This is a genomic window from Pseudomonas sichuanensis (assembly GCF_003231305.1).
GTDB classification, from domain to species: Bacteria; Pseudomonadota; Gammaproteobacteria; order Pseudomonadales; family Pseudomonadaceae; genus Aquipseudomonas; species Aquipseudomonas sichuanensis.
The window spans coordinates 1-53074 of the sequence record NZ_QKVM01000047.1 but is presented as its reverse complement, the minus strand read 5'-3'; the positions used below and the strand labels follow the sequence as shown (position 1 = coordinate 53074).

Below are 53074 nucleotides of genomic sequence, written 5' to 3'. Positions count from 1 at the left end.
GTTACTTTGGCCAAGACCAAAGTAACCCGCCGTAAGGGCGGAAAGGTGACTAAGCGTCGACATCACAAATGAATGCGCTTACAACCTGCAAAACCAACACTTACCAAACACCAACCTCAACTCAAACCTTCAAAGCCTTCTTCGGGTAAATATCGTACCGACTCGACTTCCCCTCAAGGCTATGGCTCGGCTTCGGCCCATCGATAATCGGCGCCTTGCGCGGCCGCTTGACCACCACCCGATGCGAAGCCAACGCCAACGCCGCCTCAAGCAACGCCGGCGCATCCAGGTCATCGCCGACCAACGGCCGGAACACCCGCATTTCCTTCTTCACCAGCGCGCTCTTGTCCCGATGCGGGAACATCGGATCAAGGTAGATCACCTGAGGCGCCTCCCCTTCCCACCCGCGCATGCGCTCGATGGCATTGCCGGTCAGCAGGCGTATGCGCTCGACGATCGCCCCCACCTCAAGATCCCCCCGCGCCCGCGCCAGGCCATCTTCCAGCAACGCCGCGATCAACGGCTGACGCTCGATCAAGGTCATCTGGCAGCCCAGGCTGGCCAGCACGAACGCGTCCTTGCCCAACCCCGCAGTGGCATCGAGCACCTGCGGCCGCACGCCCTGGGCAATACCCACCGCCTTGGCGATCATCTGCCCGCTGCCGCCACCGAACAGCCGCCGATGCGCCGCCTGGCCCTCGACGAAATCCACCCGCACAGGGCCAGGCGCCTGCGGGCCCAATTGCTGGATCTGCAGGCCATCGGCACCGACCTGCACGGCAAACCCGGCCGCCTCGTCGGCCAGCGGCAAGCCCAGGCGTTCTGCCCATGCCAACGCCTGCGCCTGGAATTCGGGGGCCAGTGCCTCGATCCTGATACCTGTGCCCAGCTCTTGCTCTACCATCGGATCCCGCACTCGAAATTAATTAATGAAACCCCGGCCTCAGCCGATACACGCAGTATCCGCTATTCTGCCAGAGCACAACGCGCGCGACTGCCATGTCAGACACTCTCCCCATCGGCTTGACCTACCTGTCGCCTGTCGGCAACTACGGTCGCCAGAACTCCCAGGCACTGGGCGGCGTCAGCCACCTGTGGCAGGACTTCTTCGCCCGGGCCATGGCCGAGCAGCCGCAAGGGGAAATCGACAGCGTCAGCCAGGCGCTGGTGCAGTACGACAAAGAGAGTGGTGAACCTGTCGGCGGCGCCAGGGCCTTGGCCTTGATCGACGCCCAGCGCGCCCTGCCGGTGCATGACACCGAAATCATCCCTCCCGAGCCGCTGTTCCTGCCCAAGGCGGAGCTCGAGGCCAACCTGCTGGAACCGGCACCCGAACCCTTCAGCACCGCCGAGCTGATTACCCAGCAGCGTGACCTCGACATCAGCAACAGCTGGCTGCGCCCGGTGGTCATGAGCCAGGGCCATCCGATTGCCGAGCCCGGCCCCGCGCCATCGCCTCGCCCCCTGTTCCTGCCGATCGCCGAATTCGAGATGAACCTGCTCGACCCGGCGCCAGAGCCGTTCGACGAACCCACCCTGGCCAAGCAACAGAACGACCTGGAATTCGATACCCATTGGGCCCGCCCAGTGGTATTGAACAACGTTCGCGCATACGCCTGAGAACGCAGGCTTTATGGCCGACACCGGGAGTGACGGCCGTACTGCACGATGCGCCGACCAATAGCCAAAAGGCTATGCGTACTGGATTTCAGCGGCGAAACAGATCATTGAGCTGGGCAAATGGCAGCGCCTGATCGCCATAGCCGAACGTGCCCTGGTCGCGGATTTCCAACGCCGCGCGCTGGAAGGCACCCAGTGCGACGCGGGCCAGCGACGAACCGACACTGATGCGCTTCACGCCCAGATCCTGTAACTGATTGACGCCAAGCGGCACCCCCGGCATACCCATCAGCACGTTTACCGGCTTGGGCGCCACGGCCTGCACCACCGCGCGAATCTCATCGACGCTGCGCAGCCCAGGCGCGTACAACACATCGGCACCGGCGTCGGCATAGGCCTGCAGGCGGCGGATGGTATCGTCCAGGTCCAGTTTGCCGTGCAGCAGGTTCTCAGCGCGGGCGCAGAGCGTGAACGGAAATTGCAGCGAACGAGCGGCTTGCACGGCAGCGCGCACTCGCGCCACGGACAGGTCGAAGTCGTAAATCGGCGCCTCGCTGCGGCCACTGGCATCTTCGATCGAACCGCCCACCAGGCCAGTCTCGGCAGCGCGCAGGATCGTCTGCGCACAGTCCTCGGGCAAATCGCCGAAGCCGTTTTCCAGGTCTGCCGCCACCGGCAGCGGCGTGGCATCCACAATGGCCTGTGCATTGGCCAGGGTTTCCTCCAGGTTCAGGGCGCCTTCGGCATCCGGGCGCCCCAGGCTGAACGCCAGCCCCGCACTGGTGGTGGCCAATGCCTCGAAGCCAAGGGCCGCCAGCAACTTGGCCGAGCCTGCATCCCAAGGGTTGGGAATGACGAATGCGCCATCGCGCTCATGCAACGCCTTGAAGGCTTCGGCTCGCAGGGTTTGCACATCCATGGTCCAACCTCCGGCTGATGAGTAAGTGTCGTCAGAGTAGCCCTAGCTGTTCGACCTCGGGCGCGCGCGGCAATTCCGGTAACGCGGCCAGCCCGGGCAGGCGTGCCATCAGCCGCTGGTGGAAATGCTGGGCAAGCGCTGCCGCCATCCGGTTGTCGGCGGTGTGCAGAAATACATAGGGGCTACGGCCCTCCTCGATCCACACCGCTACCTTTTCGACCCAGGGGGTAAGGAATGTTTCGTTGGCCGCAAGCTCAGGGTGGCCGATAAAGCGCACCTGCGGATGCTGGCTGAACGCACACGGGCGCGGCGGCACCTTGGGCTTCTTGGACTGCGCATGCAGCACCCCAGGCTCACGAGATGTGCAGCTGAACAGCGCTCGCGGGTCCAGGCAGATGCGCTCGACACCCCGCTCATGCAACAGCCGATTGAGCTGGCGCTCTTCGTCTCCACGGGCGAAGAACGCATCGTTGCGCACCTCGACGGCCACCGGCACGCCAACCTCATCGAGAAACCAGGCCAGCTCCCCCATGCGCGAGGGCCCGAATTGTGCCGGCAACTGCAGCCAGTAGGGGGACACACGCTGCCCCAACGGTGCCATCAATCGCGTGAAGTCGATCGCCGAATCAAGTTGCGCGCGCAGATCCCCGGCATGGCTGACATCGCCCGGAAACTTGGCCGTGAAGCGAAAACCCGCCGGCATGATCTGCGCCCAGCGCTCTACCGTCGCAGGTGCGGGCCGGGCATAGAAGGTGGTGTTGCCTTCCACGGCATTGAATACCTGGCTGTACAAGCCGAGGAACTCAGCCGTGCGTGCATCGGCGGGATAGAGATACTCACGCCAGGCGTTTTCGCTCCAGGAGGGACAACCGAGAAAGTAGGGCTGGGGGGACGGAATCATCCGTCAAATGTACAGGTCCAGCCCCAGCACTTCCATATCCCAGTCGGTGAAGCCTGCGGTGGTCAGGTAGCTGGCCAGTGCCGTGGAGGTACGCCGGTCACGAGCGCGGGGGAAGATCAGGTCCTGCTGGCGGGCCGGCAGGTTGGCGCTGCGACGGTTGGCGCGGCTGGCCTGCTGCTCGGGCTCTTCGATGATCTCGGCGTCGTCGATCGCTTCGTCACGCACCGGCGCTTTGCGCGGCGGGCGCTTGATGGGGTAACTCTGCGAGGAGAAGCCGTCGATACGCATGACGTGGGCACTCAGGATCAATGATGGCAATTTAGCAGCATCAGAGATCCATCGCTAATGCCCGAACGATAACTGGACCACAGTTCGCGCAAAAGGTTTTATCGTGAACGGCGATAGCCGACGAACGACCTCAGCGTGCCTTGGGCGTAGCGACATTATCGCGCAGATATACCGGTTGCGCCTGCTCGGCGGCGACCGCTTCACCACGGGCCCAGGCATGGCTGGCCAGGGTGAGGATATCCAGGGCATTGGGCAGTGCAGCCGCATCGCTGGCGGTGGCCTGCACCGCCAGGCGCTCGGCCAGGCTCCAGCCAGTACCGGCACCAAACCAGTCGCCGGCCAGGCCTTCAGGCAAGCTGACGCGCTCGGGTGCCACCACCACTTCCTGGCCGACCAGGCGCATCTCGCCCTGCTCCGCCCGGTAACAGCCCCAGTACACCTCGTCCATGCGCGCATCGATGGAGGCGGCGACCTGCTGCACGCCGTGCTCGCGCAACGCGCCCTGGGCCAGCGCGGCCAGGTTGGAGATCGGCAACACCGGGCGCTGCAGGGCGAAGGCCAGGCCCTGGACCACGCCGATGGCGATCCGCACGCCGGTAAAGGCGCCCGGGCCGCGACCAAAGGCGATGGCATCCACGGCGCTCAGCGCCACGCCGGCATCGGCCAGCAACTGCTTGATCATCGGCAGCAGCTTCTGCGCGTGCAGGCGCGGGATCACCTCGTAATGGCTGGTCACCTTGCCGTCATGCAGCAGGGCGACGGAACAGGCTTCGGTGGCGGTATCCAGGGCCAGCAAGGTGGTCATCGAACGCGGTTTCCAAGGGACAAGGGAAAAAGAGCGGCAGTATAAACGACAACGGCCCGCAAGCGGGCCGTCGTGACGCATGGTGATGGATCAGCTCAGGGCTGCCAGCACCTTGGCGGTGATCGACTCGACCGAGCCGACGCCTTCGATGTGGCTGTACTTCGGCTTGCCGGCGTTGGCGGCCGACAGCTTCTGGTAGAAGTCCACCAGCGGTTTGGTCTGGCTGTGGTAGACCGACAGGCGATGACGCACGGTTTCTTCCTTGTCGTCGTCGCGCTGGATCAGGTCCTCGCCGGTGACGTCGTCCTTGCCTTCCACTTTCGGCGGGTTGTACTGAATGTGGTAGGTGCGGCCCGAGGCCAGGTGTACGCGGCGGCCCGCCATGCGGCCGACGATCTCTTCGTCGTCCACGGCGATTTCGACCACGGCGTCGATGTCGACACCGGCGGCGACCATGGCTTCAGCTTGCGGGATGGTGCGCGGGAAACCGTCGAACAGGCAGCCGTTGGCGCAGTCCGGCTGGGCGATGCGCTCCTTGACCAGGCTGATGATCAGCTCGTCGGAGACCAGTTGGCCGGCATCCATGACTTTCTTCAGCTCCAGGCCCAGCGGGGTGCCGGCCTTGACGGCAGCACGCAGCATGTCGCCGGTGGAGATCTGGGGAATGCCGAACTTCTCGGTGATGAACTTTGCCTGAGTACCTTTACCGGCCCCGGGAGCTCCCAGCAGAATTACACGCATCTTGTGCTCCTCATATTTTTCTATGCAAATCAACGGATTCGGCGCACAAGGCCAACTCCGGAAAATCGGTCGAGACCGCAAAATCGGTCCAAAGGCTGCTCAAGATACACAGCCCCTGCCCCCCCGACAAGCGTCCCAACGGCGCAGCAAAGTGTCCATCGCAGCCCAGCGTGGCCCCGGTTGCGCCCGGCGCAACCGGCCCTCGTGTTCACGATCGGCAGCTGATAGCTTGCCGACCGCACGCACGGTTTGCGCGCCTCAACCGGTATTGCGCAAACCGGCCGCAATGCCCGCCACGGTGACCAGCAGGGCCTGCTCCAACGGGCTGTCCAGAGCGGCTTCGCGGTTGCGCGAGCGTGCCAGCAGCTCGGCCTGAAGGCGATGCAAGGGGTCGAGGTAGGTGTTGCGCAGGCGGATGAATTCCAGGGTCTCGGGGCTGTGCGCCAGTAGCACCGACTGCCCGGTCAGGCCCAGCACCACCTGGCACGACTGCGACAATAGGTCGCGCAGGTGCGCACCCAATGGCAGCAGCTGCGGTTGCACTAGACGTTGGTCGTAGGCCTCGGCGATCTGCGCATCGGCCTTGGCCAGCACCATTTCGAGCATGTCGATGCGGGTGCGGAAGAACGGCCACTGCTCGCGCATCTGCGCCAGTAGCTCGCCCTGGCCACGGGCCAGGGCATTGTTCAGCGCCGTTTCCCAGCCGAGCCAGGCCGGCAGCATGAGGCGGGTCTGGGTCCAGCCGAAAATCCATGGAATCGCCCGCAAGCTCTCGATACCCCCGGCACGTCGCTTGGCCGGGCGGCTGCCCAGCGGCAGGCGGCCAAGTTCCTGTTCCGGGGTGGACTGGCGGAAGTACTCGACAAAGTCGGGGTTCTCCCGCACGACGTCGCGGTAAGCCTTGACCCCGTCGGCGGCCAACTGGTCCATCAGTGCGCGCCAGGCCGGTTGCGGCGGCGGCGGCGGCAGCAGGGTCGCCTCCAGCACCGCGGCCAGGTAGAGGTTGAGGTTCTGCTCGGCAATCCCCGGCAAGCCGAACTTGAAGCGAATCATCTCGCCCTGCTCGGTGGTGCGGAAGCGCCCGCCCACCGACCCCGGCGGCTGCGACAGGATGGCCGCATGGGCCGGGCCGCCGCCGCGCCCGACCGTACCGCCACGGCCATGGAACAGCAGCAGTTCGACCTGGTGTTCGCGGCAGATGCGCACCAATTGCTCCTGGGCGCGGTACTGCGCCCAGGCCGCCGCCGTGGTGCCGGCGTCCTTGGCCGAGTCGGAATAGCCGATCATCACTTCCTGCGGCCCCTGCAAGCCGGCCCGGTAGCCCGGCAGCCCGAGCAGGCGCTCCATCACCGGCCCGGCGTTGTCCAGGTCGGCGAGGGTCTCGAACAACGGCACCACACGCATCGGCCGAGTCAGCCCGGCTTCCTTGAGCAGCAGTTGCACCGCCAGCACATCGGAGGCCGCGCCGGCCATGGAGATCACATAGGAACCCAGCGAGGCAGCAGGCGCCGCGGCGATCTCGCGGCAGGTGGCAAGCACTTCGGCGGTATCGGCCTGGGGCTTGAAGTGCCCGGGCAGCAACGGGCGGCGGTTCTTCAGCTCCGCCTGGAGGAACTCGATGCGCCGCGCTTCATCCCATTCGGCGTAGCGCCCGAGCCCCAGGTAATCGGTGATCTCGCTCAGCGCATCGCGATGGCGGGCGGCATCCTGGCGCACGTCCAGGCGCACCAGGAACAGGCCGAAAGTCACTGCCCGGCGCAGGCAGTCGAGCAACGGCCCGTCGGCGATCACTCCCATGCCGCATTCATGCAGCGACTGGAAGCACAGCTCCAGTGGCCCGATCAGCTCGCGGTTGTCGACCAGCACGGCAGCGCTGGCCGGTTGCGCAGCAGCCAACGACGCCTGGGCCCAGGTACGGGTGGCGCGCAGGCGGTCGCGCAGTTGCTTGAGCAAAGCGCGGTAAGGCTCGGCGCTGTCGCCGACCTGTTCGCGCAAGGCTGCGCTGGCCTGCTGCATCGACAGTTCGGCGGCCAGGTTCTCGATATCGCGCAGGAACAGGTCCGCGGCCATCCAGCGTGCCAGCAGCAGCACTTCGCGGGTCACGCTGGCGGTGACATTGGGGTTGCCGTCACGGTCGCCGCCCATCCACGAGGCGAAGCGGATCGGCGCGCTCTCCAGCGGCAGACGCAGGCCGGTGGCCTGGAACAGCGCCGCATCGACCTTGCGCAGATGGCTGGGGATGGCCTGCCACAGTGAATGCTCGATCACCGCGAAGCCCCATTTGGCTTCGTCCACCGGCGTGGGCCGGGTGCGGCGGATCTCCTCGGTGTGCCAGGCCTCGGCGATCAGCCGGCGCAGGCGCTCGCGTACCTGCCCGCGCTCGGCCGGGCTCAGGTCGCGATGGTCCTGGGCTGCCAATTGCGCGGCGATGGCGTCGTATTTCTGAATCAGGGTACGGCGGGCCACCTCGGTGGGGTGGGCGGTGAGCACCAGCTGGATGTCGAGCTTGGCCAACTGCCGGGCCAGTGCATCGTCGCTGTGCCCGGCCGACTTGAGCCGGGCCAGCAGTTCGGGCAGTACCTGCGCCTCGAAAGGCTGCGGCTGGTCGGCATCACGGCGGCGAATCAACTGGTACTGCTCGGCGATGTTGGCCAGGTTGAGGAATTGGTTGAAGGCCCGCGCCACGGGTAGCAGGTCCTCCTCGGCCAGGTCGCCCAGGGTCGAGCTGAGTTTTTCACCCTCCACGAGCCGGTCGGCCTTGGCGCTGTGGCGGATGTCCTCGATTTTCTGCAGGAACGCCTCGCCGTGCTGCTGGCGAATGGTCTCGCCAAGCAGCTCCCCCAAAAGATGCACATCCTCGCGCAAACGCAGATCGATATCGCTCATCGGGCCTCTCCACTCCAGGAAACAGCAAGCCCCAAGAGTGCCGACTCCAGGCCGCGCCTGGCAAGCCGGACGCGGGCAAAGCAACTAAAGTGAAGAGTGGTCATCCGAAGCAATGCCACTTTCGAGGCTTTGACAGAGGTCATCATGAAAATCCGCGAACTCGCCCAGCACTGGGAACAGAATGCCGCCGGACGCTTGAGCCCCACCGGGCATGTCCTGCACCTGGACATGGAAGCCCAAGCGCGCCTGGCCGCGCTGACCGAGATGTACCCCAAGCGCAGCCCTGAAGAGCTGCTTGGCGAACTGGTCGCCGCCGCGCTCGAGGAGCTGGAGGCCAGCTTCCCGTACATCAAGGGCCGGCAAGTGATCGCCACCGATGAGGAGGGTGATCCGCTGTACGAGGACATCGGCCCTACCCCTCGCTTTCTCGCCCTCTCGCGCCGTCATCTGGCAGCACTCGGCAGCGCTGGAAAAGGCGAACGCCACTAGCCCTCCCCTGCCTGCGGGCCTTGTTTCATAAGGCCCGTATACCTCCCCGGCAGCGCAAAGTTCCGCACTTTTCGCGCTGACCAATCAGTCAGAAAAAAACTTCGTAAGCACAGCAATTTTTCTGAACTATCCAAAAAACGCCTCGGTCACAGCCAATAGCCATCACGGCAAAACCCTGCAAACACGGGCGTTGCAGCGCACGCCTTGGCTGGGGAACAACGATGGGCCGGTCGCGGACATCGTCGTTAACAGGAGTGACCCAATGGAGTTGACCACCATGAAGACCCGCATTGCACAACCCTCCACCACTCACCTGCGCGGGCTGAAGCTGGCCGCACTGGCCCTGGGCAGCAGCCTGGTGCTGGCCGGTTGCGCCGGCAAGCCGCCCACCGAGCAGTATGCCGTCAGCCAGTCGGCAGTGAACGCTGCGGTCAGTGCCGGCGGTACCGAGTTCGCCGCAGTGGAAATGAAAGCGGCCCAGGACAAGTTCAAGCAGGCCGAGATTGCCATGCACGACAAGCAATACGACCAGGCCCGCATGCTCGCCGAACAGGCTGAATGGGATGCCCGTGTCGCTGAACGCAAGGCCCAGGCCGCCAAGGCCCAGAAGGCTGTGCAGGATGCCCGCCAGGGTGTCCAGGACGTACGTGAAGAAGGCCTGCGCAGCGCCGAATAGGCCTGCCGCGCCCCCGAGCCTTCACTAACGATCAAAGGATGAACACTATGCGCAATTACGTCATGATTCCCGCCCTGCTGGCCCTGAGTGTCGGCCTTGCCGCCTGCTCCCACGACCCGAACGCCAACCTCGAATCGGCCCGCAGCAATTTCTCGGCGCTGCAGAGCGACCCACAGTCGAGCAAGGTGGCCGCCCTCGAAACCAAGGACGCCCAGGACTGGCTGAACAAAGCCGACAAGGCCTACATGGCGCGTGAGGACAGCAAGAAGGTCGACCAGCTCGCCTACCTCACCAACCAGCGCGTCGAAGTGGCCAAACAGACCATCACCCTGCGCACGGCCGAGGCCGAGCTGAAGAACTCTGCCGCGCAACGCGCCCAGGCCAAGCTCGATGCCCGCGACGCGCAGATCAAGAAGCTGCAGGACAGCCTCAACGCCAAGCAGACCGACCGCGGCACGCTGGTGACCTTCGGCGACGTGCTGTTCGACTTCAACAAGGCCGAACTCAAGAGCAGTGCCTACCCCAACGTCACCAAACTGGCGCAGTTCCTCCAGGAGAACCCGGAGCGCAAGGTGATCGTCGAGGGCTACACCGACAGCGTCGGCTCGGCCAACTACAACCAGAGCCTGTCCGAGCGCCGCGCCGGTGCCGTGCGCATGGCGCTGGTACGTGCCGGGGTGGACCCTGCGCGCATCGTCGCCCAGGGCTACGGCAAGGAGTATCCGGTGGCCGATAACGCCAGCAACTCCGGCCGTGCGCAGAACCGTCGGGTGGAGGTGACCATCTCCAACGACAACCAGCCGGTGATGCCGCGGGCGGTGAGCCAAGTGCAATGAAGGCTGCTGGCTGCATGAAAAAACCCGCCTGATGGCGGGTTTTTTCATGCAGCCACCGACTACGCCGGCATTCGCGGGGCAAGCCCGCTCCCACGGGTAATCTCTGTGGGAGCGGGTTCACCCGCGCAACAGACGACGCGGTGGATGGCACCGGCTTTGCCGGTGTTCGCGGCTAAAGCCGCTCCCACAGGTCCCTGCTGAATCAATAAGTTATGTGGAGTTCCGTGGGAGCGGGCTTGCCCCGCGATGAGGCCACTACCGGAAAATCATCACTGCACCTGCTGCGGGGTCTCCTGCCCCATGCAGCGCACCGCGCGCTTGCGGTTGTCCACCAGCACGCCGGTCAGGCCTTTCTGCGCAGTGTCGAACATCACCAATACGCCATCGATGCACTGGGCCACCTGCGGCGCGGGGTCCAGCGAAACCTTGTAGTCCTCGCCGGGAATGGTCTTGAGCATGGTGAAGTCCTGCAGCAACAGGGCATCTTCAGGCTTGGCGAAATGCAGGTAACCGTAATACCAGAGAGCCCCCACCGTCACGATGATGCTGCCGACGCCGGTCAGGATCAGCGGGATGGCGTTGCGTTCTTCACTCATTGCTTGTTCTTCTCGTCAGGGTAGTTGGGTACTTCGGCCAGGCGGCGCAGGCCGTTGAAATGCGCGGGGTCGTCCAAAAAGCGCAGCATCACCTGGCGCCAGGTCGGGTCGGCGAAGGTCTGCACGTGGCCGCCGCGGGTCAATTGCAGCACCCGCGGAGGCGGTGCGTGCTGGTACAGGCGAATGCCGTTGTCCAGGGGCACCAGCCTGTCATCGATGCTGTGGAAGAACAGCTTCGGCGGGCTGGCCAGTTGTTCGATGGAGCGGATTGCACTGTCGCCGTCGGGCACCAGCCACGACAGCGGCACCTGCAGCGGCCAGGTCATCCACGAGGTACTGAGGGCATAACGCCCCACCGCCCGGTAACTGGCCGGCACACCGTCGAACACCAGCGCATGGAAGCGCTCGCGCTGCTGCGGGTGCGCCGCCAGGTAATGGATGGCCATGGCGCCGCCGAGGCTCTGGCCCAGCAGCACCAATGGCTTGCCCTGCACCTCGGGGGCCCGGTCCAGCCAGGCCATGGCCGCCGCGATGTCTTCATAGACCTCTGGCAAGGTGGGCTTGCCTTGAGACAGGCCATAGCCCCGGTAGTCGATCATCAGCACCTGGTATCCCTGCTTCGGCAGCCAGTAGCTGCCACCCAGGTGGCCCGCCAGGTTGCCGCCGTTGCCATGCAGGTGCAGCACCGTACCCTTGACCTCGACACCGGCCTTGGCCGGCAACCACCAGCCGTGCAGGCGAACGCCGTCAGCGGTGGTCAGGGTGACATCGCGGTAGTCGAGCCTGGCCCGCTCGGGGGTGAACGGCTGACCGGGCTCGGGGTAGAACAGCAGGCTGCTGCAGCCACTCAACAGCAACAGCCCAAGGCCGAAGGCGAGGTGACGGCAGGCGTCAGAGAATGTTCGCGTAGTCGGCTTCAATGCGATCCAGGCTCAGGTGGTTGAGGAAGTTGGAGAAGCACATCCAGGCCGACAGCGCGTTGAGGTCGCGGAACTGCTCCGGGAGGTACTTGGGTGGCTCCACCAAGCCTTCTTCGACCAGCTGGCGCAACGTGCGCATGTCTTCCAGGGTGGTCTTGCCGCAGAACAGCAACGGGATCTGCTCCAGCTTGCCCTTCTTCACGGCCAACTGAATGTAGTTGTAAACCATGATGAAGCCCTTGAGGTAGGACAAGTCCTTGGTGAATGGCAGGCCATTGGGTACCGAGCCGCGGAACACTCGGCTGGCGTTGCTGTAGCTCTGGCCCATCTCGAAGCCCTGGCCACGGAAGAACTCGTAGACCTGCATGAAGTCCGCGCCCTCCTCGACCATGTGAATGGCCCGGGTGCGGTTGGTCAGCTTGCGCAGGCGGCTGGGGTAGGAGGCAAAGGCGATCACTTCCATCAGAATGGCCAGGCCCTCCTGGGTCACCGTGGACGAGGGCGGCCCCTTGGCCAGGAAGGTACAGATCGGCTGGTTCAGGCCATTGAGGGTGGTGCCGACATGCACCAGGCCTTCGTGTACCTCAAGGGCACGTACGTCGCGGTTGTTGAACATGGCGTCGGCGCGCACCTTGATGTAGTCGGCGCCGGCCGCCGCGTCGGCGACGATGCCGTCCGACTCGAATACGCGAATGGTTTCCTCGGCCTCGCCGAACACCTTGTTCAGGCGGCGCTGGAGGATCTCCACCGCCTCCTTCGCCGTGAGGTTCTTCGGCTCGTCCTTGAGGTCGCCACGGCCGTCGATGTTGTTCAGGTAATCCGAGAGCATCAGCCCCAGGTCGGCGAGGGTCGGGTCACCGGCATGGAACGCGTCGGAGGCCGCGCCGTACAGCTCCTGGGATATCAGCCCGAAGTCCTCGGTGCCGCGCGCTTCGAGCATGCGTACCACCATGCGGTACTCCTTGCACATGCGCCGCATGATCTGCCCGACCGGGTTGAACTGGCCAAGCTGGCGGGTGATGTCACGCTCGATGCTCTGGAACTCGGCCTTCACCGCGCTGGAATCGAACGACAAGGGCCGGTTCTGGTAATAGGCACGGTCCACCGCCGGCGGCTCCTTGCCTTTGGCCTTGAGGAAGCCCTGGCGGATGCCGTCATCCCATTTCACCGCATCGAGCACGCGAATAGGGGTTTGCGCGGCCACGATGCGGTCGGACAACGTACGTATGGTCTGCTGGTACTCGTCCACCGGGGACTCCTTTCAAGAACAAGACACCTGAACCGGCCTCTTCGCGGCTAAAGCCGCTCCTACAGGGATATCACAGCCCTGAGGCCTGGCAATACGCCTGTGGGAGCGGCTTTAGCCGCGAAGAGGCCGACACGGTCATTTGCCGGAGCGCTGGAAGCGCGCCACCTCGACGAACAGGTCGGAGTTGGCCGGGTCGTCCAGGTACGCCAGCACGCGCGCCGACGGGCTGTCGATCAGCACACCCTCGCCATTCTCTTCGGGGACTTCGATGCTTCGCCCACTCAGTTCCTTCTTGTCGACGGCCTGCTGCACCTGCTCGACATCGAGGTTGTAGACCACCAGCTCCTTGCCCTCGACGATATCGAAACCGCCAATCAGGAAGTTGCCGCCCAGCCGCTTGGGCACACCGGCCGACATGTACCAGCGGTTGCCATGGCGCGACACCGTGAACACGTACTCTTCAGGGGCCTTGCCCTTGGCGGTCGCCACCGCCTTGTAGGCATCGCCGCCGCTGCGGCTGATGGTAAGTTTCAGTGGCTCGCCCCAGGCGTCCTTGCTGCTCCACTTGCCGAGCAGGGCCTTGGGCGCGGCCTGATTGCTCGGCAGCGGTTCATGGAAAGCCACCAGACAGCCGCCAAGCAAGAGGAATGACACCGTCAACAACACCACACGCCAGGCTTTCATCGGGTTCTCCTTGAGAATTCGTGCGCAGCTCAAGCCGAGGCCAGCACCATCTGCAGGTATCGGACAAGGATAGCGAGCATCTGCTCATCGGCCTGCGCATTCGCGTCCTTGAGCAGGCCCTGATATTCCATCTGCTCGATTATCGCCGTCAACATCTGCGCATCCTGCGCGGGCTGGCGCGAGCCGACCACCTGGAGCATCTGCCGCGCGCCGTGCAGCAGGATCTGCTCATGGGCGCACACCAGTTCGGCCAGGCGCGGGCACAGCAGCGCTTCCTGGCGGAAGGCCTGCTCGGCCATGAGGAAGTCGCGACGGTTGTGCAGCTGGCGGGTCACGTAGTCGGCGGTCATGCGCGCCACCTCGTCGGCCAGGCGCGCCCGCGCCTGCGGGCTGCCATCGCCCTGGGCGAGCAACTGGCGCAGCACGCCCTCGGTGTTGGCCCAGAGCTTGGCCATATACGCAGCGCTGCGTTCGACGTACTGGGCGAAGGTATCGGCCAGCAGGTCCTGGATGTCCTTGAAGTAGTAAGTGGTGGCCGACAGCGGCACGCCGGCCTCGGCGGCCACGGCACGGTGGCGCACACCACGCACGCCGTCGCGCACGACGATGCGCATGGCGGCGTCAAGGATCTGCTGGCGGCGCTGCTCGCTGCCCTGGCGGGCGGTCTTGCGACCCTGGTATTGCACGCTTTCGGCGACGGCGGTGGCGATGCCGGCGGCGCCCTGGTGAGGCATGGCAGGTGTCACGGTGATACCTCATGAAAATGGTTGTTCAGTGCCGGCCTCTTCGCGGCTAAAGCCGCTCCCACAAGTACTGCACGGTCCCTGTAGGAGCGGCTTTAGCCGCTCCCACAAGTACTGCACGGTCCCTGTAGGAGCGGCTTTAGCCGCGAAGACGCCGGTACAGCCAGTACAAGTGTACAGGCAAGAAAAAGCCGCCTCGAAAGGCGGCTTGTTCAGGACACTCAGGCCTGCGGACGCATGTGCGGGAACAGGATCACGTCGCGGATCGACGGCGAGTTGGTCAGCAGCATGACCAGGCGGTCGATACCGATGCCTTCACCGGCGGTCGGCGGCATGCCGTACTCCAGGGCGCGAACGAAGTCGGCGTCGTAGTGCATGGCTTCGTCGTCACCGGCGTCTTTCTCGGCCACCTGGGCCAGGAAGCGCTCGGCTTGGTCTTCGGCGTCGTTGAGCTCGGAGTAGGCGTTGGCGATTTCGCGGCCACCGATGAACAGCTCGAAGCGGTCGGTAACAGCCGGGTTGTCGTCGTTGCGACGGGCCAGCGGCGACACTTCGAACGGGTACTCGGTAATGAAGTGCGGCTGCTCCAGCTTGTGCTCCACCAGCTCTTCGAAAATCATCACCTGCAGCTTGCCCAGGCCTTCGTGGCCGAGCACCTTGGCACCGGCTTTCTTGGCGATGGCGCGGGCCTTGTCGACATCCTGCAGATCGGCAGCGGTCAGCTCTGGGTTGTACTTGAGGATCGAGTCGAACACCGACAGGCGCACGAACGGCTCGCCGAAGTGGAACACCTTGTCGCCGTACGGCACGTCGGTGGAACCCAGTACCAGCTGCGCCAGCTCACGGAACAGTTCCTCGGTGAGGTCCATGTTGTCGCGATAGTCAGCGTAGGCCTGGTAGAACTCGAGCATGGTGAATTCAGGGTTGTGACGAGTCGAAACGCCTTCGTTACGGAAGTTGCGGTTGATCTCGAACACCTTTTCGAAGCCACCGACCACCAGGCGCTTGAGGTACAGCTCCGGGGCGATACGCAGGAACATGGCCATGTCCAGCGCGTTGTGGTGGGTTTCGAACGGCTTGGCCGCGGCGCCGCCGGGGATGGTCTGCAGCATCGGCGTTTCGACTTCGAGGAAGTCACGCTCGATCAGGAATTTGCGGATGTGCGAGATCACCTGCGAGCGCACACGGAAGGTGTGGCGGGTTTCCTCGTTGACCATCAGGTCGACGTAGCGCTGGCGGTAGCGCTGCTCGGTGTCGGTCAGGCCGTGGTGCTTGTCCGGCAGCGGGCGCAGCGACTTGGTCAGCAGGCGCACGTTGGTCATTTCGACGTACAGGTCGCCCTTGCCGGAACGGGCCAGGGTGCCTTCGGCGCTGATGATGTCGCCCAGGTCCCAGGTCTTGACCGCGGCCAGGGTGTCTTCGGACAGGGTCTTGCGGTTGACGTAGACCTGGATGCGACCGGTCATGTCCTGGATCACCATGAACGAGCCACGGTTGAGCATGATGCGGCCAGCCACCTTGACCGGGATCGCGGCTGCTTCCAGCTCTTCCTTGGTCTTGTCCGCGTACTGTTTCTGCAGGTCGTTGCAGTAGCTGTCGCGACGGAAGTCGTTGGGGAAGGCGTTGCCCTTGGCGCGCTCGGCGGCAAGCTTTTCCTTGCGCAGCGCGATCAGGGCGTTTTCTTCCTGTTGCAGGTCTTGCGATTCGGTCTTGAGGTCGCTCATGTCGTCATTCTTTCCATCAGGTGTTCGTTGCCCTCGCGGGTGAGGGATCGCGGGGCAAGCCCGCTCCCACGGGCCTGCCACGGCGTAGATGCTTACAGCCCCTGCTTGAGGCTCGCTTCGAGGTACTGGTCGATATCGCCGTCGAGGACTTTGTTGCAGTCGCTGCGCTCGACGCCGGTACGCAGGTCCTTGATACGCGAGTCATCGAGTACATAGGAGCGGATCTGGTGCCCCCAGCCGATGTCCGACTTGCTGTCTTCCAGGGCTTGCGAGGCGGCGTTGCGCTTCTGCATTTCCAGCTCGTACAACTTGGCCCGCAGCATTTTCATGGCGGTGTCCTTGTTGGCGTGCTGGGAACGTTCGTTCTGGCAGGCCACCACGGTGTTGGTCGGCACGTGGGTGATACGCACCGCCGAGTCGGTGGTGTTGACGTGCTGGCCACCGGCGCCGGAGGAGCGGTAGGTGTCGATACGCAGGTCGGACGGGTTGATCTCGATCTCGACCTTGTCGTCGATCTCGGGCGAGACGAATACCGCCGAGAACGAGGTGTGACGGCGGGCGCCGGAGTCGAACGGGCTCTTGCGCACCAGGCGGTGCACGCCGATCTCGGTGCGCAGCCAGCCGAAGGCGTACTCGCCCTTGATGTGCACGGTGGCGCCCTTGATGCCGGCGACTTCACCTTCGGACAGTTCGATGATGGTGGCGTCGAAACCGCGCTTGTCGGCCCAGCGCAGGTACATGCGCAGCAGGATGTTGGCCCAGTCCTGCGCCTCGGTGCCGCCGGAGCCGGCCTGGATGTCCAGGTAGGCGTTGTTCGGGTCCATCTCGCCGCTGAACATGCGACGGAACTCGAGCTGGGCGAGGGATTCCTCAAGCCCTTGCAGCTCGGTCACGACATCGCTCACGGCGCCTTCGTCAGCTTCCTCGACGGCCATGTCGAGCAGGTCCTTGCAGTCGCCCAGGCCGTTGGACAGTTTGTCCAGGGTCTCGACCACCTGCGCCAGCATGGCACGCTCGCGGCCCAGGGCCTGAGCGTACTCGGGCTTGTTCCAGACGGCGGCGTCTTCCAGCTCGCGGTTTACTTCGACCAGACGATCATGCTTGTGATCGTAGTCAAAGATACCCCCGAATAGACTGGGAACGCTCGGTGAGGTCCTTGATGGTGTTCAGGATCGGTTGGATTTCCATGGGCGGGCAGCTCTCGTGCGAATTCGGTGAAAAGCCCGCGAGTATAACCGAGTCCGCGCCATGACGGCAGACCCGCCGGGCAGGCGTCGCAATCAGCCATGCACGGCCCTTGTAGGAGCGGCCTTGTGCCGCGATGGGCCGCAAGGCGGCCCCGGGATCTCAGTGTCAAAGCCGCTACCGCCGGGACCGCTACGCGCTCCTTTCGCGGCACAAGGCCGCGCCTACAGGGGATGGCGTCAGCGTGAGGGTGTCGCGATCAGGCAATACCTACCTGGTTACGGCCATTGTTCTTGGCCTGGTATAGCCCCTTGTCCGCCGCCGAGATCAACTGCCGGCAATGGCTGCCGACGGCCGGCGTCTGGGTGGCCAGGCCGATGCTTACGGTCAAGTGCGAACCGTGCTCGGGCACAGTATGGTCAATGTTCAAACCCATGATGGTCTGACGCAACTTTTCGGCAATCAGCCGCGCGCCGCCCGGCGAAGTGTTGGGCAGCACCAGGGCAAACTCCTCGCCACCGTAGCGCGCCGGCAAATCACTGGGCCTCGAGCAGCAACCACGAATGGCCTCGGCCACCTGACGCAAGGCCTCATCACCGGCCAGGTGGCCGAAACTGTCGTTGAATGCCTTGAAGTAGTCGACATCGATCATCAGCAGCGACAGTTGCTGCTGCTCGCGAATGGCCCGCCGCCACTCCAGCTCCAGGTATTCGTCGAAGTGGCGGCGGTTGGACAGCCCGGTCAGGCCGTCGGAGTTCATCAGCCGCTGCAGCATCAGGTTGGTGTCCAGCAACTGCTGCTGGCTCACGCGCAGGGCGCGGTAGGCCTCGTCGCGCTGTAGCAAGGTCAGGTACGAGCGCGAGTGGTAACGGATGCGTGCCACCAGCTCGATGGTGTCGGGCAGTTTCACCAGGTAGTCGTTGGCCCCGGCGGCGAAAGCCGCGCTCTTGACCAGCGGATCTTCCTTGGTCGACAGGACGATGATCGGGATGTCCTGGGTGGCCGGGTTGTTGCGGTACTCACGCACCAGGGTCAGGCCATCGAGGCCCGGCATGATCAGGTCCTGGAGGATCACCGTGGGCTTGATCCGCATGGCCTGGGCCACCGCCTGATGCGGGTCGGCGCAGAAATGGAAGTCGATGTTCTCTTCATAGGCCAGGCCACGGCGCACCGCTTCGCCGATCATTGCCTGATCGTCCACCAGCAGGACCATCGCCGCGCCTTCGTTGATGGTCGTGAAACCTTCGATCGGTAGATCAGTCATTGCGGGTCACCCGGTCACGGCCGGCCAGGCGGCGTGCCTCAATACTTGTCGTCATTTCGAAAAGAGTTCCGTCAGTCGCCCGGCGATGCGTTCCAGCGGGCGGATTTCCACTGCGGCGTCGATGGCCGCAGCGGCCTTGGGCATGCCGTATACCGCACTGCTCTGCTGGTCCTGGGCAATGGTCAGAAAACCCTGCTGACGCATCAGCTTCAGGCCCTGGGCACCATCGCGGCCCATGCCGGTGAGCAGTACGCCCACCGCGTCGCCCGACCAGTAGCGCGCCACGCTTTCGAAGAACACGTCGATCGAAGGCCGGTAGATTTCATTGACCGGCTCGGCAGTGTAGGCCAACTGACCGTTGTGCAGCAGGCGGATGTGGTGGTTGGTGCCGGCCAGCAGGACCTGCCCCGGCTGCGGTGGCTCGCCTTCGCGGGCCAGGCGTACCGAGTGGCCGCTCGCCGTGCTGAGCCATTCGGCCATGCCGCCGGCGAATACCTGGTCGACGTGCTGGACCAGCACGATGGCCGCCCCAAAAGCCTTGGGCAGCCCCTTGAGCAACACCTCCAGTGCCGCCGGCCCGCCAGCCGACGAGCCGATGGCCACCAGGCCGCGGCGCTGGGATGCCTCACGCAAGGGCGTACGCACCGGCTGTGGGGCGCTGGGCCGCTGCTGGCCGATCAGCCAGCCGATATTGAGGATCTTGCGCAACAGCGGCGCCGCCGCCTCGCGGGCATCGCCCGCGCCCAGTGCCGGCGTGTCGACCACGTCCAGGGCCCCATGGCCCATGGCCTCGAATACCCGGTGCACGTTCTGCTTGCGGTCGACGGTGACGATGACGATGGCGCAGGGGGTCTCGGCCATGATCCGCCGGGTCGCCTCGACACCGTCCATCACCGGCATGATCAGGTCCATCAGGATCAGGTCCGGGAGCTGTTCGGTACAGCGTTGCACCGCCTCGGCGCCATTGCCGGCGACCCACACCACCTCATGCGCCGGCTCGAAGGCCAGCGCTCGGCGCAGGGCCTCCACAGCCATGGGCATGTCATTGACGATGGCGATCTTCATCCCTGGGCACCTCCGATCAGCTCCTCTACGGCGTCCAGCAACGCATCGTCATGGAAGCTGGCCTTGGCCAGATAATAGTCGGCGCCGGCATCAAGTCCACGGCGCCGGTCTTCTTCCCGGTCCTTGTACGACACCACCATGACCGGCAGCGATTGCAGGCGCTGGTCGCGACGCACCAGGGTGACCAGTTCTATACCGTCCATGCGCGGCATGTCGATATCGGTGATCAGCAAGTCGAAGTCATCGCTGCGCAGGGCGTTCCAGCCATCCATGCCATCCACCGCCACGGCCACTTCGTAGCCGCGGTTGCCCAGCAGCTTACGTTGCAGTTCGCGCACGGTGAGCGAGTCATCGACCACCAGCACGCGCCGGCGCGCAATGCCCCGGCCGTGCTGGCCGCCACGTTCGATGCGCTCCAGGCGACCGGTGCTGAGCAGCTTGTCCACCGAGCGCAGCAGGTCCTCGACATCGATGATCAGCACCACCGAGCCATCGTCGAGCAAGGCGCCGGACGAAATGTCCTGGACCTTGCCCAGGCGCGGGTCGAGCGGCATCACCACCAGCACCCGCTCGCCGATCAGGCGCTCGACGGCCACGCCGTAAAGCTGGTCGCGCTCGCGAATCACCACCACCCGCAGGTTCTGGCCCGCGTCCTGGGTCGCTGGCCGGTTGAGCAACTGGCTGGCGGCGACCAGGCCGATATGCCGGTCCTCGTGCCAGAAATGCTGGCGCCCTTCGATCTGCACGATGCTTTCGGCCGGCACATCGAGGGTGCGCTCGATATGCGCCAGCGGGAAGGCATAGGCCTCGCCGCCCACTTCCACCACCAGGCTACGCACCACCGACAGGGTCAGCGGCACCTCCAGGTGGAAGCAGCAACCCTGCCCGGCCACCTGGGTCAGCTCGATCGAGCCGCGCAGTTCGCGGACCATGTGCTGCACCGCATCCAGGCCAACCCCGCGCCCGGACACTTCGGTGACCGTATCGCGCAGGCTGAAGCCGGGCAGGAAGAGGAAGGTGAGTAGCTCGGCCTCGCTCATCTGCGCCACGGTTTCGGCCGGCGACAGCGCGCGTTCGACGATGCTGCGGCGCAAGCGCTCAAGGTCGATGCCGGCGCCATCGTCGGCCAGTTCCAGAATCAGCAGCCCGGCCTGGTGCGAGGCGCGCAGGCGTACCGTGCCTTCGCCGGGCTTGCCGGCCAGCAGGCGCCTTTCGGGCAGCTCGATGCCATGGTCGACGGCATTGCGCAGCAGGTGGGTCAGCGGCGCTTCGAGCTTTTCCAGCACGTCGCGATCGACCTGGGTCTTCTCGCCTTCGACCAGCAGCCGCACCGGTTTACCCAGGGAGCGCCCCAGGTCGCGCACCATGCGGCTCTGACCGGTCAGCACATCGGCGAACGGGCGCATGCGACAGGCCAGTGCGGTGTCATACAGCAACTGGGCACGCTGGCTGGCCTGCCAGCCGAATTCGTCGAGGTCGGCAGCCTGCTGCAGCAGGATCTGCTGGGTTTCGGCCAGCAGTTGCTGGGTCTGGGCCAGGGCATCGAGTACTTCCGGGCCCTGGCCGCTGTCTTCGAGCTGCGCCTTGAGCCCGTCCAGGGCGCGCATGCCCTGGCCGTGCATGCGTTTGAGGCGCTGCAAGGTCGCCAGATAAGGCTTCAGGCGCTGGGTTTCGACCAACGATTTGCTCGACAGGTCGAGCAGGCTGTTAAGCCGGTCGGCAGTAACCCGCAGCACTCGCTCGCTACCCTCGCCACCGCGCTTGCCGGACCTCGGCCGCACGACCGGCTCGGCTTCGGGTTCGGCGACCGGTTCAGGTTCAGGCTCCATGGTCGGCGGCGGCGCGACCATGGCTGGCGGCGTTGCAGTCGGCAACGGCGGCGCCACCTGGGTGGCCGACGGCGGCGAATCCAGCAGCCCGGCCATCTGGGTGAGGAACACCGGCACCAAACCTTCGCCTGCCGGGTCGCCCGGCGTGGCGATGCGCATCAGCAGGTCGGTCCCTTGCAGCAGCGCGTCGATATGCTCCGGGCGCAACAGCAGGCGGCCCTCCTGCGCAGCCACCAGGCAGTCTTCCATCACATGGGCGACGCTGACGCCGGCGTCGATGCCGACGATCCGTGCCGCGCCCTTGAGCGAATGGGCCGCACGCATGCAGGCCTCGAGCTGGTCAGGCTGGGCGGGGTTGCGCTCCAGTGCCATCAGGCCGGCACTGAGCACCTGGGTCTGGGCTTCTGCCTCCAGGCTGAACAGCTCCAGCAAGGAAGCGTCGCGCATTTGCTCCGGGGTCATGACAGGCTCCGCTTCACGGCTTGCAGAAGGTGTTGTTCATCCAGGACCCGCACGCTGCGGCCCCGCCACTGCAGCACCGCAGCGGTGAAGTGGGCATTGTCGCGGCCCTCCTGCAAGTGCTCAGGGTCCAGCCGGTGGATGCCATCGATTTCTGCCACCGGCACCACCACCGGCCCCCCTTCGGCAGCCAGGATCAGCATGCGCGGCATGACCCGCCCGCTGCGCTCGATGCTGGCCTCGCCCGGCACGTTCAGCAGGTCTGCCAGCGACAGGCACGGCACCAGCGCACCGCGCACGTTGGCCACCCCTTGCAGTACCCGCGAGCGCTGGTGCGGCAACGAATGCACCGGCTGCAGCGGGGCGATCTCGGCGAGGCAGGCCGTGGCCAGCGCCAGCCATTCCTCACCCAGCCGGAACAGCAGCATGGAGCGACCGACTGCGCCCTCGGCCAGCGGCAGTGTTTCGTCCTGTTCGTCGAGCACCTGCGCGTAGCGATCCAGCAAGCGCGTGGCCGCCGCCGCATGCACCTCGCAATTGCGGCAGTGGATGTGCCGCTGCAGCAGCGGGCACTGCTTGTCGCCGTGCACGCCGATGCGGTTCCAACAATCGTCGATGGCCTGGCCATCGTCATGGGCGATCAGTTGCATGTCGTATCCAGCGCTCATCGTTCAGCCTCCCGGCCGGCCCGGGCCGCGCGCTCCTGCAGGCGCCGGGCGCCCGCCTCGTCGCCTTGCGAGGCCAGCAGGGCAGCCAGGTGCATCAGCGCTTCCGGGTGCTGAGGCTGCAGGTACAACGCCTTGCGGTAATGGGTGATGGCCTGCGTGGCATCGCCCTCGGTATCGCTGAGCAGCCCCAGCCAGTAGTAGACCTGCGCCTTAGGTTCGAACAGGCGCAGGTAACGCTCGCAGTCCCCCCGGGCCTGCTGGCTGTCGCCGGCGTTGGCGTGCCGGGCAATGGCCGCCAACAGCTGCGCTTCGTTTTCACGCGGCTCGGCAGCCACTGGGGGGGCCATCAACGGCCTTGCCGGGCGCTGGGGCAGCGCGACCACCTTGGGCAATGGCGGCGCCAACGGGCGCATGGCCGGCAACGGTTTGGTCGGTGGGGCCGGTGCGGGGTCAGCCTGGCGCACATAGGCGAACGACTGGGCGATACCCAGAGGCCGCATGCCCAGGCGCGCCAACAGGCTGCCCTCGGCCGGGCCGATGAACAGCACGCCCTGGGCGTGGGTGAGTTGCTTGAGCACCTCGAACACCCGTTGCTGGGTAGGCACATCGAAATAGATCAACAGGTTGCGGCAGAACACGAAGTCGTACTGGCCGTCACGGGCCTTGAGCGCCGGGTCCAGCACGTTGCCGACTTTCAGGCTGACCTGCCGGCGCACCCGCTCGTCGAGCTGGTGGGCCTCGGCGGTTTCGCTGAAATGCCGCTCGCGAAAGGCCAGTTCGCTGCCACGGAACGAGTTGCGCCCGTACAACGCCTGCTCGGCCTTGGCCACCGAATTGGGGCTGATGTCGATGCCATCGACACCGAAGGCTTGCGCCGCGACCCCGCCATCGAGCAGTGCCATCGCGATGGAATAGGGCTCTTCACCGGTCGAGCACGGCAAGCTGAGGATGCGCAGCGGCCGGGCACCGGCCAGTTCGGCCACGCGCTTGTGGGCCAGGTCCACCAGCGCGGTAAAGGACTCGGGGTAACGGAAGAACCAGGTTTCGGGGACGATGACCGCCTCGATCAGGGCCTGCTGCTCGGCCGTGGACTGTTGCAGGCGCAGCCAGTAGTCGTCCAGGTCGGTGGCCTGCAGGGCAACGCAGCGCTGGCGCAAGGCCCGCTCGATCATCGGCGCCCCGACCGACTCCACGTCCAGGCCGATGCGTTCCTGCAGGAAGCGGAAGAACCGTTGCCCGGTCATGTCGGCACCTGCCCGGCTTCACTGGGGTACAACAGCTGGCGAACCGTGGCCGGCAGCAGGTCGTCGACGCGGATACGCTGCACCAGTCCTTGCGCGTCCTGACGCACCGGCCCCAGGTAAGGGGCCTCGGCGTTGTCCAGGCCATAGGGCTGGAACTCGTCGGGCCGGCAACGCAGGGTCTCGGTGGCCTGCTCCAGGATCAGCCCCAGTTGCAACTCGGGGCGCTGCGGGTCGCCGCGGTAGTGCACCAGCACCAGGCGGGTGCTGCCGCGCGAAACGGCCGGAGCGCCGAAGCTCAACGCCGACACATCGATCACCGGCACCAGCGCGCCACGGTGGGCGAGCACGCCGACCACCCAGGCCGGGGCCTGGGCGATGGGCTTGAGCGGGCGACGCGGCAGTACTTCGATCACTTCGCGCACGTCCAGGGCGAAGCGCTGCGCGGCGATGCGGAACTGCAGGTACAGCGCGCCCTTGGCGGTGGCCGCGCGGTCCTCACGGGGGGACAGGTCGGTCATCGGCGTCAGACTTTGAAACGCGACACACCGCCACGCAGCCCGGCGGCCACCTGGCTCAGCTCGTCGATGGCGAAGCTGGCCTGGCGCAGCGATTCCACGGTCTGGGTGCTGGCGTCGCTGAGCTGGGCCAAGGCCTGGTTGATCTGTTCGGCGCCGGTGGCCTGGGCCTGCATGCCTTCGTTGACCATCAGCACACGCGGCGCCAGGGCCTGCACCTGGTTGATGATCTGGCTGAGCTGTTCGCCCACCTGCTGCACCTCGAACATGCCGCGGCGCACCTCTTCGGAGAACTTGTCCATGCCCATCACCCCGGCCGACACCGCCGACTGGATCTCGCGCACCATCTGTTCGATGTCGTAGGTGGCCACGGCAGTCTGGTCGGCCAGGCGGCGCACTTCGGTGGCCACCACGGCGAAGCCGCGGCCGTACTCGCCGGCCTTTTCCGCTTCGATGGCGGCATTGAGCGACAGCAGGTTGGTCTGGTCGGCGACCTTGACGATGGTCACCACCATCTGGGTGATGTTGCTGGCTTTCTCGTTGAGGATCGCCAGCTTGGCGTTGACCAGGTCGGCGGCGCCCATCACCTGGTGCATGGTCTCTTCCATGCGCGCCAGGCCCTGCTGGCCGGCACCGGCCAGGCTCGAGGCCTGGTCGGCCGACGAAGTGACTTCGGTCATGGTGCGCACCAGGTCACGGGAGGTGGCGGCGATCTCGCGCGAGGTGGCGCCGATCTCGGTGGTGGTGGCGGCGGTTTCGGTGGCGGTCGCCTGCTGCTGCTTGGAAGTGGCGGCAATTTCGGTGACCGAGGTGGTCACCTGCACCGACGAGCGCTGGGCCTGCGACACCAGGCCGGCCAGCGATTCGGCCATCTCGTTGAAGCCGCCTTCGATGGCGCCGAATTCGTCCTTGCGGTCCAGGCTCAGGCGCATGCTCAGGTCGCCCGAACGCAGGCGGTCGAGGGCATGCACGATGCGTTGCATGGGCGCGCTGATCGCGCGCATCAGCAGCAGGCCGCAGATACCGGCGGCGACGATCGCCAGCAGCAGCGAGACGATCATGCTGCCCTTGGCGGTGTTCACCGCGCTGACAATGTCGTTGGTGGCGGCATCGGCCGATTCGCGGTTGCGCTCGATCACCCCGTTCAGGTGCTTGCGCCCATCCACCCAGGCCGGGGTGAGCACTTCGGCGATCAGGCGCTGGGCTTCGACGTAGTTCTTTTGCCGGTAGGTCTCCAGCACCTGGTCGACGATCTTCACGTAGCCTTCCTCGAGGCGGGTGAAGTCGTCGAAGGCGGTCTGGTCGGCGGGGTCGCGAATGGTGGCCTGGTAGCTGGCCATGTGCTGCTTGAGGCGGTCATCGAAGCTCTTGAACAGCTCCATGTCGGCCGAGGTGATTTCGCGGTGGTTCGACAGCCCCACCAACTGCTGGCTGGTGACGTAGCTGTCGACCCAGGCACTGCGAATCATCGAGCTGTAATAGACGCCGGGAATGCTGTCGGACCCCACCGCTTCCTCACTGGATTCGATCGCCACCAGCCGCGAGTAGGCGGCCACGATCATCAGCAGCATGATGGCGATGATCACGGCGAAACTTGCCAGGATCCGTTGGCGCAAGGTCCAGTTCTTCAACATTCAGCCCTCAGGAATTCGATACGAGCGGGAAAAATCGCCGAAGTATAGCCCAGGCGTCTTACGCATTTGCGGCTGAATGCTGCTGTATTCAGGCCTCCTTGCCTATTGATGTGGCCATTTGCTCGTTCACTGGCCTGCGGCAAGCCTGACCTGGCTCTCCAACTCCTGGCGCAACGCCGGGTCCAGGCGCAGCTGGCGCGCCAGTTCGTCGAGGTAGGCGCGCTCCATGAAGTTCTCCTGGTCGACCATCATCACGCTGGCCAGGTACATCTCGGCGGCCATTTCCGGGGTTTGCGCGGCGCGGGCCACCTCGGCAGGGTCCAGCGGCTTGTTCAGCTCGGCATGCAGCCAGTGCTGCAGCTCGCGGTCGCTGTCCAGGCGGGTGAATTCGCCTTCGATCAAGGCCCGCTCGCGTTCGTCGATATGGCCATCGGACTTGGCCGCCGCCACCAGTGCCCGCAACACCGCCTGGCTGTGCTGCTCGGCCTGGGCCGGGGGCAGGCGGTCCAGCGTCTGTGGCGGCTGGTCGCCTGCACCCTGGCGCGCCTGCCAGTTGCCATAGGCCTTGTAGGCCAGCACCCCGAGCGCGGCCAGGCCACCGTAGGTGAGCGCCTTGCCGCCATATTTGCGGGCCTTCTTGTTACCCAGCAGCAAACCCATGGCGCCGGCCGCCAGGGCACCACCGCCGGCACCGGAAAGCAGGCTGCCCAGCCCGCCGTTGCCTGCAGGTTTGTGCCCCGAGCCTTTGCTGGCCTGGCTGTTGAGCAGCTCCTGGCCGGACTTGAGCAGTTGGTCGAGCAGACCTCGGGTATTCATCTGGCGTGCCTCCACGTGTACGAAAAAGTGGCCACCAGAGTAGGACGGCGCAAGGGTTTCTCCACCTGTGCAAATGCTTCCGGATGTTGCATCAGCGATTGATAAAAGCGATCTAGACTCGACTCAGTCGCTAAAAATCATAAGCAGTCAGCCACCTGACCGCCGCTTTGCTTGACGTCTGCCCCGACCACAATTGCCAACAAGAGGGAACATCATGTCAGTGCACAAGACCGTTTTGCTCGGCGCCCTGCTCGCCAGTGCCGGCGCCCAGGCCGCCGGGCTGCCGCAGAAGCTCGGTGCCGGCGAGGGGCAACTGGACATCATCGCCTGGCCCGGCTACATCGAACGCGGTGAAAGCGACAAGGCCTACGACTGGGTCACCGGCTTCGAGAAGGAAACCGGCTGCAAGGTCAGCGTGAAGACCGCCGCCACCTCCGATGAGATGGTCAGCCTGATGACCAAGGGCGGCTATGACCTGGTGACCGCCTCGGGCGATGCCTCGCTGCGGCTGATCGCCGGCAAGCGGGTGCAGCCGATCAACACCGCGCTGATCCCCAACTGGAAGAACCTCGACCCGCGCCTGCACAACGGCGCCTGGTACGTGGTCAAGGACCAGGTGTATGGCACGCCCTACCAGTGGGGCCCGAACGTGCTGCTGTACAACACCAACGTGTTCAAGCAACCACCCACCAGCTGGAGCGTGGTGTTCGAACCGCAGAACCTGCCCGACGGCAAACCCAACAAGGGCCGCGTGCAGGCTTACGACGGGCCGATCTACATCGCCGACGCGGCGCTCTATCTCAAGTCCGCCAAGCCTGAGCTGGGTATCCAGAACCCTTACGAACTCACCGAGGCGCAGTACAAGGCGGTACTCGACCTGTTGCGCCAGCAGCAGCCGCTGATCCACCGCTACTGGCACGACGCGACCGTGCAGATGAGCGACGTGAAGAACGAGGGCGTGGCCGCCACCAGTTCGTGGGGCTACATGGTCAACGGGCTGCAGGCCGACAAGCAGCCGGTGGCCTCGGTGGTGCCGAAGGAAGGCGCCACCGGCTGGGCCGACACCACCATGCTGCACAGCGAGGCCAAGCACCCCAATTGCGCCTACAAATGGATGGACTGGTCGCTGCAGCCCAAGGTGCAGGGCGACGTGGCGGCCTGGTTCGGCTCGTTGCCGGCGGTGCCGGCGGCCTGTACCGGCAGCGAATTGCTGGGGGCCGAGGGCTGCAAGACCAATGGCTTCGACAATTTCGACAAGATCGCCTTCTGGAAAACCCCGCAGGCCGAGGGCGGCAAGTTCGTGCCCTATAGCCGCTGGACCCAGGACTACATCGCGATCATGGGCGGGCGGTAAGGGCCATCGCGGGGCAAGCCCGCTCCCACGGTGATTCCGTGGGAGCGGGCTTGCCCCGCGATCAGCAATAACCCAAGTGGAGCCCCAGCATGCCCCTAGCCGTACAGTTCACCCAGGTTTCCCGCACCTTCGGCGAGGTCAAGGCCGTCGACCAGGTCAGCATCGACATCGAGGACGGCGAGTTCTTCTCCATGCTCGGCCCTTCGGGTTCGGGCAAGACCACCTGCCTGCGCCTGATCGCCGGCTTCGAGCAACCCAGCAGCGGCTCGATCCGCATCCACGGCAGCGAAGCCGCCGGGCTGCCGCCGTACCAGCGCGATGTCAACACCGTGTTCCAGGACTACGCACTGTTCCCCCACATGAACGTGCGCGACAACGTCGCTTATGGCCTGAAAGTCAAAGGCGTGGCCAAGGCCGAACGCCATGCCCGCGCCGACGAGGCGCTGGCCATGGTCGCCCTGGACGGCTACGGCGCACGCAAGCCGGCGCAGCTGTCCGGTGGCCAGCGCCAGCGCGTCGCCCTGGCCCGCGCCCTGGTCAACCGGCCGCGGGTGCTGCTGCTCGATGAACCGCTCGGTGCCCTCGACCTCAAGTTACGCGAGCAGATGCAGGGCGAGCTGAAAAAGCTGCAGCGCCAGCTGGGCATCACCTTCATCTTCGTCACCCACGACCAGACCGAGGCATTGTCGATGTCCGACCGGGTGGCCGTGTTCAACCGCGGGCGCATCGAACAGGTCGACACGCCCCGCAACCTGTACATGCAGCCGGCGACCACCTTCGTCGCCGAGTTCGTCGGCACCTCCAACGTGCTGCGCGGTGAACTGGCGCAACAGCTCAATGGCAGCGCATCGCCCTTCTCCATCCGCCCCGAGCACATCCGCCTCGATGGCCAGCCGGCCAGCGGTGACGTGCAGGTCGGCGGGGTGCTGCACGACATCCAGTACCAGGGCAGCGCCACCCGTTTCGAGGTGAAGCTGGACGGCGGCCAAATGCTCGCCGTAAGCCAGGCCAACGACCGCTGGCAGGCACAGGCGCACCACTGGCAGGCCGGCCAGCGCGTGCAGGCCAGCTGGCCGCGCGAGGCGATGACCGCGTTGCGGGAAACCCAGCCATGAGCCTGGCCGCTGACAAAGCAACGGGTTTCACGCCGCTACGGCGCCTGAGCGACCTGCTGTACCGGCGCCCCAACCTGTACCTGCTGATGCTGCTGATCCCGCCGTTGCTGTGGTTCGGCGCGATCTACCTGGGCTCGTTGCTGAACCTGTTGTGGCAAGGTTTCTACACCTTCGACGACTTCACCATGGCGGTGACGCCGGACCTGACCCTGGCCAACTTCGCCGCGCTGTTCAACCCGGCCAACTTCGACATCATCCTGCGCACCCTGAGCATGGCCGTGGCGGTGTCGCTGGCCAGTGCCGTGCTGGCCTTTCCCATCGCCTACTACATGGCGCGCTACACCACCGGCCGCACCAAGGCGTTCTTCTACATCGCGGTGATGATGCCGATGTGGGCCAGCTACATCGTCAAGACCTACGCCTGGACCCTGCTGCTGGCCAAGGGCGGCGTGGCCCAGTGGTTCATCCAGCAGTTGCACCTGCAGCCGCTGTTGCAGCTGGTGCTGGACATCCCCGGCGTGGGCGGCAGCACCCTGTCGACCTCGCACCTGGGGCGCTTTCTGGTGTTCGTCTACATCTGGCTGCCGTTCATGATCTTGCCGATCCAGGCCGCGCTGGAGCGCCTGCCGCCTTCCCTGCTGCAAGCCTCGGCCGACCTCGGCGCCAAACCTAGGCAGACGTTCATGCAGGTGATCCTGCCGCTGTCGGTGCCGGGCATCGCCGCCGGTTCGATCTTCACGTTCTCGCTGACCCTGGGCGACTTCATCGTGCCGCAACTGATCGGCCCGCCCGGTTATTTCATCGGCAGCATGGTGTATGCCCAGCAAGGGGCGATCGGCAACATGCCCATGGCGGCGGCCTTTACCCTGGTGCCGATCGTGCTGATCGCGGCGTACCTGTCCATCGTCAAACGCCTGGGGGCCTTCGATGCACTCTGAAAAAGCCTCGATGGGCCTGCGCCTGGCGGCCTGGGGCGGGCTGGTGTTCCTGCACTTCCCGATCCTGATCATCCTGCTCTATGCCTTCAACACCGAAGACGCGGCATTCAGCTTCCCGCCCAAGGGCTTCACGCTGAAGTGGTTCGCCGTGGCCCTCGCCCGCCCCGACGTGCTCGAAGCGATCAAGCTGTCATTGCAGGTGGCCTGCCTGGCCACGCTGATCGCCCTGGTGCTTGGCACCCTGGCTTCGGCGGCGCTGTACCGACGCAGCTTTTTCGGCAAGGAAAGCATCTCGCTGATGCTGATCCTGCCGATCGCCCTGCCCGGCATCATCACCGGTATCGCCCTGCTCTCGGCGTTCAAGCGCCTAGGCATAGAACCTGGGCTGTTCACCATCGTCGTCGGCCACGCCACGTTCTGCGTGGTGATCGTATACAACAACGTCATCGCCCGCCTGCGCCGTACTTCGCAGAGCCTGATCGAAGCCTCGATGGACCTCGGCGCCGACGGCTGGCAGACCTTCCGCTACATCATCCTGCCCAATCTGGGCTCGGCATTGCTGGCCGGCGGCATGCTGGCCTTCGCCCTGTCGTTCGACGAAATCATCGTCACCACCTTCACCGCCGGCAACGAGCGCACATTGCCGATCTGGCTGCTCAACCAACTCAGCCGCCCGCGCGACGTGCCGGTGACCAACGTGGTCGCCATGCTGGTGATGCTGGTGACCATGCTGCCGATCCTCGGCGCCTATTACCTGACCCGTGGCGGTGAAAGCGTCGCGGGCAGCGGCAAATGACCCTGGAGGAGTCCCCGATGCAAACCCGAATGCTGATCAACGGCCAGCTTGTCGCTGGCGAAGGGCCGGCCTGGACCGTGCTCGACCCGGCCAAGGGCACTGCCCTGGCACAGATCAACGAAGCCACCGAGGCCCAGGTCGACAGTGCTGTGCGCGCCGCCGACAAGGCGTTCGACGGCTGGTCGCAGACCACGCCGAAAGAGCGCTCCACCGCGCTGCTGGCCATTGCCGACGTCATCGAACAGCACGGCGAGGCGCTGGCCAGGCTGGAATCGGACAACTGCGGCAAGCCTTACGCTGCCGCACTCAACGACGAGATCCCGGCCATCGCCGACGTGTTCCGTTACTTCGCCGGCGCGGCGCGCTGCCTGGGTGGCTCGGCGGCGGGCGAGTACCTGCCCGGGCACACCTCGATGATCCGCCGTGACCCGCTGGGTGTGGTGGCGTCCATCGCGCCATGGAACTACCCACTGATGATGCTGGCGTGGAAGATCGCCCCGGCGTTGGCCGCCGGCAACACCGTCGTGATCAAACCTTCGGAGCTGACCCCGCTGACCGCCCTGCACCTGGGTGAGCTGATTCAAGGCCTGCTGCCGCCCGGCGTGCTCAACATCCTGTTCGGCCGCGGCCAGACCGTCGGCAACCCGCTGGTCACTCACCCCAAGGTGCGCATGGTATCGCTGACCGGCTCCATCCCCACCGGCGCGCACATCATCGGCGCCACCGCCGACAGCGTGAAGCGCATGCACATGGAACTGGGCGGCAAGGCCCCGGTGATCGTGTTCGACGATGCCGACATCGATGCCGCTATCGAAGGCATTCGCACCTTCGGCTTCTACAACGCCGGGCAGGACTGCACCGCGGCCTGCCGCCTGTACGTGCAGGACGGCATCTACGAGCGCTTTGTCGAACGCCTGGGCGAGGCGGTGGCCAGCCTCAAGCACGGCCTGCAGAGCGATCCGGCCACCGAACTCGGCCCGTTGATCAGCGCCCAGCACCGCGACAAGGTCGCCGGGCTGGTGCAACGTGCGATTGCCCAGCCGCATATCCGACTGGTCACCGGCGGCAAGGCCGTGCCGGGAGACGGGTTCTTCTTCGAACCCACCGTGCTGGCCGACACGCTGCAGGACGACGAGATCGTCCGTCATGAAGTATTCGGGCCGGTGGTGTCGGTGACTCGCTTCAGCGACGAGGCCCAGGCGCTGGAATGGGCCAACGACTCCGAATACGGCCTGGCTTCGTCGGTATGGACCCGCGACAGCGGTCGCGCCCACCGCCTGGCTGCGCGGCTGCATTACGGCTGCACCTGGGTGAACACCCACTTCATGCTGGTCAGCGAGATGCCCCATGGTGGGCAGAAGCATTCGGGGTACGGGAAGGATATGTCGATGTACGGGCTGGAGGACTACACCTGTGTGCGGCATGTGATGTTCAAGCATTGATGCACGGATGACAGAAGCCGACTGGCAGTGACGGCCAGTCGGCTTTTTGCTGCCTGCCATACCGACATTTCCCGCAATCTGCCGCTGCCACGCCCTACCGCCAAACCGTTGAGCAAAATAAACTGGTATCACAGACTGATACCATGAATAATCACCAACGTGCTTTACTCGAACTCGTTTTCAAGAAACCTGTGCCCAGAACCCTGGACTGGATACGCCTGGAATCATTGCTGGTATCGCTTGGCGCCCGGACGGTCGAAGGTAGGGGTTCACGCGTACGGTTCGAACTCCACGGGGCGGTGGCCACCTTCCACCGCCCTCACCCGGACCGCCACGCCAAAGCCTATCAAGTGAAAGATGCCCGCCAGTTCCTGGAGCAGGCAGGAGTGACACCATGAATGTGATGAATTACCGCGGCTATGCCGCCCGCATCGAATACAGCGACGAAGACCAGTTGCTGGTCGGCCATGTCGCCGGTATCCACGACGTGATCGGCTTCCATGGCGAATCGATCAGCGAACTGCGCCAGGCCTTCGAGGAGGCCGTCGACGACTACCTCGAAACCTGCCAGCGCCTGGGGCGCGAACCGCAAAAGACCTACTCCGGCAAGCTCAGCCTGCGCCTGGAGCCCACGCTTCACGCCAGCGTGGCGGCCCAGGCGGAGCTTGCGCAGAAAAGCATCAACCAATGGGTGAGCGACATCCTCAGCAAGGCCGCCTACGGCTGAGTCAATCGCGCAGGTCCGACTCGTGGATCGGGTTGGCCCGGCTGGTCGCGCGCTGGTACTGCGCCGGCCACGTGGCCTTGTTGCCGCCCAGGTCATCGTCGGCGTGCAGAGGCCAGTACGGGTCACGCAGCAGCTCACGGGCCAGGAAAATCACATCGGCCTGGCCGGTGCGCAGGATGTGCTCGGCCTGGGCGGGTTCGGTGATCATGCCAACGGTGCCGGTAGCGATTTCCGACTCTTTGCGCACCCGCTCGGCGAAGCGGGTCTGGTAGCCAGGGCCGGTGGGGATCTCGGCGTTGACCGAGGTGCCGCCAGACGAAACGTCGATCAGGTCGACCCCCAGCACGCGCAGGCGGCGCGCCAGTTCGACGGTTTCATCCGGGTTCCAGCCATCCTCCACCCAGTCGGTGGCCGATACGCGGACGAACAGCGGCAGTTCCTGCGGCCACACCTTGCGCACTGCTTCGGTGACCTGCAGGGTCAGGCGAATACGGTTTTCGAAGCAACTGCCATAGTCGTCGCGACGCTGGTTGCTAAGCGGCGACAGGAACTGGTGCAGCAGGTAGCCATGGGCGGCGTGGATTTCCACCACCTTGAAACCCGCCTTCAATGCGCGCTCGGTCGCGGCCACAAACGCGGCCACCACGCCCAGGATCTCGTCCTTGCTCAACTCGCGCGGCGCGGTGTGTTGCGGGTCGAAGGCAATTTTCGATGGGCCGACCGGCTGCCAGCCACCCTCTTCGAGCTTGACGCTGCCTTGCTTGCCCAACCAGGGGCGATAGGTGCTGGCCTTGCGTCCGGCGTGGGCCAGCTGGATGCCGGGCACGGCGCCCTGAGCGGTGATGAAGCGGGTGATGCGCTGCAGCGGGGCGATCTGTTCGTCTTTCCACAGGCCAAGGTCTTCGGCAGTAATACGGCCATCGGCGGTGACCGCGACGGCCTCGCTGATCACCAGGCCCGCGCCACCGACAGCACGGCTGCCCAGGTGCACCAGGTGCCAGTCGTTGGCCAGGCCGTCGGCGGCGGAGTACTGGCACATGGGGGAAACGGCAATACGGTTGGGCAGGGTCAGCTGACGCAGGGTATACGGCTCAAGCAGCAGGCTCATGAGAGCACCTCCCGGGGGACTCCAATGGTTGTCCGGTCCGGGCACTTGTAGTGGGAACTTGGCCGGTACCGGTCTTTTTCAGACTAGACCATGGGTGTAGGAGGTGTCTGACCGTTAGGTGGGGAGACGGTGACCAGCCTGCCTGATAACGCCTCAAGCAGGCTCAACCCCGGCGCTTACAAGCGCTGAAGGATCAACTCCCCGGCAGCGCCGGCGGCACCTGGCTCCCCGGGTTGCCCTGGCAGGCCATTGGCGCCGGCCGCCGTGCTGTACACCAGGCAGCCCTTGCTCGCTCCGCCCTTGCCAGCCTTGCCGGCTGCGCCCGGCTTGCCCGGCGCGCCGCCCTCCAGCCGCACCATGATCCGCTCCTGGGCGAAGCCGTCCGGCAGCGCCAGGCGAATCCGCCCGCCAGAGGCACCATCGTGCCCATTGCCGCCGTTGTCACCATTGGCCCCTCGGCTGGCCTGCCCCCAGGTACAGCCACCCGGCTTGCCATTATCGCCGTCGAGGCCGACATAGCCTGGCGCGCCAGCGCCGCCACGGGCATCGATGACCAGTTGCTCGGCCTCAAGCGCTTGCAGGCGCAAGTCGAGGTTGCGCCCCGGGCGGGCTGCCCGCTCATAAGTGCCCGGTGCACCAGGTGCACTGAATTCACTGCCTTCGCCCAGGTGGGCGCTGGCGGCGCTGATACTCAGGTCGCGTTCGGCGGGGGCGATGGCAATGCGCGCATCGCGCCCCAGCTCCAGGCGGTCGATCTTGAGCTCAGTAAGGGTGGCTGGCAGCAACAGGGTCGCCGAGTCGGCCACACGCAGCTGTTCAAGGTGCACGCTGGCCGACTTGTTCGGCAGGCGCAGCATGGAGTGAGCGGCGACTTCAAGGCTTTCTGCCTGAGCCAGGGGCGCGGCCAAAGCGGCCAGCAACATCAATTTATGCATGGCTCTAGGCCTTACCAGGTTTGGGGATGGACATGACGTGGAAGATGCCGGTCAGCAGGATCTGCAACCGATCGAACCAGCGGTGGCTGCGCCCGCGCAGGCTGGCGTTGAAGAACAGCACCTCGAGCACATGCAATGACAGCAGGAAGATGCCGGCGGCATTGATCAGCAAATTGAGCGGCAATGGCTGCGGCATGAACAGGTTGAACAGCACCACCCACCAGAACAGCACCGTCAGGACCTTGCCCAGGCCCAGGATGAATTTCATACCCCGCCCCCACTGTTTATTGTTATGCCAGCGCGGCCCGTTCGAGCGGACCGCGCTGGCAACAGTAACCTTACTGCGGCAGGCGCGCCAGAGGGGTCAGTTCAGGTGCAGTTCCACCCGTCGGTTGCGCGCCCGGCCTTCATCGCTCTCGTTGTCGGCAATCGGATCAGCCTCGCCACGGCCCTGGCTGGTCACCTTGTCCGGCGCCAGCCCCTGGCTGATCAGGTACTCGGCGACGCTGCTGGCACGGCGCTCGGACAGACGCTGGTTGTAGCTGTCGGAACCGACGCTGTCAGTAAAGCCAATGACCTTGACGCTGGTCACGCCCGGCGCGTTCAGCCTGGGCAGCAGGCTTTGCAGACGCTGCCGGGCAGCTGCCGTGAGCTCCGCGGAGTCGAAGGCAAACAGCACCTGGCCCTGGTCGTCGAGGGTAATCACCTCTGGGGTCGCGGCGGGTTCGGGCTGCGCTTGCGCGGGCGGGTATTGGGGCAGCGGGCAGCCCATGTGGTTGACCTGGATACCGGCGGGGGTGTCCGGGCAACGGTCACGGCGGTCGAAGACACCATCGCCATCCTCATCGCCATCCTGGGCGTAGCAGATCAGGCCACCGGCGATGGCTCCCAGGGCACCGCCACCGGCCGCCCAACTGGAGCTCTCGATAGCCCCCAGGCCACCGCCGACCAACCCGCCGAGCAGGCTGCAGAGGGGCCAGGTCCTTTGATTGAGGGGCGCGCTGCCATCGCTGTGGGTGGCGCAACCGGCCAGCAGGCTGGTGGCCAGCAACAGCGGCAGCGCCGCCTTGGACAAAACACGCATGGTGAATGCTCCTGTGTCACCGGCCGCTACCGGTCACCCAGGAGTAAAGACGCGCCCGCGCCACTTCTCAAGGCACGGGCGCAGGGCCGTCAACGCTGGATCTTGATCTCGGTACGGCGGTTCATGGCGCGCCCGTCAGCCGTGGCGTTGTCAGCCACAGGTTGGGTCTCGCCGGCCCCCACGACCGAGACGAAGCTGCTGCGCGGTACGCCTTGTTCGACCAGATAATCGGTCACCGAATGGGCACGGCGCTCGGAAAGCTTCTGGTTGTAGCGGTCGGAACCGACGCTGTCGGTATGGCCGGTAACGCTCAGGCGGGCGCTCGGGGCTTCCTGCTTGAGGCGCGTGGCAATGGTATTGAGGCGCTCCTTGTCGGTGGCGGTGAGGCGTGCCGAGTCGAACTCGAAGCGCACATCGCGGATGACGATGACTTCTTCTTTCTGTACCACGACCTCCTCGACCACAGGTGGTGGTGGCGGGCAGCCGTTGGCATCGACCTGGACCCCGCGCGGCGTGCCTGGGCACTTGTCGCGGCTGTCCGGCACACCATCGCCGTCTTCGTCGCCATCGCCGTGGGCCCAGCAGTAACCGGCCGCCAGGCCGCCACCGAGCAATGCACCCCAGCCAGCCCAGCTGGAGCTCTCGATGGCGCCCAAGGCCGCGCCGCCTACACCCCCGACGGCAGCACACTTCGGCCAGTCGGTTTTTTGCAAACCTGCACAACCAGTCAACACACTGGTGAGCAGGACCAGGGGTATCGCTGTGCGTACTATGCTCATCTTGTTGCTTCTCCTAGGGGAATCGGTGCAAAACCGATGCTCTGGAAGTAAAGACTGCTGTTTCTCGCTCTGCCAGCAATAAGCCACGACGTGGCGCCGTGCCTCTATGCCAGGCGGGCCGGGGCCGTTAGTCTTGAGCGACCTGAACGAGGAATGGCAATGACCGACGCTTTCTCACAACGCACGCCACAGCAGGCCCTGGCCGCCCTGCTCGAGCGTTTCACGCCACACAAGCTGCTGCTGGTGGGCACGCGCTTCCCGGCCCTGGACGCCTTCGCCGCGGAGCACCCGGGCACCCTCATAGAAGTCGCCTCACCCGGCCCACTGCCGGCCGGGCTGGCCGCCCAGCGCTTCGACCTGGCGTTACTGGTGGATTGCCTTGAACACCTGCCAAAACGCAGTGGCCTGGAGCTGCTCGGTGGCATTCGCAACCTCAATGCCAGCAAGGTCGCGGTGCTCGCAGACCTGGGCGCCTGCGGCTGGCACGACACCGATTTTTTCTCGCTGGCGCTGTCGGCCAGCGAGAAATTCCAACGCGACGAACAGGTGCTCAGCCTGTTCACCTATGATTTGCATGACTACAAACAGGTGCCGGACTGGCTTAATGCGAAGTTCTGGGCCAATCCACAAAATTTCGGCAAGTACTGGTGGTGACTCGATGAGTGTCTCGGTCTGCCCTTGCGGCAGCGGCAACCTGCTCGACGCCTGCTGCGGGCATTATCACGCCGGTACCCCGGCACCGGATGCGCAGACGCTGATGCGCTCGCGCTACAGCGCCTACGTGCTGGGGCTGATGGATTACCTGGTCGGCACCACGCTGCCGGCCCAGCAGGCCGGCCTGGACCGCGCCGGCATGGCGGCCTGGAGCGCGCAGAGCACCTGGCTGGGGCTCGAGGTGGAAACCGCCGAGGTACTCGGCGGGCAGCCCGAGCATGCCTTCGTCACCTTCACCGCACGCTGGCACGACGGCCAAGGCGATCACCAGCACCGCGAACGCTCGGCCTTCGTTCAGCAAGCCGGGCGCTGGTACTTCATCGACCCGACCGTGGAGCTGAAAGTCGGGCGCAACGATCCCTGCCCCTGCGCCAGCGGGCAGAAATTCAAGAAATGCTGCGCCAGTTATTTCGGTAACTGAACATGCGCGCCCTCGCTCGCCTGGTGCTGCTGGCTTTGCTGCTGAGCGGGCTGGCGGGCTGCGCCAGTTGGGGCGACGACAGCTGGCGCCAGCCAGAGGTGCACCTCGTCAAGGTGGAAAGGGTCGAGATGCGCCTGCACCAGCAAGAGTTCGTGCTGCACCTGCAGGTCATCAACCCTAACGACAGCCGTCTGTTCATCCGCAACCTGCACTACGCGGTACACCTGGGTGACATCCTGCTGGCCGAAGACGATGTCAGCCTCTGGCGCAGCGTCGGCGCTCATGCCCGTCGCACTTTCAAGATCACCGCGCGGACCAACCTCTGGCAGCATCTCAAGCCCCTGGCGAAACTGCTCAAAAGCCAACAACCACTGCACTACCGGCTGCAAGGCGATCTGGCTACCGGGCTGATCATCCCCCGGGACCTGCACTTGTCGCGCAGTGGTGAGATAATGCCCGGCGATTTTCTACCGGAGTAATCCCGCAATGACCCAGCAACCCCATGTTCATGGCCCCGACTGCAATCACGGCCACGACCATCACCACGATCACGACCACGGCCATGTGCATGGCCCGCACTGCAACCACGGCCACCAGGAGCCGGTGCGCAACGCCCTGAAGGACGTCGGGCGCAACGACCCGTGCCCATGCGGCAGCGAGAAGAAATTCAAGAAGTGCCACGGCGCTTGAAGCAGCCCTGAGCGGCAAGCTGCAAGCCGCAAGATAAAACGGGCCGGTGCAATGCCGGCTTTTTCTTGAGGCTTGCAGCTGGCGGCAAGCCGTTCGTAAATAAAGCGCCCCCGCACCTTGCATGGCGACTGCGCGCTCACTACCTTAGCGCCTTTCCAAACCCCGCCACGCCCTGCAGGAGCCTAGTCATGGCCGCGCCCGTCCTTCCTCCCTTCCGCCCCCGCTTCGGCAGCGCCGCCGCGATGCTCGGCATGCTTGCGTTGACTGGCTGCCAGATGGGCGGCATGCAGGACAGCGTGCCGCCGAGCACCGGCGTACAGCCGCTCAAGGGCCTGGCGCAGAATGTTTCGGTACGGCGCAACGCCATGGGGGCTCCGCTGATCGAAAGCAGCAACTTCCACGATGCGCTGTTCAGCCTGGGCTATATCCATGCCGGTGACCGCATTGAACAAATGGTCACCCTGCGCCTGCTGGCCCAAGGCCGCCTGGCCGAGCTGGCCGGCCCCGAGGCGTTGGAAATCGACCGCCTGATGCGCGCCGCCAACCTCAAGCAGGGCGCCGGCCAGCTCTACGCCGACGCCTCGCCGCGGCTCAAGCGCTTCTTCGAAGTGTATGCACGAGGGGTCAACGCCTACCTGTTCCGCTACCGCGACAAGCTGCCGGCCGAACTGGCCCGTAGCGGCTATCGCCCCGAGTACTGGAAGCCAGAGGACTCGGCGCTGATCTTCAGCCTGTATGCCTTCAGCCAGTCGGTGAACCTGCAGGAGGAGCTCTCGGCCCTGACACTGGCGCAGAAGGTCGGCGCAGATAAACTGGCCTGGCTGCTGCCCGGCGCGCCCGACGAAGCCCTGGCCGAAAGCGAAGTCGACAAGCTCAAGGGCCTGAACCTGGCCAGCCAGCTGCCGGGCCTTGCCTCGCTCGCCGCCGCCGGCCAGCAACTGGCCGATCTCGGTTTGCTCGGCAACCCCGGCTCGTCCAACCTTGCCCTCGGGCCGCAGCGCAGTCGCAGCGGCAAGAGCCTGCTGGCCAGCGATAGCCGGGCGCCCTGGGCGCTGAGCCCGGTGCAGATCCATACCGGTAAATACCAGGTCGCCGGCCTTTCGCTGCCAGGCCTGCCGATCGTGCTGGCCGGCTACAACGGTAAAGTGGCGTGGAGCGCCAGCGCGGTGATGGCCGACAACCAGGACCTGTTCCTCGAACAGGTACGCCGCCAGGGCAGCCAGCTGACGTACCTGGCCGACGGTAAATGGCAGCAAGCCCGCGCACGCAGCGAGACCTTCTTCGTCCGTGGCCAGCGCCCGCAACGCGAAGTGTTGTATGACACCCGCCACGGCACCCTGCTGCCGGGCCACGGCAGCCTGGCCTTGGCCTTGCACCTGCCGCAGCTCAAGGACGATCGCAGCCTCGACGCGTTGTTCGACCTGACCCGCGCCAGCAACATCGAGCGGGCCTTCGACAGCACCCGTGAAATCGGCGCTGCTGCCCTTAATTTCGTGTTCGCCGAACCCGAGCACATCGGCTGGCAAGTCAGTGGGCGCTACCCCAACCGCCGCGACGGCCAGGGCCTGCTGCCCTCGCCGGGCTGGGACGGACGCTATGACTGGGATGGCTACGCCGACGCCATGCTCCACCCTTACGATCAGGACCCGGCCGCCGGCTTCATCGGCCACGCCAACCAGCGCAGCCAGCCCAAGGGCTACGGCATGCAGCTGTCGAGCAGCTGGTACTACCCTGAACGCGCCGAGCGCCTGGCTCAGCTGGCGGGCAACGGCCGCCATGACAGCCGTAGCCTGATGGCCCTGCAGAACGACCAGGTGACACTGCTGGCCGACAAGCTCAAGCAGATGTTCGATGCCCCCGGCATGGCCCTGCCACTCAAACAGGCCATCGACGCCCTGCCCGCCGCCCAGCGCGACAAGGCGCGCGACGCCCTGGCCCGGCTCAAGGCCTTCGATGGCCGGCTGAGCCCGGTGTCGGCCGATGCCGCGCTGTATGAGCTGTTCCTCCAGGAAGTCACCCGGCAGACCTTCCTTGACGACCTCGGCCCCGAGTCGAGCCCGGCCTGGCAAGCGTTCATCGGCAATGCCCAGCTCTCCTATTCGGCCCAGGCCGACCACCTGTTGGGCCGCGAGGACAGCCCGTTCTGGGACGACCGTGGCACGCCACAGAAGGAAGACAAGCCCGCCATCCTGGCCCGTAGCCTGGCGGCGGCGATCGATACCGGCACCGCCCAGCTCGGCGCAGACCGCCGTGCCTGGCAGTGGGGCAAGCTGCACCAGTATCGCTGGCCGGCGCCGAACTACCGTGGCCTGGGCGACAGCCTCAGCCGCTCGCCAATGGCCGCCGGCGGTGACTTCAGCACGCTGGCACTCACGCCCTACGCCTGGGGCAGCAACTTCGACACCCGCCTGCCGGCCTCGGCGCGGATGATCGTCGACTTCGGCCAGGCCGAACCGCTGCAACTGCTGACCAGCAGCGGCCAGTCCGGCAACCCGGCGAGCCGCCATTACAGCGACGGGTTGGATGCCTGGTTCAAGGGGCGCTTCATGAGCTTGCCGCTGCAGCCGCAGAACTTCGGGCGGGCTTATGGCAGCCAACGACTGACGCTGGTGCCGGGGAAGTAAGCCAACCAAAATGAAAAAGCCGCCTGAACAGGCGGCTTTTTCATCAATGCTCGGTCAAGCAGCGACCACTGCCAACTCTGCACCTTCACCATTTCCGAGCCATGGGCCCGCTGCACCAGCAAGCGTTGTGCGAAACCGGGCAATGATGCACCGCGCGCCAAGTTGTGCTTCTATCCATGATCCCGGCCCCTGGTCGCAGACCGCCCTCTTCAGGACCCCCATGCACCATTCGACCCACGACCTGCTGTCCCCCGCGCCCGGCATCGCCCGCCAATTGCACAGTTTCCACTTCGGCCCGCGCGGCGGCGGCAAGGTGTACATCCAGGCCTCGCTGCATGCCGACGAACTGCCGGGCATGCTGGTGGCCTGGCACCTCAAGCAACGCCTGTTGGAACTGGAGCAGCACGGCCGGCTACGCCGCGAGATCATCCTGGTACCGGTGGCCAACCCGGTGGGCCTGGAGCAGGTGCTGCTGGACGCGCCGTTGGGGCGCTTCGAGCTGCAGAGCGGCGAGAACTTCAACCGCAACTTCGTCGACTTGTCGGACAGCATCGGCGACCAGATCGAAGGCCATCTGAACGACGATCCTGCGCACAATCTGGCATTGATCCGCGAGTACCTGCGTCGCGGCCTGGACGCGCACCCGGCACACACACCCTTGCAATCCCAGCGCCTGACCCTTCAGCGCCTGGCCTGCGATGCCGACATGGTGCTCGACCTGCACTGCGACTTCGAAGCCGTCGAGCATCTGTACACCACCCCGGAAGCCTGGCCTCAGGTCGAACCGCTGGCGCGCTACCTGGGCGTGCAGGCCAGTTTGCTGGCCACCGACTCCGGCGGGCAGTCGTTCGACGAGTGCTTCAGCCTGGTGTGGTGGCAATTGCAACAGCGCTTCGGCAAGCGCTTCCCGATCCCCATGGGCAGCTTCTCGGTGACCATCGAGCTGCGCGGCCAGGCAGATGTCAGCCATGCCCTGGCGACCCAGGATTGCCAGGCGATTCTGGATTTCCTCACCCACAGCGGCGTGATCGACGGCCAGCCCGCACCGCTGCCGGCCCTGCGCCAGCCAGCGACGCCGCTGGCAGCGGTGGAGCCCGTCACTGCGCCGCTGGGCGGCCTGCTGGTATTCCACGCCAAACCCGGGCAGTACCTGGAAGCGGGGCAACTCATCGCCGAGGTCATCGACCCGCTCAGCGATCGCGTCACCCCGCTGCGCAACACCCAGGCAGGGCTGCTGTATGCGCGCAGTGTGCGGCGCATGGCCACGGCCGGCATGGTCATCGCCCATGTCGCTGGCGAGCAGGTATGCCGCAGCGGCTACCTGCTGGGCAACTGATCCGCTACAGCCAGACGGCGCGGCCCACGGCTCAGGCCACGGGGGCTGGCGGTGGTTCGTCGGGCAGGGTCGGCTCGCCCGGCTCCATCGGCGGATGCTCGCCGGGCTCCGGCGGTTGCGGGGTATCGGGGTCAGGCTGATGCGGTACGCCGCCGGCCTGCAGGTGCATTGGCGGATGTGCCAGCAGCGTCCAGGCCAGCAATCCGACCTGATTCGGCTGCAGGACCGCCAGCTTGGCGCTGATTGCGGGGTCGAGTTTCATGGAGCGGCTCCTGACGAGAGCCGGCACGCGTCGTGCGCGCCGGGACTGCTATCTCGTTGGAGTACCGGGCGGGCAAACAATTCCCGCGCTTGGTCGGCTCAGGTACGTGGCAGGGTGACGCCGCGCTGGCCCTGGTACTTGCCGCCACGGTCCTTGTACGAGACTTCGCATTCTTCGTCGGACTGCAGGAACAGCATCTGCGCCACGCCTTCGTTGGCGTAGATCTTCGCCGGCAGCGTGGTGGTGTTGGAGAATTCCAGGGTGACATGGCCTTCCCACTCAGGCTCGAGCGGGGTGACGTTGACGATGATGCCGCAACGGGCATAGGTGCTCTTGCCCAGGCAGATGGTCAGCACGTCGCGCGGAATGCGGAAGTACTCGACGGTGCGGGCCAGGGCGAAGGAGTTCGGCGGGATGATGCAGACGTCGCTCTTGATGTCGACGAAGCTGCCGGCATCGAAGTTCTTCGGGTCGACAGTGGCCGAGTTGATGTTGGTGAACACCTTGAATTCGTCGGCGCAGCGCACGTCGTAGCCGTAGCTGGAAACACCGAAGGAGATGACCCGGCTGTCCTGCTCGCCGCGCACCTGGCGCTCGACGAACGGTTCGATCATGCCGTGTTCCTGCGCCATGCGGCGAATCCACTTGTCCGATTTGATGCTCATGGCGGGTGTGTCCTGAGAGTGCAAGGTGAAAAAAATCGTGATGCGCATCTTACCGGTCCCGGCGCCCGCGGCAAAGTCGCATCCCACAGTCTCACTGCAATGCCCGCCGGACGGGGCCTGCAGCCGCCGCCGATCCGAATTTCGACAAACCTCTCACCAGTTATTGGCAGGTCAGGGAAAGTAAGTTATGGTGTCGCCACTGTGCTGCACGCGACACCGAAGATCTGTTTGATGCACGATTTACGATCGGCCCATCTCCATGACACCTTCTGCTCCTTTGCACTCAGTCTCGGTCGGGGTTTTCCTGGCCGCCATCAACTTTGTCCAAGGAGACAGAAAAATGTCCAATCGCCAATCCGGTACCGTCAAGTGGTTCAACGATGAGAAGGGCTACGGCTTCATCACCCCTCAGTCGGGCGACGACCTGTTCGTGCACTTCAAAGCCATCCAAGCTGACGGCTTCAAAACCCTGAAAGAAGGCCAAGCTGTTACTTTCGTCGCTACCCGCGGCCAGAAAGGCATGCAGGCTGAAGAAGTTCAGATCGCCTAAGTCGATCTCGCTTCCTAGCTTTCAGAAAAAACCCGCCATTGGCGGGTTTTTTTGTGCCTGCTCGAAAATCTCACGGGACGGGCTGCCCTGTCGCTCAGAGTACTCCGTGGGAGCGGGCTTGCCCCGCGATGGGTGGCACCGGCGGCGCCGGTATCGCGGGGCAAGCCCGCTCCCACGAAGTCGTTGTAAATCGCTTGGTCAGCGCTTTTCCATCAGAAGCAGCGCGCATCAATCCTCGCTGATGGTGATGCTCGGCATTGCCGGTGCGGCGGCTTCCTGCAATACGATCCGTGCCCCCACCTGACGCGCCAGCTCCTGATAGACCATGGCGATCTGGCTTTCCGGCTCGGCAATTGCGGTTGGCTTGCCGCTGTCGGCCTGCTCGCGAATCAGCATCGACAGCGGCAGCGAAGCCAGCAGTTCGACACCATATTGGGCCGCCAGCTTCTCACCACCGCCTTCACCGAACAGGTGCTCGGCATGGCCGCAGTTGGAGCAGATGTGCACGGCCATGTTCTCCACCACGCCCAGCACCGGGATGTTGACCTTGCGGAACATCTCCACGCCCTTTTTCGCATCCAGCAGCGCCAGGTCCTGTGGTGTGGTGACGATCACCGAGCCGGCCACCGGCACTTTCTGGGCCAGGGTCAGCTGGATGTCGCCAGTGCCCGGCGGCATGTCGATCACCAGGTAGTCGAGGTCATCCCAGGCGGTCTGGGTCACCAGTTGCAACAACGCACCGGAAACCATTGGGCCACGCCATACCATCGGTGTGTTGTCATCGGTGAGGAATGCCATGGACATCACTTCAACACCGTGCGCCTTGATCGGCACGAACCATTTTTGTTCGCGCACCTGCGGGCGAGTGCCCTCGGCGATACCGAACATCACGCCCTGGCTAGGGCCGTAGATGTCAGCGTCGAGAATGCCGACTCGCGCGCCTTCCCGTGCCAGCGCCAAGGCCAGGTTGGCCGCGGTGGTCGACTTGCCGACCCCGCCCTTGCCCGAGGCAACGGCCACGATGTTCTTCACATTGGCCATGGCCGGCACCTGGGCCTGGGCCTTGTGGGTGGCGATCACGCAATCGATGGCCACACGCGCCGAAGCAACGCCATCGAGGTTCTCGATCGCGGTCTGCAGCACCTGGGCCCAACCACCCTTGAACAGGCCGGCGGCATAACCCAGCTGCAACTGCACGCTGACCTGCGCGCCCTGGATGTCGATGGCGCGCACGCAGCCGGCGCTGACCGGATCCTGGTTCAGGTAGGGGTCGGTGTACTGGCGAAGCACGCCTTCGACGGCGGCACGGGTAACGGCACTCATGGAGGCTCCCATTGGCAAACTGAATACGAAACAGGCGCCTATGCTAACCCGTCAATCGTCAGCAGATGCGTTCGCAAGGTGAAATATCTTCGCCAGCCCTTTATAGTGGCCGATCACCCTCATTTTTACCCCGTAGCCAGATAAGTAGCCGAGCCACCATGTCCGAGCCACGTCAGATTCTCGTCACCAGCGCCCTGCCCTATGCCAATGGTTCCATTCACCTTGGCCATATGCTCGAGTACATCCAGACAGACATGTGGGTTCGCTTCCAGAAGCTGCGCGGCAACCAGTGCATCTATGTCTGCGCCGACGACGCCCACGGCTCGGCGATCATGCTGCGCGCGGAGAAGGAAGGCATCACCCCGGAGCAACTGATCGCCAACGTCCAGGCCGAGCACAGCGGCGACTTCGCCGATTTCCTGGTCGATTTCGACAACTTCCACTCCACCCACAGCGAAGAGAACCGCGAGCTGTCGGGCCTGATCTACACCCGCCTGCGTGACGCCGGCCACATCGCCACCCGTTCGGTCACCCAGTATTTCGACCCGGAAAAGGGCATGTTCCTCGCCGACCGCTTCATCAAGGGCACCTGCCCCAAGTGCGCGGCCGAGGATCAGTACGGCGACAACTGTGAAAAATGCGGCGCCACCTACGCCCCGACCGAACTGAAGAACCCCAAGTCGGCGATTTCCGGCGCCACCCCGGTACTGCGCGACTCGCAGCACTTCTTCTTCAAGCTGCCCGACTTCCAGGCCATGCTGCAGCAGTGGACCCGCAGCGGCACGCTGCAGGACGCCGTGGCCAACAAATTGGCCGAATGGCTTGACTCCGGCCTGCAGGAATGGGACATCTCCCGCGATGCACCGTACTTCGGCTTCGAAATCCCGGGCGAGCCTGGCAAGTACTTCTACGTTTGGCTGGATGCGCCTATCGGCTACATGGCCAGTTTCAAGAACCTGTGCGCGCGCCGCCCGGAGCTGGACTTCGACGCGTTCTGGAACGAAGACTCCAAGGCCGAGCTGTACCACTTCATCGGCAAGGACATCGTCAACTTCCACGCCCTGTTCTGGCCAGCCATGCTTGAAGGCTCGGGCTTCCGTAAGCCGACCGCCGTCAACGTGCACGGCTACCTGACCGTCAACGGCGCCAAGATGTCCAAGTCGCGCGGCACCTTCATCAAGGCGCGCACCTACCTCGACCACCTGCAGCCGGAATACCTGCGCTACTACTATGCCGCCAAGCTGGGCCGCGGCGTCGACGACCTCGACCTCAACCTCGAGGACTTCGTGCAGAAGGTCAACTCCGACCTGGTCGGCAAGGTGGTCAACATCGCCAGCCGTTGCGCCGGTTTCATTCACAAAGGCAATGACGGCGTGATGGTTGCCGGCGATGCCGCCCCCGAGCTGACCGAGGCCTTCCTCGCTGCCGCCCCGTCGATCGCCGAAGCCTACGAAGGCCGCGACTTCGCCCGCGCCATGCGCGAAATCATGGCCCTGGCCGACCGCGCCAACGCCTGGATCGCCGACAAGGCGCCGTGGTCGCTGGCCAAGCAGGAAGGCAAGCAGGATGAAGTCCAGGCCATCTGCGCCCAGGGCATCAACCTGTTCCGTCAACTGGTGATCTTCCTCAAGCCGGTTCTGCCGCTGCTGGCCGCCGATGCCGAGGCGTTCCTCAACGTTGCCCCGCTGGCCTGGAACGACCACCTGTCGCGCCTGGAAAACCACAAGCTCAACCCGTTCAAGGCCTTGATGAGCCGTATCGAGCCGGCCAAGGTCGAGGCCATGGTCGCCGCCAGCAAGGAAGACCTGCTGGCCTCGCAAGCCCCGGCCCCTGCCGGCAACGGCGAACTGACCAAGGACCCGCTGTCGGCCGAAATCGAGTTCGACACCTTCGCCGCCGTCGATCTGCGCGTGGCGCTGATCGTCAAGGCCGAGTCCGTCGAGGGTGCCGACAAGCTGCTGCGCCTGACCCTGGACATCGGTGACGAGCAGCGCAACGTGTTCTCCGGCATCAAGTCAGCCTACCCCGACCCAAGCAAGCTGGAAGGGCGCCTGACCATGATGGTGGCCAACCTCAAACCACGGAAGATGCGTTTTGGCATTTCCGAGGGCATGGTCATGGCCGCCGGCCCTGGTGGCGAAGAGATCTACCTGCTGAGCCCGGACAGCGGCGCCAAGCCCGGCCAGCGCATCAAGTAACGCCCCTGCCCCGGCCAACTGGCCGGGGCATTTCCATCCAGCGGCCGCTGCCGGATAATCACGGCACCCTCAGGCGGCAGGCATCTCATGAGCGACTACATCCTGGTCCTGGTCAGCGCTGCGCTGGTCAACAACCTGATGTTGCAACCCGACCCGATCGAGCGCGATCGCTTGCAAGCGCTCGGCCTGTGCAGCGCGCTGTTGATCCTGATCGGCCTGCCCGCCGGGCAACTGCTCCAGCAGTACCTGCTTGCCCCGCTGCAATTACAGGCATTACGCCTGTTCCTCCTGCTGCCGCTGTTGGCGACGCTGGCCTGGGGCCTGCCGCACCTGCTGCGCCGCATGCGGCCTGGCTGGCCTGTGGAGGGCCTGCAAGGGCTGCTGCTGGGCAATGTCGCGGTGCTAGGCTTGCTGTTGCAGCTCGGCAGTGATGGCAGCAGCGTTTGGCAAGCGCTGGCCTGGGGCGTGATTGGCGGGTTGGGATTCTGGCTAGCCCTGCTACTGTTCGCCGACCTGCGCGAAAGCAGCCGCCATGCGGATGTGCCGGCGGCCCTGCGTGGCTTGCCCATCGAACTGATCGGCGCTGGCGTGATGGCCATGGCGCTCTCCAGCCTTAGCGGACTATTCACACAATGAGCCTGCACACCCATGCCACTGCCTGACCCGCGCCTGCGCAACGCCATGGGCCTGGTTCTTTTGGCCTGCGTGCCGGGGTTGCTGGTGCTGTTCTGGCTGCATGGCTGGGGGGTGTTGATCAACCTGCTGCTGTGCACCAGTGCCGCGCTGGCTACAGAGGCACTGCTGCTGACCTGGCGCGGGCAAGCGATACGGCCGGCGCTGGAGGATGGCAGCGCATTGGTCAGCGCGGTGCTGCTGGCGGTGGCACTGCCCAGCCAGGCCCCCTGGTGGCTGCCAGTGGCTGCGGCCAGCGTTGCCATAGGCCTGGGCAAACAGGCCTTCGGCGGCGTCGGGCGCAACCTGTTCAACCCGGCGATGGTTGGCTATGCCTTCGCCCTGCTGAGTTTCCCGCTGCAGATGAATCACTGGCCCGGCCAAGCGCCTGGCCTGCTCGACAGCCTGCACCTGAGCTTTGTTGCCAGCGAGCAGATCGACGCCTGGGCCAGCCCGACGGTACTGGATGCCCTGCGGCACAATCGCAGCCTGACCATCGACGAGCTGTTTGCAACCCATCCGGCCTTCGGCACGCTGGGCGGGCGAAGCAGCGAATGGGTGAACCTGGCATTCCTGCTGGGCGGGCTGTTCCTGCTACAGCGCAAGGTGTTCAGCTGGCATGCCCCGGCGGGCTTGCTCGGTGGGCTCCTGCTGTTCAGCCTGCTGGCCTGGAACGGGTCGGGCTCAGACTCCAATGGTTCACCTTTGCTGCACCTGTTCTCCGGCTCAACCATGCTGGCAGCGTTCTTCATCTGCACCGAGCCCGTTTCCGGTTGCAAACGTCCGCTGGCCCGCCTGCTGTTCGGTATCGGTGCAGGTTGGCTCATCTACTTGCTGCGTACCTGGGCAAGCGTGCCGGACGGGACAGCCTTTGCGATCCTGCTGATGAACCTCTGCGTTCCGGCGCTGGACCGCTGGGCACAGCGACGCCAACCGGTGTCCACATGAATAGGCGCGCGCGCAGCCTACTGCTGCTGTCATCGGTGACTGCCCTGGCACTGGCCGGCAGCCTTGCCTGGCAACACTGGACCGCCGGCCCCATCCAGGAAGCCCAACGCCGGATGCAAGAGCGTGAGTGGCTGGCCGTGCTGGCAACAGGCAGCTACGACAACCAGCCGCTCCAGGCCCCCTTGGCGCTGGCCGACAGTCAGTTGCAACACAGTCGACTGCTGGCGGGTTATCGCGCCAGCCTGGCCAACACCCCCGTTTCCATCATGCTGCGCAGCGAGGTGCCGGGGTATGCCGGGCCGATCGAGCTGGCCATCGCGATCGACAATCATGGTCGCCTGACCGGGCTGCGCGTACTTCGCCAACAGGAAAGCCCAGGGCTGGGCGAGCAACTGGTCGATCCCGCACGGCACTGGCTCGACCAGTTTATCGGCAAGGCCCATGACAACCCGCCCGAGCAGGCCTGGGCGCTCAAGCGGGACAAGGGCGCGTTCGACCAATTGGCTGGCGCGACAGTCACCTCGCGGGCAGTGATCGACGCGGTGCAGGATGCGCTGCGCTACTTCGATCAACACCGCACCGCGTTGCTCGGGGAGGACAGACATGAATAGGTACTGGTTGCTGAGCGTTTGCCTGGCACCCTTGATCGGCACGACCGGGTCGGTCATCCAGGCCTCGACGATGCTGGTCTGCATGAGCGTATTGATACTGCTGCACCAACTGCTCATGGCAGGGTTACGCAGCCATCTGCTCCCGGCCATGCACGTGTGGATGTCCGTGGTGCTGGCCGCTGCGCTCGCCAGTTGCCTGCAGTTGGGGCTACAGGCCTGGGCGTTGCCGATGGCACTTGTGCTTGGCCACTTTCCCGCACTACTGGCCCTGCAATGCCTGGCCGTCGAACGCCTGTTACCGCAAACCGGCCGCTGGCATTCACTGCTGATTGGCCTTGCGGGCACGGCAGTGGCTGGCCTGGCTTTGGCCATCAGCCGTCAGGCCCTGGCCGATATGACAGGGCTGCACATCACACATCTGGCGCCTGGCGCACTGATACTGCTCGGCCTGCTCCTGGGCTTGTACAATCAGCTACGCCCCGAGCCCACCACTGCACATCGTCAAGGAACGCGTTGACCCCATGAATGCCGCTAAACGCCTGGAGATCTTTCGCAGGCTGCATGAAGACAACCCCGAGCCCAAGACCGAGCTGGCCTACACCACCCCCTTCGAACTGCTGATTGCCGTGATTCTCTCGGCGCAAGCAACCGATGTCGGCGTCAACAAGGCAACTGCACGCCTGTTCCCCGTAGCCAACACACCAGAAGCCATTCATGCACTGGGGGTGGGTGGGCTGAGCGAATACATCAAGACCATCGGGCTTTACAACAGCAAGGCCAGGAACGTCATCGAGACTTGCCGGCTGCTGGTCGAACAGCATGGCGGCGAGGTGCCAGAAACCCGTGAAGCGCTCGAAGCATTGCCCGGGGTTGGCCGCAAAACCGCCAACGTCGTGCTCAACACCGCCTTCGGGCAACTGGCGATGGCCGTTGACACCCATATCTTCCGGGTGAGCAACCGCACCGGCATCGCACCGGGCAAGACCGTGCTGGAAGTGGAGAAGAAGCTGCTCAAGTTCGTGCCCAAGGATTACCTGCTCGATGCCCATCACTGGCTGATCCTGCATGGTCGTTACGTTTGCCAGGCACGCAAGCCTCGCTGCGGCAGCTGCCGTATCGAGGACCTGTGCGAATACAGGCACAAGACATCGGACGATTGAGGCAATAGCAAAAACACTGGCAATTCGATTGAAAAAATCTTTTTTACCCGCTCGGTGAATCCCGCTATAAGGACGGCCAATGGCCCTTTGGCTTGGAGTGACGCATGAGCACCGATAAAGAAGACCTGGCTATCGACGACGAGTTTCAAAACGCAGAAGAAGACGCTGAGCCGCAGCCCGAAGTGGCCAAGACCAACCTCAGCAAGCGCCGGACCATCGACAATATGCTGGAAGAGCGGCGCCTGCAGAAGCAGCTGGCCGATTTCGATTACGACCTGTAACCCAGGCAAGCAAAAGCCTCCTGATGGAGGCTTTTGCTGGTTCAGGCCAGACCGTGCCGCTGGGCCAGTTCGATGAGATCAACCAGTGAACGCGCATTGAGTTTGAGCAGCAGCCGGGTTTTGTAAGTGCTTACGGTCTTGTTGCTGAGAAACATGCTATCGGCAATTTCCTTATTGGTCTTTCCTCGTGCAAGTTGCTGCAGCACCATCATCTCCCTGCCGGAAAGACGCTCGACCATTTCAACTTCGCTACCGCCACCAACGCCTGTGCGCCCCTTGTGCAATGCCTGATTGGGGAAGTAGCTGTACCCTGACAGCACGGCCTTGATTGCACTTAGCAACTCGGTCAACTCCTGTTGCTTGCAGACATACCCCGCAGCCCCCGCCTGCATGCAGCGCATCGAAAAATGGCCCGGCGCCTGCGAGGTCAACACCAGTACCTTGCTTGCCGGGCTTGCCAAGGTCATTCGGGCAATGACCTCGAGCCCGTCCAGCTTGGGAATTCCAATATCCAGAATGACAATGTCTGGCAGATGCTCCCGCGTTAACTGCAAGGCATCCACCCCGTTGTCGGTTTCCGCCATCACCTCGTATCCATGCCGTTCCATCAGCATGCGTACCGCCAGGCGAATGACCGGGTGATCATCCACGATCAGCACTTTGTTCATGCGATATCCATTATTGCGTTATTTTAGTTTTGATGCCCCAGCACAACCGAGCATAACGATTATTCGTGCGATGGTTTCCTTGGCAGATGCATCGAAGGAAGGTACCTACTCTTCTTGAGGAATATTCCTACACGCGGTTATTTCGCAGAACTTTATGCATCCCTGAACGATGTAGCCGTGTGCAAGTTAGCACCCTGCCAATCGGGCTCCAAGCGTAGAGGCATTACACTTAACGCAGGAAATTTCTACTATTCGGACAAGACATCGGAACGCCGATAAATAAATGCCCAGCGCGTTCCATAGAGGAAATACTCACACTTACGCCGTGTTCAAAATCAGGCTACTGATGAGCAAAGCATGCCCAGGCGCCCATCATGAACAATCCATCATTCAGCCCATTGACGCTTATCGCCGTCTTCGCCGGCGTCATCGAAGCCTCCGCACTGGCTTCGCTGCCATTCCTGAGCGAGGAAAGCCAGACCATCTACACCTGGTTCCTCGTAGGCTTCCCCTTCTTCCTGACGGTGTTGTTCTTCCTCACACTCAACTTCAATTCCGGGTCGTTATTCGTGCCTGAACACCATGAGCCAACGCCCAACAGCCCGAACCCCGCTCAACCACCAACAGCGCCAAACCAAGCGATCACGCCGGCGACCGAAGAGACGCAGGCGCCGCTCACCCCGCCCCCGGCACATTTCTGCGAAAGCGAAGCTGCCATGATCATCGCCATCTCAGGCCCGGACAGCCGCAAGATGTTCGAACGCCATCTGTTGCGCATGATCGATCGCCCACAAACCACCACTCGCCGCTGGACCCTCTATAACCTCGACACCCGAGCCTGTTTTCATCTATCGGCGGGCCCGATGCACGAGGACACCGAACTGCCGTTCGAACAGGCCGAAGCCCCTTAATGACGG

Annotated in this window: 57 protein-coding genes; 26 read left to right on the top strand and 31 right to left on the bottom strand. The window is 64.7% G+C overall.

Going from position 1 to position 53074, the window contains the following annotated elements; all coding sequences use genetic code 11:
• Positions 1-121: 121 nt before the first annotated feature.
• Entirely contained in the window at positions 122-904 is a 783-nt protein-coding gene (locus tag DM373_RS21780; protein WP_110995545.1) for a class I SAM-dependent methyltransferase, read from the bottom strand.
• A 95-nt stretch (positions 905-999) separates the two neighbouring features.
• On the opposite strand from DM373_RS21780, the gene DM373_RS21775 reads away from it, so the two are divergent.
• Positions 1000-1620: an energy transducer TonB gene (locus DM373_RS21775; protein ID WP_110995544.1), complete on the top strand. Its 621-nt coding sequence runs from the start codon at positions 1000-1002 to the stop codon at positions 1618-1620.
• A gap of 88 nt (positions 1621-1708) precedes the next feature.
• Here DM373_RS21775 and DM373_RS21770 read toward each other — a convergent pair whose 3' ends face one another.
• The 6 genes from DM373_RS21770 to ppc form a co-directional block, all read right to left on the bottom strand.
• Positions 1709-2539 carry an isocitrate lyase/PEP mutase family protein gene (locus DM373_RS21770; protein WP_110995543.1) on the bottom strand — a complete coding sequence of 277 codons (831 nt, stop codon included), beginning with the start codon at positions 2537-2539 and terminating at the stop codon, positions 1709-1711.
• Positions 2540-2570: 31 nt separating this feature from the next.
• Positions 2571-3440 carry a DUF72 domain-containing protein gene (locus tag DM373_RS21765; protein WP_110995542.1) on the bottom strand — a complete coding sequence of 290 codons (870 nt, stop codon included), beginning with the start codon at positions 3438-3440 and terminating at the stop codon, positions 2571-2573.
• A gap of 3 nt (positions 3441-3443) precedes the next feature.
• Positions 3444-3728, bottom strand: coding sequence for a hypothetical protein (locus tag DM373_RS21760; RefSeq protein WP_110995541.1), 285 nt, complete (start codon positions 3726-3728; stop codon positions 3444-3446).
• A gap of 130 nt (positions 3729-3858) precedes the next feature.
• The gene (gene tsaB, locus DM373_RS21755; RefSeq protein WP_110995540.1) at positions 3859-4533 is read right to left on the bottom strand and encodes a tRNA (adenosine(37)-N6)-threonylcarbamoyltransferase complex dimerization subunit type 1 TsaB; all 675 of its coding nucleotides are present in this window, start codon (positions 4531-4533) and stop codon (positions 3859-3861) included.
• A 90-nt stretch (positions 4534-4623) separates the two neighbouring features.
• Entirely contained in the window at positions 4624-5274 is a 651-nt protein-coding gene (gene adk / locus DM373_RS21750) for an adenylate kinase (RefSeq protein ID WP_028691565.1), read from the bottom strand.
• A 258-nt stretch (positions 5275-5532) separates the two neighbouring features.
• Positions 5533-8160: a phosphoenolpyruvate carboxylase gene (gene ppc, locus DM373_RS21745; RefSeq protein WP_110995539.1), complete on the bottom strand. Its 2628-nt coding sequence runs from the start codon at positions 8158-8160 to the stop codon at positions 5533-5535.
• A gap of 144 nt (positions 8161-8304) precedes the next feature.
• Here ppc and DM373_RS21740 point away from each other — a divergent pair, with 144 nt between their 5' ends.
• The 3 genes from DM373_RS21740 (at position 8305) to lptF (ending at position 10161) form a co-directional block, all read left to right on the top strand.
• Positions 8305-8649 (top strand): pilin assembly protein, encoded by a 345-nt coding sequence (locus DM373_RS21740; RefSeq protein WP_110995538.1) that lies wholly within the window; start codon positions 8305-8307, stop codon positions 8647-8649.
• Positions 8650-8911: 262 nt separating this feature from the next.
• A complete protein-coding gene (locus tag DM373_RS21735; RefSeq protein WP_110995537.1) occupies positions 8912-9325 on the top strand; it encodes a DUF4398 domain-containing protein in 414 nt (137 codons plus the stop codon).
• A gap of 47 nt (positions 9326-9372) precedes the next feature.
• A complete protein-coding gene (gene lptF / locus DM373_RS21730) occupies positions 9373-10161 on the top strand; it encodes a lipotoxin F family OmpA-related lipoprotein LptF (protein ID WP_110995536.1) in 789 nt (262 codons plus the stop codon).
• Between the two features lie 269 nt (positions 10162-10430).
• Here lptF and DM373_RS21725 read toward each other — a convergent pair whose 3' ends face one another.
• The 15 genes from DM373_RS21725 to DM373_RS21655 all read right to left on the bottom strand — a co-directional run bounded on the left by DM373_RS21725 (position 10431) and on the right by DM373_RS21655 (position 26756).
• A complete protein-coding gene (locus DM373_RS21725; RefSeq protein WP_110995535.1) occupies positions 10431-10757 on the bottom strand; it encodes a PA3694 family proteiin in 327 nt (108 codons plus the stop codon).
• Complete coding sequence (locus tag DM373_RS21720; RefSeq protein WP_110995534.1) at positions 10754-11677, bottom strand: alpha/beta hydrolase; 924 nt, start codon at positions 11675-11677, stop codon at positions 10754-10756. Before DM373_RS21720 ends, DM373_RS21725 begins: the two co-directional genes overlap by 4 nt.
• A complete protein-coding gene (locus tag DM373_RS21715) occupies positions 11649-12926 on the bottom strand; it encodes a flavohemoglobin expression-modulating QEGLA motif protein (RefSeq protein ID WP_110995533.1) in 1278 nt (425 codons plus the stop codon). The genes DM373_RS21720 and DM373_RS21715 overlap by 29 nt, the downstream gene beginning before the upstream one ends.
• 135 nt (positions 12927-13061) lie before the next feature.
• The gene (locus DM373_RS21710) at positions 13062-13610 is read right to left on the bottom strand and encodes a hypothetical protein (RefSeq protein ID WP_110995532.1); all 549 of its coding nucleotides are present in this window, start codon (positions 13608-13610) and stop codon (positions 13062-13064) included.
• Positions 13611-13639: 29 nt separating this feature from the next.
• Complete coding sequence (locus tag DM373_RS21705) at positions 13640-14344, bottom strand: TetR/AcrR family transcriptional regulator (RefSeq protein WP_110995531.1); 705 nt, start codon at positions 14342-14344, stop codon at positions 13640-13642.
• A 230-nt stretch (positions 14345-14574) separates the two neighbouring features.
• Positions 14575-16077, bottom strand: a complete 1503-nt coding sequence (gene lysS / locus DM373_RS21700; RefSeq protein WP_110995530.1) for a lysine--tRNA ligase — start codon at positions 16075-16077, stop codon at positions 14575-14577.
• Between the two features lie 92 nt (positions 16078-16169).
• Positions 16170-17265 (bottom strand): peptide chain release factor 2 gene (gene prfB / locus DM373_RS21695; protein ID WP_110995529.1). Its coding sequence is split into 2 segments (ribosomal slippage): positions 16170-17192 and positions 17194-17265, totalling 1095 coding nucleotides; the frame shifts between segments, so codons are not numbered across the junction.
• Between the two features lie 256 nt (positions 17266-17521).
• The gene (locus tag DM373_RS21690) at positions 17522-18526 is read right to left on the bottom strand and encodes a response regulator (RefSeq protein ID WP_110995528.1); all 1005 of its coding nucleotides are present in this window, start codon (positions 18524-18526) and stop codon (positions 17522-17524) included.
• Positions 18527-18577: 51 nt separating this feature from the next.
• Positions 18578-19591: a chemotaxis response regulator protein-glutamate methylesterase gene (gene cheB / locus DM373_RS21685; protein ID WP_110995527.1), complete on the bottom strand. Its 1014-nt coding sequence runs from the start codon at positions 19589-19591 to the stop codon at positions 18578-18580.
• On the bottom strand, positions 19588-21882 hold the full coding sequence (locus tag DM373_RS21680; protein WP_110995526.1) for a hybrid sensor histidine kinase/response regulator: 2295 nt from the start codon (positions 21880-21882) through the stop codon (positions 19588-19590). Before DM373_RS21680 ends, cheB begins: the two co-directional genes overlap by 4 nt.
• Positions 21879-22547, bottom strand: coding sequence for a chemotaxis protein CheW (locus tag DM373_RS21675; protein ID WP_110995525.1), 669 nt, complete (start codon positions 22545-22547; stop codon positions 21879-21881). The genes DM373_RS21680 and DM373_RS21675 overlap by 4 nt, the downstream gene beginning before the upstream one ends.
• Positions 22544-23791, bottom strand: a complete 1248-nt coding sequence (locus DM373_RS21670) for a CheR family methyltransferase (protein WP_110995524.1) — start codon at positions 23789-23791, stop codon at positions 22544-22546. The genes DM373_RS21675 and DM373_RS21670 overlap by 4 nt, the downstream gene beginning before the upstream one ends.
• Positions 23788-24309, bottom strand: coding sequence for a chemotaxis protein CheW (locus tag DM373_RS21665; protein ID WP_110995523.1), 522 nt, complete (start codon positions 24307-24309; stop codon positions 23788-23790). Before DM373_RS21665 ends, DM373_RS21670 begins: the two co-directional genes overlap by 4 nt.
• 5 nt (positions 24310-24314) lie before the next feature.
• Positions 24315-25937, bottom strand: a complete 1623-nt coding sequence (locus tag DM373_RS21660) for a methyl-accepting chemotaxis protein (RefSeq protein ID WP_110995546.1) — start codon at positions 25935-25937, stop codon at positions 24315-24317.
• A 129-nt stretch (positions 25938-26066) separates the two neighbouring features.
• Complete coding sequence (locus DM373_RS21655; RefSeq protein WP_110995522.1) at positions 26067-26756, bottom strand: tellurite resistance TerB family protein; 690 nt, start codon at positions 26754-26756, stop codon at positions 26067-26069.
• Positions 26757-26970: 214 nt separating this feature from the next.
• On the opposite strand from DM373_RS21655, the gene ydcS reads away from it, so the two are divergent.
• The 7 genes from ydcS (at position 26971) to DM373_RS21620 (ending at position 33128) form a co-directional block, all read left to right on the top strand.
• On the top strand, positions 26971-28110 hold the full coding sequence (ydcS, locus tag DM373_RS21650; RefSeq protein ID WP_110995521.1) for a putative ABC transporter substrate-binding protein YdcS: 1140 nt from the start codon (positions 26971-26973) through the stop codon (positions 28108-28110).
• 89 nt (positions 28111-28199) lie between these two features.
• Positions 28200-29225 carry an ABC transporter ATP-binding protein gene (locus DM373_RS21645; protein ID WP_110995520.1) on the top strand — a complete coding sequence of 342 codons (1026 nt, stop codon included), beginning with the start codon at positions 28200-28202 and terminating at the stop codon, positions 29223-29225.
• Positions 29222-30163: an ABC transporter permease gene (locus tag DM373_RS21640; protein ID WP_110995519.1), complete on the top strand. Its 942-nt coding sequence runs from the start codon at positions 29222-29224 to the stop codon at positions 30161-30163. The genes DM373_RS21645 and DM373_RS21640 overlap by 4 nt, the downstream gene beginning before the upstream one ends.
• Positions 30153-30959: an ABC transporter permease gene (locus DM373_RS21635; protein WP_110995518.1), complete on the top strand. Its 807-nt coding sequence runs from the start codon at positions 30153-30155 to the stop codon at positions 30957-30959. Before DM373_RS21640 ends, DM373_RS21635 begins: the two co-directional genes overlap by 11 nt.
• A 17-nt stretch (positions 30960-30976) precedes the next feature.
• Complete coding sequence (locus tag DM373_RS21630; RefSeq protein WP_110995517.1) at positions 30977-32401, top strand: gamma-aminobutyraldehyde dehydrogenase; 1425 nt, start codon at positions 30977-30979, stop codon at positions 32399-32401.
• Positions 32402-32544: 143 nt separating this feature from the next.
• Positions 32545-32799, top strand: a complete 255-nt coding sequence (locus DM373_RS21625; RefSeq protein ID WP_110995516.1) for a type II toxin-antitoxin system HicA family toxin — start codon at positions 32545-32547, stop codon at positions 32797-32799.
• Entirely contained in the window at positions 32796-33128 is a 333-nt protein-coding gene (locus DM373_RS21620) for a type II toxin-antitoxin system HicB family antitoxin (protein WP_110995515.1), read from the top strand. Before DM373_RS21625 ends, DM373_RS21620 begins: the two co-directional genes overlap by 4 nt.
• Before the next feature lies 1 nt (position 33129).
• On the opposite strand, the gene DM373_RS21615 is transcribed toward DM373_RS21620, so the two are convergent.
• From DM373_RS21615 to DM373_RS21595, 5 genes are all read right to left on the bottom strand, one after another.
• Positions 33130-34236, bottom strand: a complete 1107-nt coding sequence (locus DM373_RS21615) for an NADH:flavin oxidoreductase/NADH oxidase (protein ID WP_110995514.1) — start codon at positions 34234-34236, stop codon at positions 33130-33132.
• A gap of 176 nt (positions 34237-34412) precedes the next feature.
• Positions 34413-35171 (bottom strand): collagen-like protein, encoded by a 759-nt coding sequence (locus tag DM373_RS21610; protein WP_110995513.1) that lies wholly within the window; start codon positions 35169-35171, stop codon positions 34413-34415.
• A gap of 4 nt (positions 35172-35175) precedes the next feature.
• A complete protein-coding gene (locus tag DM373_RS21605) occupies positions 35176-35439 on the bottom strand; it encodes a DUF1145 domain-containing protein (RefSeq protein WP_110995512.1) in 264 nt (87 codons plus the stop codon).
• Between the two features lie 96 nt (positions 35440-35535).
• A complete protein-coding gene (locus DM373_RS21600; RefSeq protein ID WP_110995511.1) occupies positions 35536-36255 on the bottom strand; it encodes a PA1041 family peptidoglycan-binding anchor lipoprotein in 720 nt (239 codons plus the stop codon).
• Positions 36256-36344: 89 nt separating this feature from the next.
• Complete coding sequence (locus tag DM373_RS21595) at positions 36345-37034, bottom strand: PA1041 family peptidoglycan-binding anchor lipoprotein (protein WP_110995510.1); 690 nt, start codon at positions 37032-37034, stop codon at positions 36345-36347.
• A 159-nt stretch (positions 37035-37193) separates the two neighbouring features.
• Here DM373_RS21595 and DM373_RS21590 point away from each other — a divergent pair, with 159 nt between their 5' ends.
• The 6 genes from DM373_RS21590 (at position 37194) to DM373_RS21565 (ending at position 42819) form a co-directional block, all read left to right on the top strand.
• A complete protein-coding gene (locus tag DM373_RS21590) occupies positions 37194-37688 on the top strand; it encodes a DUF6231 family protein (protein WP_110995509.1) in 495 nt (164 codons plus the stop codon).
• Between the two features lie 4 nt (positions 37689-37692).
• Positions 37693-38169, top strand: coding sequence for a YchJ family protein (locus tag DM373_RS21585; protein WP_110995508.1), 477 nt, complete (start codon positions 37693-37695; stop codon positions 38167-38169).
• 2 nt (positions 38170-38171) lie between these two features.
• Positions 38172-38648, top strand: coding sequence for an LEA/WHy family protein (locus tag DM373_RS21580; RefSeq protein ID WP_110995507.1), 477 nt, complete (start codon positions 38172-38174; stop codon positions 38646-38648).
• 7 nt (positions 38649-38655) lie between these two features.
• Positions 38656-38859 carry an SEC-C metal-binding domain-containing protein gene (locus tag DM373_RS21575; protein WP_012313055.1) on the top strand — a complete coding sequence of 68 codons (204 nt, stop codon included), beginning with the start codon at positions 38656-38658 and terminating at the stop codon, positions 38857-38859.
• Positions 38860-39047: 188 nt separating this feature from the next.
• A complete protein-coding gene (locus tag DM373_RS21570) occupies positions 39048-41483 on the top strand; it encodes a penicillin acylase family protein (protein ID WP_110995506.1) in 2436 nt (811 codons plus the stop codon).
• Positions 41484-41703: 220 nt separating this feature from the next.
• Positions 41704-42819, top strand: a complete 1116-nt coding sequence (locus DM373_RS21565; protein WP_110995505.1) for a succinylglutamate desuccinylase/aspartoacylase family protein — start codon at positions 41704-41706, stop codon at positions 42817-42819.
• A gap of 31 nt (positions 42820-42850) precedes the next feature.
• On the opposite strand, the gene DM373_RS21560 is transcribed toward DM373_RS21565, so the two are convergent.
• Positions 42851-43081, bottom strand: coding sequence for a hypothetical protein (locus tag DM373_RS21560; RefSeq protein ID WP_110995504.1), 231 nt, complete (start codon positions 43079-43081; stop codon positions 42851-42853).
• Between the two features lie 98 nt (positions 43082-43179).
• Positions 43180-43746, bottom strand: a complete 567-nt coding sequence (gene dcd, locus DM373_RS21555) for a dCTP deaminase (RefSeq protein ID WP_003258001.1) — start codon at positions 43744-43746, stop codon at positions 43180-43182.
• Positions 43747-44086: 340 nt separating this feature from the next.
• Here dcd and DM373_RS21550 point away from each other — a divergent pair, with 340 nt between their 5' ends.
• The gene (locus DM373_RS21550; protein ID WP_016488765.1) at positions 44087-44296 is read left to right on the top strand and encodes a cold-shock protein; all 210 of its coding nucleotides are present in this window, start codon (positions 44087-44089) and stop codon (positions 44294-44296) included.
• Positions 44297-44524: 228 nt separating this feature from the next.
• Here the strand turns inward: DM373_RS21550 and apbC are convergent, their stop codons facing one another.
• A complete protein-coding gene (gene apbC, locus DM373_RS21545) occupies positions 44525-45619 on the bottom strand; it encodes an iron-sulfur cluster carrier protein ApbC (protein WP_110995503.1) in 1095 nt (364 codons plus the stop codon).
• A gap of 158 nt (positions 45620-45777) precedes the next feature.
• Between apbC and metG the strand changes: the two genes are divergently transcribed.
• From metG to DM373_RS28990, 7 genes are all read left to right on the top strand, one after another.
• Positions 45778-47817 carry a methionine--tRNA ligase gene (metG, locus tag DM373_RS21540; protein WP_110995502.1) on the top strand — a complete coding sequence of 680 codons (2040 nt, stop codon included), beginning with the start codon at positions 45778-45780 and terminating at the stop codon, positions 47815-47817.
• A gap of 87 nt (positions 47818-47904) precedes the next feature.
• A complete protein-coding gene (locus tag DM373_RS21535; protein ID WP_110995501.1) occupies positions 47905-48453 on the top strand; it encodes an Rnf-Nqr domain containing protein in 549 nt (182 codons plus the stop codon).
• Between the two features lie 12 nt (positions 48454-48465).
• Positions 48466-49437, top strand: a complete 972-nt coding sequence (locus tag DM373_RS21530) for an RnfABCDGE type electron transport complex subunit D (RefSeq protein ID WP_110995500.1) — start codon at positions 48466-48468, stop codon at positions 49435-49437.
• Entirely contained in the window at positions 49434-50048 is a 615-nt protein-coding gene (locus tag DM373_RS21525; protein ID WP_110995499.1) for an RnfABCDGE type electron transport complex subunit G, read from the top strand. Before DM373_RS21530 ends, DM373_RS21525 begins: the two co-directional genes overlap by 4 nt.
• Positions 50041-50565 (top strand): Rnf-Nqr domain containing protein, encoded by a 525-nt coding sequence (locus tag DM373_RS21520; RefSeq protein WP_110995498.1) that lies wholly within the window; start codon positions 50041-50043, stop codon positions 50563-50565. The genes DM373_RS21525 and DM373_RS21520 overlap by 8 nt, the downstream gene beginning before the upstream one ends.
• 4 nt (positions 50566-50569) lie before the next feature.
• Positions 50570-51208, top strand: coding sequence for an endonuclease III (gene nth / locus DM373_RS21515; RefSeq protein WP_110995497.1), 639 nt, complete (start codon positions 50570-50572; stop codon positions 51206-51208).
• A gap of 104 nt (positions 51209-51312) precedes the next feature.
• A complete protein-coding gene (locus DM373_RS28990; protein WP_167409855.1) occupies positions 51313-51489 on the top strand; it encodes a PA3496 family putative envelope integrity protein in 177 nt (58 codons plus the stop codon).
• A 41-nt stretch (positions 51490-51530) separates the two neighbouring features.
• On the opposite strand, the gene DM373_RS21510 is transcribed toward DM373_RS28990, so the two are convergent.
• Complete coding sequence (locus DM373_RS21510) at positions 51531-52157, bottom strand: response regulator transcription factor (protein ID WP_110995496.1); 627 nt, start codon at positions 52155-52157, stop codon at positions 51531-51533.
• Between the two features lie 374 nt (positions 52158-52531).
• On the opposite strand from DM373_RS21510, the gene DM373_RS21505 reads away from it, so the two are divergent.
• Positions 52532-53068: a hypothetical protein gene (locus DM373_RS21505; RefSeq protein WP_110995495.1), complete on the top strand. Its 537-nt coding sequence runs from the start codon at positions 52532-52534 to the stop codon at positions 53066-53068.
• The last annotated feature ends 6 nt before the right edge of the window (positions 53069-53074 follow it).

What these genes read in the sequence shown, in the direction of transcription:
- DM373_RS21600 (WP_110995511.1), bottom strand. Translation starts at nt 36,255, where the DNA reads ATGCGTGTTTTGTCCAAGGCGGCGCTGCCGCTGTTGCTGGCCACCAGC.
- DM373_RS21550 (WP_016488765.1), top strand. Translation starts at nt 44,087, where the DNA reads ATGTCCAATCGCCAATCCGGTACCGTCAAGTGGTTCAACGATGAGAAG.
- DM373_RS21710 (WP_110995532.1), bottom strand. Translation starts at nt 13,610, where the DNA reads ATGAAAGCCTGGCGTGTGGTGTTGTTGACGGTGTCATTCCTCTTGCTT.
- DM373_RS21675 (WP_110995525.1), bottom strand. Translation starts at nt 22,547, where the DNA reads ATGAGCGCTGGATACGACATGCAACTGATCGCCCATGACGATGGCCAG.
- lysS (WP_110995530.1), bottom strand. Translation starts at nt 16,077, where the DNA reads ATGAGCGACCTCAAGACCGAATCGCAAGACCTGCAACAGGAAGAAAAC.
- DM373_RS21620 (WP_110995515.1), top strand. Translation starts at nt 32,796, where the DNA reads ATGAATGTGATGAATTACCGCGGCTATGCCGCCCGCATCGAATACAGC.
- DM373_RS21640 (WP_110995519.1), top strand. Translation starts at nt 29,222, where the DNA reads ATGAGCCTGGCCGCTGACAAAGCAACGGGTTTCACGCCGCTACGGCGC.
- DM373_RS21605 (WP_110995512.1), bottom strand. Translation starts at nt 35,439, where the DNA reads ATGAAATTCATCCTGGGCCTGGGCAAGGTCCTGACGGTGCTGTTCTGG.
- ydcS (WP_110995521.1), top strand. Translation starts at nt 26,971, where the DNA reads ATGTCAGTGCACAAGACCGTTTTGCTCGGCGCCCTGCTCGCCAGTGCC.
- DM373_RS21560 (WP_110995504.1), bottom strand. Translation starts at nt 43,081, where the DNA reads ATGAAACTCGACCCCGCAATCAGCGCCAAGCTGGCGGTCCTGCAGCCG.
- DM373_RS21565 (WP_110995505.1), top strand. Translation starts at nt 41,704, where the DNA reads ATGCACCATTCGACCCACGACCTGCTGTCCCCCGCGCCCGGCATCGCC.
- DM373_RS28990 (WP_167409855.1), top strand. Translation starts at nt 51,313, where the DNA reads ATGAGCACCGATAAAGAAGACCTGGCTATCGACGACGAGTTTCAAAAC.
- DM373_RS21735 (WP_110995537.1), top strand. Translation starts at nt 8,912, where the DNA reads ATGGAGTTGACCACCATGAAGACCCGCATTGCACAACCCTCCACCACT.
- DM373_RS21765 (WP_110995542.1), bottom strand. Translation starts at nt 3,440, where the DNA reads ATGATTCCGTCCCCCCAGCCCTACTTTCTCGGTTGTCCCTCCTGGAGC.
- DM373_RS21630 (WP_110995517.1), top strand. Translation starts at nt 30,977, where the DNA reads ATGCAAACCCGAATGCTGATCAACGGCCAGCTTGTCGCTGGCGAAGGG.
- DM373_RS21610 (WP_110995513.1), bottom strand. Translation starts at nt 35,171, where the DNA reads ATGCATAAATTGATGTTGCTGGCCGCTTTGGCCGCGCCCCTGGCTCAG.
- DM373_RS21690 (WP_110995528.1), bottom strand. Translation starts at nt 18,526, where the DNA reads ATGACTGATCTACCGATCGAAGGTTTCACGACCATCAACGAAGGCGCG.
- DM373_RS21585 (WP_110995508.1), top strand. Translation starts at nt 37,693, where the DNA reads ATGAGTGTCTCGGTCTGCCCTTGCGGCAGCGGCAACCTGCTCGACGCC.
- DM373_RS21625 (WP_110995516.1), top strand. Translation starts at nt 32,545, where the DNA reads ATGAATAATCACCAACGTGCTTTACTCGAACTCGTTTTCAAGAAACCT.
- nth (WP_110995497.1), top strand. Translation starts at nt 50,570, where the DNA reads ATGAATGCCGCTAAACGCCTGGAGATCTTTCGCAGGCTGCATGAAGAC.
- DM373_RS21670 (WP_110995524.1), bottom strand. Translation starts at nt 23,791, where the DNA reads ATGACCGGGCAACGGTTCTTCCGCTTCCTGCAGGAACGCATCGGCCTG.
- DM373_RS21595 (WP_110995510.1), bottom strand. Translation starts at nt 37,034, where the DNA reads ATGAGCATAGTACGCACAGCGATACCCCTGGTCCTGCTCACCAGTGTG.
- apbC (WP_110995503.1), bottom strand. Translation starts at nt 45,619, where the DNA reads ATGAGTGCCGTTACCCGTGCCGCCGTCGAAGGCGTGCTTCGCCAGTAC.
- cheB (WP_110995527.1), bottom strand. Translation starts at nt 19,591, where the DNA reads ATGAAGATCGCCATCGTCAATGACATGCCCATGGCTGTGGAGGCCCTG.
- DM373_RS21580 (WP_110995507.1), top strand. Translation starts at nt 38,172, where the DNA reads ATGCGCGCCCTCGCTCGCCTGGTGCTGCTGGCTTTGCTGCTGAGCGGG.
- ppc (WP_110995539.1), bottom strand. Translation starts at nt 8,160, where the DNA reads ATGAGCGATATCGATCTGCGTTTGCGCGAGGATGTGCATCTTTTGGGG.
- DM373_RS21635 (WP_110995518.1), top strand. Translation starts at nt 30,153, where the DNA reads ATGCACTCTGAAAAAGCCTCGATGGGCCTGCGCCTGGCGGCCTGGGGC.
- tsaB (WP_110995540.1), bottom strand. Translation starts at nt 4,533, where the DNA reads ATGACCACCTTGCTGGCCCTGGATACCGCCACCGAAGCCTGTTCCGTC.
- DM373_RS21590 (WP_110995509.1), top strand. Translation starts at nt 37,194, where the DNA reads ATGACCGACGCTTTCTCACAACGCACGCCACAGCAGGCCCTGGCCGCC.
- DM373_RS21535 (WP_110995501.1), top strand. Translation starts at nt 47,905, where the DNA reads ATGAGCGACTACATCCTGGTCCTGGTCAGCGCTGCGCTGGTCAACAAC.
- DM373_RS21505 (WP_110995495.1), top strand. Translation starts at nt 52,532, where the DNA reads ATGAACAATCCATCATTCAGCCCATTGACGCTTATCGCCGTCTTCGCC.
- DM373_RS21645 (WP_110995520.1), top strand. Translation starts at nt 28,200, where the DNA reads ATGCCCCTAGCCGTACAGTTCACCCAGGTTTCCCGCACCTTCGGCGAG.
- DM373_RS21570 (WP_110995506.1), top strand. Translation starts at nt 39,048, where the DNA reads ATGGCCGCGCCCGTCCTTCCTCCCTTCCGCCCCCGCTTCGGCAGCGCC.
- DM373_RS21615 (WP_110995514.1), bottom strand. Translation starts at nt 34,236, where the DNA reads ATGAGCCTGCTGCTTGAGCCGTATACCCTGCGTCAGCTGACCCTGCCC.
- DM373_RS21725 (WP_110995535.1), bottom strand. Translation starts at nt 10,757, where the DNA reads ATGAGTGAAGAACGCAACGCCATCCCGCTGATCCTGACCGGCGTCGGC.
- DM373_RS21680 (WP_110995526.1), bottom strand. Translation starts at nt 21,882, where the DNA reads ATGACCCCGGAGCAAATGCGCGACGCTTCCTTGCTGGAGCTGTTCAGC.
- DM373_RS21520 (WP_110995498.1), top strand. Translation starts at nt 50,041, where the DNA reads ATGAATAGGTACTGGTTGCTGAGCGTTTGCCTGGCACCCTTGATCGGC.
- DM373_RS21655 (WP_110995522.1), bottom strand. Translation starts at nt 26,756, where the DNA reads ATGAATACCCGAGGTCTGCTCGACCAACTGCTCAAGTCCGGCCAGGAG.
- DM373_RS21510 (WP_110995496.1), bottom strand. Translation starts at nt 52,157, where the DNA reads ATGAACAAAGTGCTGATCGTGGATGATCACCCGGTCATTCGCCTGGCG.
- DM373_RS21760 (WP_110995541.1), bottom strand. Translation starts at nt 3,728, where the DNA reads ATGCGTATCGACGGCTTCTCCTCGCAGAGTTACCCCATCAAGCGCCCG.
- dcd (WP_003258001.1), bottom strand. Translation starts at nt 43,746, where the DNA reads ATGAGCATCAAATCGGACAAGTGGATTCGCCGCATGGCGCAGGAACAC.
- DM373_RS21705 (WP_110995531.1), bottom strand. Translation starts at nt 14,344, where the DNA reads ATGCCTCACCAGGGCGCCGCCGGCATCGCCACCGCCGTCGCCGAAAGC.
- DM373_RS21525 (WP_110995499.1), top strand. Translation starts at nt 49,434, where the DNA reads ATGAATAGGCGCGCGCGCAGCCTACTGCTGCTGTCATCGGTGACTGCC.
- DM373_RS21530 (WP_110995500.1), top strand. Translation starts at nt 48,466, where the DNA reads ATGCCACTGCCTGACCCGCGCCTGCGCAACGCCATGGGCCTGGTTCTT.
- DM373_RS21775 (WP_110995544.1), top strand. Translation starts at nt 1,000, where the DNA reads ATGTCAGACACTCTCCCCATCGGCTTGACCTACCTGTCGCCTGTCGGC.
- metG (WP_110995502.1), top strand. Translation starts at nt 45,778, where the DNA reads ATGTCCGAGCCACGTCAGATTCTCGTCACCAGCGCCCTGCCCTATGCC.
- DM373_RS21770 (WP_110995543.1), bottom strand. Translation starts at nt 2,539, where the DNA reads ATGGATGTGCAAACCCTGCGAGCCGAAGCCTTCAAGGCGTTGCATGAG.
- DM373_RS21780 (WP_110995545.1), bottom strand. Translation starts at nt 904, where the DNA reads ATGGTAGAGCAAGAGCTGGGCACAGGTATCAGGATCGAGGCACTGGCC.
- lptF (WP_110995536.1), top strand. Translation starts at nt 9,373, where the DNA reads ATGCGCAATTACGTCATGATTCCCGCCCTGCTGGCCCTGAGTGTCGGC.
- DM373_RS21740 (WP_110995538.1), top strand. Translation starts at nt 8,305, where the DNA reads ATGAAAATCCGCGAACTCGCCCAGCACTGGGAACAGAATGCCGCCGGA.
- DM373_RS21665 (WP_110995523.1), bottom strand. Translation starts at nt 24,309, where the DNA reads ATGACCGACCTGTCCCCCCGTGAGGACCGCGCGGCCACCGCCAAGGGC.
- adk (WP_028691565.1), bottom strand. Translation starts at nt 5,274, where the DNA reads ATGCGTGTAATTCTGCTGGGAGCTCCCGGGGCCGGTAAAGGTACTCAG.
- DM373_RS21575 (WP_012313055.1), top strand. Translation starts at nt 38,656, where the DNA reads ATGACCCAGCAACCCCATGTTCATGGCCCCGACTGCAATCACGGCCAC.